This is a genomic window from Mesorhizobium sp. SEMIA396 (genome assembly GCF_024518615.1).
Classification (GTDB): Bacteria; Pseudomonadota; Alphaproteobacteria; order Rhizobiales; family Rhizobiaceae; genus Mesorhizobium.
On sequence record NZ_JANIFC010000010.1, the window covers coordinates 107,887 to 162,515 of the forward strand.

At 61.3% G+C, this 54,629-nt stretch carries 59 protein-coding genes and 1 tRNA gene (2 of these 60 only partly in view); 18 read left to right on the top strand and 42 right to left on the bottom strand.

The window, feature by feature from the left end:
• The 24 genes from NP503_RS23135 to NP503_RS23250 all read right to left on the bottom strand — a co-directional run.
• A protein-coding gene (locus NP503_RS23135) for a hypothetical protein (protein WP_127270717.1) crosses the window boundary here: on the bottom strand, nt 1-282 show its 5' portion. It extends 84 nt beyond the left edge of the window; only the first 282 of its 366 coding nucleotides appear in the window; it begins with the start codon at nt 280-282; its stop codon lies off the left edge, out of view.
• A 9-nt stretch (nt 283-291) separates the two neighbouring features.
• A complete protein-coding gene (locus NP503_RS23140) occupies nt 292-705 on the bottom strand; it encodes a hypothetical protein (RefSeq protein ID WP_236383071.1) in 414 nt (137 codons plus the stop codon).
• Nucleotides 705-2,150, bottom strand: coding sequence for a hypothetical protein (locus NP503_RS23145; RefSeq protein ID WP_127270719.1), 1,446 nt, complete (start codon nt 2,148-2,150; stop codon nt 705-707). Before NP503_RS23145 ends, NP503_RS23140 begins: the two co-directional genes overlap by 1 nt.
• The gene (locus tag NP503_RS23150) at nt 2,147-4,519 is read right to left on the bottom strand and encodes a hypothetical protein (RefSeq protein WP_127271044.1); all 2,373 of its coding nucleotides are present in this window, start codon (nt 4,517-4,519) and stop codon (nt 2,147-2,149) included. Before NP503_RS23150 ends, NP503_RS23145 begins: the two co-directional genes overlap by 4 nt.
• Before the next feature lie 116 nt (nt 4,520-4,635).
• Nucleotides 4,636-5,295, bottom strand: coding sequence for a hypothetical protein (locus tag NP503_RS23155; protein ID WP_127271046.1), 660 nt, complete (start codon nt 5,293-5,295; stop codon nt 4,636-4,638).
• A 475-nt stretch (nt 5,296-5,770) separates the two neighbouring features.
• Nucleotides 5,771-6,496: a hypothetical protein gene (locus NP503_RS23160; protein ID WP_127269583.1), complete on the bottom strand. Its 726-nt coding sequence runs from the start codon at nt 6,494-6,496 to the stop codon at nt 5,771-5,773.
• Between the two features lie 147 nt (nt 6,497-6,643).
• Nucleotides 6,644-6,967 (bottom strand): hypothetical protein, encoded by a 324-nt coding sequence (locus NP503_RS23165; RefSeq protein ID WP_127271068.1) that lies wholly within the window; start codon nt 6,965-6,967, stop codon nt 6,644-6,646.
• Nucleotides 6,967-7,176, bottom strand: coding sequence for a hypothetical protein (locus tag NP503_RS23170; RefSeq protein ID WP_127271047.1), 210 nt, complete (start codon nt 7,174-7,176; stop codon nt 6,967-6,969). Before NP503_RS23170 ends, NP503_RS23165 begins: the two co-directional genes overlap by 1 nt.
• On the bottom strand, nt 7,161-7,433 hold the full coding sequence (locus tag NP503_RS23175) for a hypothetical protein (RefSeq protein ID WP_127271048.1): 273 nt from the start codon (nt 7,431-7,433) through the stop codon (nt 7,161-7,163). Before NP503_RS23175 ends, NP503_RS23170 begins: the two co-directional genes overlap by 16 nt.
• Entirely contained in the window at nt 7,426-7,626 is a 201-nt protein-coding gene (locus NP503_RS23180) for a hypothetical protein (RefSeq protein ID WP_127271050.1), read from the bottom strand. The genes NP503_RS23175 and NP503_RS23180 overlap by 8 nt, the downstream gene beginning before the upstream one ends.
• A gap of 2 nt (nt 7,627-7,628) precedes the next feature.
• Nucleotides 7,629-8,324, bottom strand: a complete 696-nt coding sequence (locus tag NP503_RS23185; RefSeq protein WP_127271052.1) for a glycoside hydrolase family 108 protein — start codon at nt 8,322-8,324, stop codon at nt 7,629-7,631.
• Between the two features lie 2 nt (nt 8,325-8,326).
• The gene (locus tag NP503_RS23190; RefSeq protein ID WP_236383070.1) at nt 8,327-9,445 is read right to left on the bottom strand and encodes a hypothetical protein; all 1,119 of its coding nucleotides are present in this window, start codon (nt 9,443-9,445) and stop codon (nt 8,327-8,329) included.
• Between the two features lie 554 nt (nt 9,446-9,999).
• The gene (locus NP503_RS23195) at nt 10,000-11,424 is read right to left on the bottom strand and encodes a hypothetical protein (RefSeq protein ID WP_127270802.1); all 1,425 of its coding nucleotides are present in this window, start codon (nt 11,422-11,424) and stop codon (nt 10,000-10,002) included.
• Entirely contained in the window at nt 11,402-11,878 is a 477-nt protein-coding gene (locus NP503_RS23200; protein WP_027036518.1) for a hypothetical protein, read from the bottom strand. Before NP503_RS23200 ends, NP503_RS23195 begins: the two co-directional genes overlap by 23 nt.
• Complete coding sequence (locus NP503_RS23205; protein ID WP_127270804.1) at nt 11,862-12,260, bottom strand: HTH domain-containing protein; 399 nt, start codon at nt 12,258-12,260, stop codon at nt 11,862-11,864. Before NP503_RS23205 ends, NP503_RS23200 begins: the two co-directional genes overlap by 17 nt.
• Nucleotides 12,261-12,271: 11 nt before the next feature.
• Nucleotides 12,272-13,366, bottom strand: coding sequence for a hypothetical protein (locus tag NP503_RS23210; RefSeq protein ID WP_127271057.1), 1,095 nt, complete (start codon nt 13,364-13,366; stop codon nt 12,272-12,274).
• On the bottom strand, nt 13,363-13,836 hold the full coding sequence (locus tag NP503_RS23215; RefSeq protein ID WP_127268285.1) for a hypothetical protein: 474 nt from the start codon (nt 13,834-13,836) through the stop codon (nt 13,363-13,365). The genes NP503_RS23210 and NP503_RS23215 overlap by 4 nt, the downstream gene beginning before the upstream one ends.
• The gene (locus tag NP503_RS23220; RefSeq protein ID WP_127268284.1) at nt 13,833-14,087 is read right to left on the bottom strand and encodes a DUF6074 family protein; all 255 of its coding nucleotides are present in this window, start codon (nt 14,085-14,087) and stop codon (nt 13,833-13,835) included. Before NP503_RS23220 ends, NP503_RS23215 begins: the two co-directional genes overlap by 4 nt.
• Nucleotides 14,084-14,650, bottom strand: coding sequence for a hypothetical protein (locus tag NP503_RS23225; RefSeq protein ID WP_127268283.1), 567 nt, complete (start codon nt 14,648-14,650; stop codon nt 14,084-14,086). The genes NP503_RS23220 and NP503_RS23225 overlap by 4 nt, the downstream gene beginning before the upstream one ends.
• Nucleotides 14,650-14,832: a hypothetical protein gene (locus tag NP503_RS23230; protein ID WP_127268282.1), complete on the bottom strand. Its 183-nt coding sequence runs from the start codon at nt 14,830-14,832 to the stop codon at nt 14,650-14,652. Before NP503_RS23230 ends, NP503_RS23225 begins: the two co-directional genes overlap by 1 nt.
• Complete coding sequence (locus tag NP503_RS23235; protein WP_127268281.1) at nt 14,829-15,173, bottom strand: hypothetical protein; 345 nt, start codon at nt 15,171-15,173, stop codon at nt 14,829-14,831. The genes NP503_RS23230 and NP503_RS23235 overlap by 4 nt, the downstream gene beginning before the upstream one ends.
• Nucleotides 15,174-15,261: 88 nt before the next feature.
• Nucleotides 15,262-15,465: an excisionase family DNA-binding protein gene (locus tag NP503_RS23240; RefSeq protein ID WP_127268280.1), complete on the bottom strand. Its 204-nt coding sequence runs from the start codon at nt 15,463-15,465 to the stop codon at nt 15,262-15,264.
• Nucleotides 15,466-15,883: 418 nt separating this feature from the next.
• On the bottom strand, nt 15,884-17,083 hold the full coding sequence (locus NP503_RS23245; RefSeq protein ID WP_306255448.1) for a site-specific integrase: 1,200 nt from the start codon (nt 17,081-17,083) through the stop codon (nt 15,884-15,886).
• A gap of 605 nt (nt 17,084-17,688) precedes the next feature.
• Nucleotides 17,689-18,342: a hydrolase gene (locus NP503_RS23250; protein ID WP_127268278.1), complete on the bottom strand. Its 654-nt coding sequence runs from the start codon at nt 18,340-18,342 to the stop codon at nt 17,689-17,691.
• A gap of 151 nt (nt 18,343-18,493) precedes the next feature.
• Here NP503_RS23250 and NP503_RS23255 point away from each other — a divergent pair, with 151 nt between their 5' ends.
• From NP503_RS23255 to NP503_RS23285, 7 genes are all read left to right on the top strand, one after another.
• Complete coding sequence (locus tag NP503_RS23255) at nt 18,494-19,387, top strand: LysR family transcriptional regulator (protein WP_127268277.1); 894 nt, start codon at nt 18,494-18,496, stop codon at nt 19,385-19,387.
• A 181-nt stretch (nt 19,388-19,568) separates the two neighbouring features.
• Nucleotides 19,569-20,366: a sterol desaturase family protein gene (locus tag NP503_RS23260; RefSeq protein WP_127268287.1), complete on the top strand. Its 798-nt coding sequence runs from the start codon at nt 19,569-19,571 to the stop codon at nt 20,364-20,366.
• 102 nt (nt 20,367-20,468) lie between these two features.
• The gene (locus NP503_RS23265) at nt 20,469-21,167 is read left to right on the top strand and encodes a DUF2161 domain-containing phosphodiesterase (RefSeq protein WP_127271059.1); all 699 of its coding nucleotides are present in this window, start codon (nt 20,469-20,471) and stop codon (nt 21,165-21,167) included.
• 56 nt (nt 21,168-21,223) lie between these two features.
• Nucleotides 21,224-21,631, top strand: a complete 408-nt coding sequence (locus tag NP503_RS23270) for a DUF930 domain-containing protein (protein ID WP_164748941.1) — start codon at nt 21,224-21,226, stop codon at nt 21,629-21,631.
• Nucleotides 21,632-21,810: 179 nt separating this feature from the next.
• Complete coding sequence (locus NP503_RS23275; protein WP_127271063.1) at nt 21,811-22,473, top strand: TerC family protein; 663 nt, start codon at nt 21,811-21,813, stop codon at nt 22,471-22,473.
• A gap of 136 nt (nt 22,474-22,609) precedes the next feature.
• On the top strand, nt 22,610-23,923 hold the full coding sequence (rimO, locus tag NP503_RS23280) for a 30S ribosomal protein S12 methylthiotransferase RimO (RefSeq protein ID WP_127271065.1): 1,314 nt from the start codon (nt 22,610-22,612) through the stop codon (nt 23,921-23,923).
• A gap of 98 nt (nt 23,924-24,021) precedes the next feature.
• The gene (locus tag NP503_RS23285) at nt 24,022-25,128 is read left to right on the top strand and encodes an acyltransferase (RefSeq protein ID WP_127268997.1); all 1,107 of its coding nucleotides are present in this window, start codon (nt 24,022-24,024) and stop codon (nt 25,126-25,128) included.
• 45 nt (nt 25,129-25,173) lie between these two features.
• On the opposite strand, the gene NP503_RS23290 is transcribed toward NP503_RS23285, so the two are convergent.
• The 8 genes from NP503_RS23290 to NP503_RS23325 all read right to left on the bottom strand — a co-directional run bounded on the left by NP503_RS23290 (nt 25,174) and on the right by NP503_RS23325 (nt 33,454).
• On the bottom strand, nt 25,174-26,241 hold the full coding sequence (locus tag NP503_RS23290; protein WP_127268998.1) for a BMP family ABC transporter substrate-binding protein: 1,068 nt from the start codon (nt 26,239-26,241) through the stop codon (nt 25,174-25,176).
• Between the two features lie 50 nt (nt 26,242-26,291).
• The gene (locus NP503_RS23295; protein ID WP_127268999.1) at nt 26,292-27,212 is read right to left on the bottom strand and encodes an ABC transporter permease; all 921 of its coding nucleotides are present in this window, start codon (nt 27,210-27,212) and stop codon (nt 26,292-26,294) included.
• On the bottom strand, nt 27,212-28,342 hold the full coding sequence (locus NP503_RS23300; protein ID WP_127269000.1) for an ABC transporter permease: 1,131 nt from the start codon (nt 28,340-28,342) through the stop codon (nt 27,212-27,214). The genes NP503_RS23295 and NP503_RS23300 overlap by 1 nt, the downstream gene beginning before the upstream one ends.
• Nucleotides 28,339-29,916, bottom strand: coding sequence for an ABC transporter ATP-binding protein (locus NP503_RS23305; protein WP_164749014.1), 1,578 nt, complete (start codon nt 29,914-29,916; stop codon nt 28,339-28,341). Before NP503_RS23305 ends, NP503_RS23300 begins: the two co-directional genes overlap by 4 nt.
• A 133-nt stretch (nt 29,917-30,049) precedes the next feature.
• On the bottom strand, nt 30,050-31,027 hold the full coding sequence (locus tag NP503_RS23310) for a quinone oxidoreductase (RefSeq protein ID WP_127272649.1): 978 nt from the start codon (nt 31,025-31,027) through the stop codon (nt 30,050-30,052).
• Between the two features lie 44 nt (nt 31,028-31,071).
• Nucleotides 31,072-31,890, bottom strand: coding sequence for a phosphatidylcholine synthase (gene pcsA, locus NP503_RS23315; protein ID WP_023811884.1), 819 nt, complete (start codon nt 31,888-31,890; stop codon nt 31,072-31,074).
• Entirely contained in the window at nt 31,887-32,501 is a 615-nt protein-coding gene (locus tag NP503_RS23320; protein ID WP_127271928.1) for a DUF1326 domain-containing protein, read from the bottom strand. The genes pcsA and NP503_RS23320 overlap by 4 nt, the downstream gene beginning before the upstream one ends.
• A gap of 14 nt (nt 32,502-32,515) precedes the next feature.
• The gene (locus tag NP503_RS23325; protein WP_127272650.1) at nt 32,516-33,454 is read right to left on the bottom strand and encodes a DUF2182 domain-containing protein; all 939 of its coding nucleotides are present in this window, start codon (nt 33,452-33,454) and stop codon (nt 32,516-32,518) included.
• A 71-nt stretch (nt 33,455-33,525) separates the two neighbouring features.
• Here NP503_RS23325 and NP503_RS23330 point away from each other — a divergent pair, with 71 nt between their 5' ends.
• Entirely contained in the window at nt 33,526-34,737 is a 1,212-nt protein-coding gene (locus tag NP503_RS23330; RefSeq protein ID WP_127272651.1) for a UbiH/UbiF family hydroxylase, read from the top strand.
• Here the strand turns inward: NP503_RS23330 and NP503_RS23335 are convergent.
• Complete coding sequence (locus NP503_RS23335) at nt 34,714-35,676, bottom strand: AEC family transporter (protein ID WP_127272652.1); 963 nt, start codon at nt 35,674-35,676, stop codon at nt 34,714-34,716. The two genes, NP503_RS23330 and NP503_RS23335, sit on opposite strands and share 24 nt — an antisense overlap.
• Before the next feature lie 125 nt (nt 35,677-35,801).
• Here NP503_RS23335 and hspQ point away from each other — a divergent pair, with 125 nt between their 5' ends.
• Nucleotides 35,802-36,125 (top strand): heat shock protein HspQ, encoded by a 324-nt coding sequence (hspQ, locus tag NP503_RS23340; protein WP_164749013.1) that lies wholly within the window; start codon nt 35,802-35,804, stop codon nt 36,123-36,125.
• Nucleotides 36,126-36,196: 71 nt separating this feature from the next.
• Here hspQ and NP503_RS23345 read toward each other — a convergent pair whose 3' ends face one another.
• Nucleotides 36,197-36,826 carry an invasion associated locus B family protein gene (locus tag NP503_RS23345; RefSeq protein WP_127270670.1) on the bottom strand — a complete coding sequence of 210 codons (630 nt, stop codon included), beginning with the start codon at nt 36,824-36,826 and terminating at the stop codon, nt 36,197-36,199.
• A 232-nt stretch (nt 36,827-37,058) separates the two neighbouring features.
• Here NP503_RS23345 and NP503_RS23350 point away from each other — a divergent pair, with 232 nt between their 5' ends.
• Both NP503_RS23350 and NP503_RS23355 read left to right on the top strand, forming a co-directional pair.
• A complete protein-coding gene (locus NP503_RS23350; RefSeq protein WP_127273478.1) occupies nt 37,059-38,879 on the top strand; it encodes an extracellular solute-binding protein in 1,821 nt (606 codons plus the stop codon).
• Between the two features lie 17 nt (nt 38,880-38,896).
• Nucleotides 38,897-39,577 carry a DsbA family oxidoreductase gene (locus tag NP503_RS23355; RefSeq protein ID WP_127272639.1) on the top strand — a complete coding sequence of 227 codons (681 nt, stop codon included), beginning with the start codon at nt 38,897-38,899 and terminating at the stop codon, nt 39,575-39,577.
• Between the two features lie 37 nt (nt 39,578-39,614).
• Here the strand turns inward: NP503_RS23355 and NP503_RS23360 are convergent, their stop codons facing one another.
• The gene (locus NP503_RS23360; protein ID WP_127272122.1) at nt 39,615-40,052 is read right to left on the bottom strand and encodes a hypothetical protein; all 438 of its coding nucleotides are present in this window, start codon (nt 40,050-40,052) and stop codon (nt 39,615-39,617) included.
• A 602-nt stretch (nt 40,053-40,654) separates the two neighbouring features.
• Here NP503_RS23360 and NP503_RS23365 point away from each other — a divergent pair.
• Both NP503_RS23365 and mgtE read left to right on the top strand, forming a co-directional pair.
• Nucleotides 40,655-42,559, top strand: coding sequence for an ABC transporter ATP-binding protein/permease (locus tag NP503_RS23365; RefSeq protein ID WP_164749012.1), 1,905 nt, complete (start codon nt 40,655-40,657; stop codon nt 42,557-42,559).
• A 273-nt stretch (nt 42,560-42,832) separates the two neighbouring features.
• Nucleotides 42,833-44,197 (top strand): magnesium transporter, encoded by a 1,365-nt coding sequence (mgtE, locus tag NP503_RS23370; protein ID WP_127272641.1) that lies wholly within the window; start codon nt 42,833-42,835, stop codon nt 44,195-44,197.
• Between the two features lie 60 nt (nt 44,198-44,257).
• Here mgtE and gor read toward each other — a convergent pair whose 3' ends face one another.
• From gor to rpiA, 3 genes are all read right to left on the bottom strand, one after another.
• Nucleotides 44,258-45,649 (bottom strand): glutathione-disulfide reductase, encoded by a 1,392-nt coding sequence (gor, locus tag NP503_RS23375; RefSeq protein ID WP_127271266.1) that lies wholly within the window; start codon nt 45,647-45,649, stop codon nt 44,258-44,260.
• A gap of 116 nt (nt 45,650-45,765) precedes the next feature.
• Nucleotides 45,766-46,368: a DUF2059 domain-containing protein gene (locus tag NP503_RS23380; RefSeq protein WP_127318742.1), complete on the bottom strand. Its 603-nt coding sequence runs from the start codon at nt 46,366-46,368 to the stop codon at nt 45,766-45,768.
• Nucleotides 46,355-47,086 carry a ribose-5-phosphate isomerase RpiA gene (gene rpiA / locus NP503_RS23385; protein ID WP_127271162.1) on the bottom strand — a complete coding sequence of 244 codons (732 nt, stop codon included), beginning with the start codon at nt 47,084-47,086 and terminating at the stop codon, nt 46,355-46,357. Before rpiA ends, NP503_RS23380 begins: the two co-directional genes overlap by 14 nt.
• Nucleotides 47,087-47,711: 625 nt before the next feature.
• On the opposite strand from rpiA, the gene NP503_RS23390 reads away from it, so the two are divergent.
• Nucleotides 47,712-48,395: a phosphoglycolate phosphatase gene (locus NP503_RS23390; RefSeq protein ID WP_127271163.1), complete on the top strand. Its 684-nt coding sequence runs from the start codon at nt 47,712-47,714 to the stop codon at nt 48,393-48,395.
• Between the two features lie 138 nt (nt 48,396-48,533).
• A tRNA-Val gene (locus tag NP503_RS23395) sits at nt 48,534-48,608 on the top strand.
• A gap of 52 nt (nt 48,609-48,660) precedes the next feature.
• Here NP503_RS23395 and NP503_RS23400 read toward each other — a convergent pair.
• Nucleotides 48,661-49,014, bottom strand: coding sequence for a hypothetical protein (locus tag NP503_RS23400; RefSeq protein ID WP_127269439.1), 354 nt, complete (start codon nt 49,012-49,014; stop codon nt 48,661-48,663).
• Nucleotides 49,015-49,326: 312 nt separating this feature from the next.
• Here NP503_RS23400 and NP503_RS33420 point away from each other — a divergent pair, with 312 nt between their 5' ends.
• From NP503_RS33420 to NP503_RS23410, 3 genes are all read left to right on the top strand, one after another.
• Nucleotides 49,327-49,560 (top strand): GcrA family cell cycle regulator, encoded by a 234-nt coding sequence (locus NP503_RS33420; RefSeq protein ID WP_127259316.1) that lies wholly within the window; start codon nt 49,327-49,329, stop codon nt 49,558-49,560.
• Nucleotides 49,561-49,686: 126 nt separating this feature from the next.
• Nucleotides 49,687-49,944 (top strand): PepSY domain-containing protein, encoded by a 258-nt coding sequence (locus NP503_RS23405; protein ID WP_127269438.1) that lies wholly within the window; start codon nt 49,687-49,689, stop codon nt 49,942-49,944.
• Nucleotides 49,945-50,478: 534 nt separating this feature from the next.
• Nucleotides 50,479-50,964, top strand: coding sequence for a hypothetical protein (locus NP503_RS23410; RefSeq protein ID WP_164749075.1), 486 nt, complete (start codon nt 50,479-50,481; stop codon nt 50,962-50,964).
• Between the two features lie 144 nt (nt 50,965-51,108).
• On the opposite strand, the gene NP503_RS23415 is transcribed toward NP503_RS23410, so the two are convergent.
• The 3 genes from NP503_RS23415 to NP503_RS23425 form a co-directional block, all read right to left on the bottom strand.
• The gene (locus NP503_RS23415) at nt 51,109-51,999 is read right to left on the bottom strand and encodes an arginase family protein (protein WP_127269436.1); all 891 of its coding nucleotides are present in this window, start codon (nt 51,997-51,999) and stop codon (nt 51,109-51,111) included.
• A gap of 172 nt (nt 52,000-52,171) precedes the next feature.
• Entirely contained in the window at nt 52,172-54,064 is a 1,893-nt protein-coding gene (locus NP503_RS23420; protein ID WP_127270863.1) for a murein L,D-transpeptidase, read from the bottom strand.
• A gap of 209 nt (nt 54,065-54,273) precedes the next feature.
• Nucleotides 54,274-54,629: the 3' portion of a 3-oxoacyl-ACP reductase family protein gene (locus NP503_RS23425; RefSeq protein WP_127270861.1), read on the bottom strand. The gene runs 391 nt beyond the window's last position; only the last 356 of its 747 coding nucleotides appear in the window; the start codon falls outside the window, past its right edge; it ends in the stop codon at nt 54,274-54,276.

Sequence of the window (54,629 nt, forward strand, 5' to 3'; positions counted from 1 at the left end):
CATGATAGAGGCCATGGGGTCGGCTTGGGGCAGTTGAGGGACATGCATCTTTGCCATAAGCGCTTCAACCATGGCCGGCGTCAGCTCCGGCAGGATTTCCGATTCAAGGGGTTCAACTTTGCGGGCGTGAATGTCGACGGGCTTGCCGTGCCGGTCCAGATAGATCGTTGGGCGCCGCCTGTAGTGACCGGCGCCAGGTTGGCGAGTGTCAGTTTCAGGGGGCACAATCTGAAACGCATTTGCCTGGAACGCATTCCCCTGGAAGGCTGTGGCGAAGGCCATATCCCGATCCTATAGGCCGGACGCTGCCACAAAAAACGCGTCGATCTGCCCGTCGTCGAAACCGAGCGCGGCGAAGCCGGCCAGCATCATAGGTTCCGTCCGGACGAACGAGCCGCTATTCTCGTATGCGATCTGAACTGCCCTGCTCTGTGCTGAGACGAACGATTCTACCGCATCGAGCAGACCTGATGCCAGAAGCTGTAGTTTGAACTGCCTGGCCGAGACACTGGCAGGGATCTCCGGTTTGCTCACAGTCGGCACATAGGGCGCAACAACCCCAGCGATGGCAACCGCAAAAATTTCTGGCCCATAAACCGTGTCGTCGTCGGGAGAGGCAGAAAACGGGATCCAGCCGAATTGCGGATGGTTGATCTCAACATCGATCGTGCCGGCCGCATTGTATTTCGGGTTGCGGAACTCCATCAGGAAATCCTCATCGCCAAGAACGTTCTGCGTCGGATTGCGCCGCCGCCCGTGGAGACACGACCCATAGCGCGCCAAGTTCCCGACAGAGCCGTGCCGCCTTTGATAAAAGGTGCGCCACCCGAGCCATACGTGGTGTCATCGCCGGGGTCTGTCGTGACGGCTTCTGAGAAACCAGCCGGTTGCAGCGTAGACCCGGCCATCGTTAGACCTTCCGTGATCAACGTGGCAGTTAGGCTGAACACTTGGGCGTAAGTACCGACCGCGCCGAAAGCGAGGGCAGCGTTGCCGGCACCAAAATCAACGGCGGCAACGGCGGCAGTCACAAAAGCGGTGCTTGCAATTTGGGTATTGTTGGTGCCGGGAGCCGCTGTTGCGGTGGTCATGTTGCTGGCAACACCCGACGCGGGCGTTCCCAACGCGCCGCCAACAAAATATGCTGCACCGGTTCCTACTTCGTCGGTGAGAGCAGCCCGCAAATTAGCCGATGATGGGGTCGCAAGAAACGCGGCGATGCCCGCAGCCAACCCCGAAACACCCGTGGCGATGGGGAGGCCGGTCAAGTTAGTTGCGACACCCGATGCAGGTGTGCCCAACGCGCCGCCGACGAAATAAGCCGAGCCAGTTCCTACCTCATCGGTAAGCAAGGTCCGGAGGTTTGCCGACGATGGTGCGGCGACGAATGCGTCAAAATTGGCCGCGCGAGCGATGGCTCCCCAAGAAGTGAGGTTGGCGGTGAGGGGTTGGTAAGCGGCGGCGGCATCCGATACCGATAGAGCGGTCTGGGTGACACCGTTGATCCGGTAAAACAGGCCCGTGGTTGCGGTCCACATGTCGCCGTTCGCCGGAGCGTTCGGTGCAACACCGTGCGGAAGTCTAATCGATGCCGCCGTGGTGGAACTGGTCTTGAATGTCTGGATAATGGTCCACTGCGAGGCGTTGTCGAGGGACGCCATCGCCTTGGTGACGCCGTTTACCCGAACGTACAAGCCAAAGGCAGCAGTGGTCCAGAAATCGCCATCCGCAGGCGCATTTGGCACAATGCCGTGGGGAACATTAAAACCCGCGCCAAGCACCGCTTCCGACGCGTCCGTTACCAGCTTGCCGGTCATCGTCCCGCCAGCAAGAGGCAGGCAGACCAGGGATGCCGCCGTCGCGAAATCCGATATCGTGGCGGCAAGCTGTGTGCCGGTGTGGTTCGCTCTGGCGAGCAGGAAGGCGTCCGAGCTATTGGCCGTGGCGCCATCGGCCACGTTGAGCAGCGCGCGAACCTGTGCGGGCGTCAATTCCTCGGTGTCGCCCGTCAACGCGCTTACCCGGCCAAGGATGGTCTCTGTGGCCTGGGTCAGGGCGTGTTCGTCGTTCCAGTTCGATGGCTGGACAATCGTCGGGTCGCCCGCGTCGGGAATGAGCGACGTGAACTTATGCTTCAGCGATACAGTCATTGCATCGGCACCGTTTCAACACCGATCGGGCGGCCCTGCGGGTCTTTGATGACCTTCTTCGGCGCGGTGAGTGCCTTGGTGACCATGATCATGAACTGGCCGAACTGCTCACGTTGGGCGGCCATCTCTTTCAAAACCGCCTCGCCGCCGATCGGGTCAATCTGAATTGGCGGAGGAACAATGCCGTTCGCGGCCAAGACCTGGTTCTGATCGGTTGCAGCCGCAATCTGCTTGGAGCGCAGATCGAACTGCTTTTCCTTCATCGTCATGTCGTGCTGCTCGCGGGCGAACTGCATACCCTGTTCGACCTGGGCGCCCTTGAGCTTCGCTTCAGCAGCTTTTGCTGCCGCGTCCGCCTCTCGCGTCTTCGCTTCCGCTTCAGCCTTTTGTTGTTCGGGGCTAGGCTTTGGTGTCTCAGGCTGTGCGGCTTTCGCCTTGGCATCGGTGACCATCTTTTCCAGAACGTCTTCGACAGACTTGCCGAGGTTGAACAGCCGGGAGTTGGCCGCGAAGATTTCGACGGCAACCTCTTTCGGAAGCTCCCCGGACTGGACCATTGGACCGACAGCAGCCCAGTAGGCGCCGGCACCTTGCAGGAATTCCGCAGCTTCGGCCTTTTGCCGAGACAGGTCCGCCTTCACCGTGGAATCGCTTTCGACATCGATGCGGTACATGGTCGATAGCTTCTGGGTGAGAAGCTGCTGAACAGCCTGCATCTGTGCCAGCTTGGCCTGCCGGGCTTTCTCAGCCATCTGGGCGGCCTGGGCGGCCTGCTGATACTGCTGCATCTGGTCGGGCGGCAGTTGCGCACCCTGCGGCGGCGGTGGCGGCGGCTGGATAGGCGTGAGATCCTGTTGCGTCGGGATGATCTGGACGCCCGTCATCTGCTGAAGCGTCTCGTGTGAAAACTTCGCAGGGATGATTTCCGACATCATCACGAACAGGTCGCGCGCGCCGCGCTCCATCATTCGCTGCATCTTCTGGATGCGCAGCGAGCCCCATTGCGTCTTGATCTGCTGGGCGCCTAGCGTCTCGTTGGATTTCGAAGCACCGCGAACGATGTCCGATATCCCGGTGATTTCGTAAATCGCCTGCTTGGTCTGCTCACGGGCGTTGTACAGCTCGCGAAGGACGAGGATGAACTTTTCCACCGGCCAGAACGCGACCGCTCCAGCGAGCCCACCATTGGCCGCCCAGATGTCAGCATTGCCGATCGGGACAAATTCCGTGTCGTCGGCCGCCAGCATATTGCCGATGTCGCCGGCATCGCCCGAATACCAGCCTTTCACCTTCATGTGGTTGGTGATGATGTTGATGCGCTTTGTGGTCAGGTCCAGCTCGTCGGCGAGCTTCGAATAGATCGAGAAAGGGTTGACCGGCATCAGGCGGCCGGTGAGTTCGATCGGCTGCACTGGCGTGGCGATCGGGAAGAAATTCGTGAGGCCAAGCGGGTCATCGACTGTCTTCAGGATCACGCCCGTATCGTCGACGAAGTAGACCTTGCGGCTGGTTTTGCACCAGATTTCCCAACCTGTCAGGTCGTTGTCGGATTCGCCGCGCGCCTTCTTTTCCTGGTCGCTCGTCTGCATCCCAATCATGGCGGAATCGAACGCCGTATCTTCGTTTTCGCGCGAGACGACGAACCGGAACGACAGCCATGGGCACTCGCTCCAGCGCTTGGCCGGACCATGGCGGAAATCGCGCCAGCTTACGGCTTCGAATTCGATGCGCTCGTTTGCGAGCCGTTCAGAAGGCTGAGAAGCCCCCGTGGGTGCTTGGGCGGCGTCGACCTGTACAGAGGCGTCAGGCTCCCCGCCATCTGCGACACCGCTGCCGGGGCCATACCCGTCAGTTTCTGCCTTAGCAGCTTCTCCACCGTCTTCGGCCGCAAGCTCATCAGTCACATCCTCTACGATGTCGCTCTTGAACCGGAGCCGCACCACGCCGCGACCAGCCAGGAAGGCGTCTTGAGCCTCGCCCTCCAGTTCGACCTGGAGCTTGGAATCGTCAACCTGCACCTTTATCGATCGCTCGATGATTTCCGCCACGTCTTTGCCGGCTGGATCTTCATCCGCGAAACGACGCCGCACGTCTGGCGCGGGCGGGCTGTTGATGACCGCCGGCACGATGGTTTCGACGTTGGCGTATAGGATGTTGAAATCGTAGGTCGAGCCGAGCGTTGTCGACGTGGTGTAGTCGCGGCTCGATGTCTCGCCAGTGAAGGCTTTGACGGCCTTTTCGGCATCATCCAGCCACTGCTTTTCAAGCTTACCGGCAGCTTCGACACGGTTCAGCCATTTGGCGCCCTCGTCGCGAAGGGCCTTTCCCTGCTTCTGCTGGTCGGGTGTGCGCTTGTCAGCCTTGGCCATGGCGGCAAGATGCCGGGCCAGCCAGCGAAAACATAAGCCGCTTGAAACGCTAGGGGATCAGCCCCGCGCGGACCAACGAACGGCGAAGGGATTGGTTGGCGGTTGTGGCAGGCCCGTTAGTTGAACGACCACTCGTTCCAATTTTTCACGCCGCTACCCTCGAACAATTTAAGCAAGTTCCCGCGTGCTGCGAGGCGCTCATTTGCCATCTTTACGGGATCGTAACCCTCTGGCGCTGGTGAGTACCCTAACACCGCATGAGCCTTGAAATTTTTCAGCCCATCATCGATGACACAAAATGCCCCTGCGTTGACATCTGTAAGCCTTATTTTGCGGATTTCTCCAGCCGATGCCCAAATGTAGCCGGCATCTTTTCTCTGGTGATTTTTCGCAAGTTGGCCCTGCATAATGTTTTCCCAGGCTTCAACAGCCGTGGCTTCCCAAGCTCTGCAGACGCTCAATTCCGCTTTCTTCAGTCGCTCCTTCGGGATTGCTTTGATGCTGCCGCTTTCGATCTGGTCCGGGTCAATCAATGCGTAGACAATCGGCTCGCGGTTCTTAACCACGCCTGAAGAAAACGGACTCTGCTTGGTGAGTTCTTTCGGACACTCTTTGCGGCTTACGTCTCTCGCAAATAATCGAGCAAATCGGCAGGCAAGACTTCCAGATTCGCTCTCTCCCGCCCGGGCGAGAATTGACCGCCACGATAAATTGCGTAGCCAACGGTCCCATCTTCCTCGATGCTTAGGATCGCGTGGCGCTCCCCCCATTTCCATTCGAAAGCGATCTCCCCATCATCCGCCCATACCGAAGGTAATCTGACACCAGCGGGTATTGCCTCCCAAAGCCTCGAAGCAAAACCAGCCATCCCGCCCGGAGCAGAAATCTTCGGGAACGCGGGAATCTCATAAGTGTTTGCAGGATTCGAGTGCCCTATCACCAAATTGGGCAGAGATAGGTCCGCGAACCAAGGCAAATGGTCCGTTACCGAAACCGTATTCGGATAGAGAGTTCTCTCCCACACAGACAACTCGGGCCATACCGTACTGACGTTTGGTGGCAGTGCACTGCCTGTGAGGGGTCCCCAGCCAATGAGGGGCAACTCTTCCAAAAAACAAACCCTCCCTGCCATCGTTTCTAGGACAGCAGGAGTAGTTCTAGCGGATGGCGGGATAGCTGAGCCCGGGCGCTGCTTGGGAACATAGGAAGGTCGCGTTCCACTATCTTCCCCGATTAAGGCTAGCGCACTCATCACAGTTCACCCGATTCAACATTCTGGCGACCGAGGCCAACCAGTTCATCCCATATAGGCACCAAAAGCGATCGATCCAATGGCGACGCATTGGCTGCGTCGGTACTATGATCGAGTTCAAGGCGCGCAGCAAAAACCTGCCCACCCATGACAATTCCAGCCTCATTCCCGCCAACTCTAATTGAGCCCCTCTGTATCTTCACAGACCCCAAGCTCAAAATACGGTTCAATTTTAGCGGCAGTATGTTGCTCCTCGTCGGGGAATTTATGCGATATAAAAAATCTTCAGTGTCCGGCTGAATTTTAGCACTCTTCAAGTATCCGCTAAGGATCGAATTCACACTCTTCTCGTCGGGCGCTTGTTGCAACATTACGGATCCAAGTGCCAGACGTGCCACCGGATGGGTAAAATTGGCAAGGAATTTCGACGCTACCGATTGGAATTCATCAATTCCTGCGTCCCATTCCGCGAATGCCGGGACGGCGGCGTCTTCGGCGAAATCGGCCTTGATGCCCATAATCACGTCGACCCTGTTTGGACCAAATCCCAAGGTCAGCCGACCAAGTCCAAAATCGCCAACATAGACCTTGCCGCCTGGCACGTTTTGCCGAACTTCAGCTTCGTCTTGGCCAGTGAGGAAGGTCCAATCTGCCTCGGTGCCCTTTGGCTGATCGGCAGTGAAGATAGATAGGCGCAATGATTCCAGTGACCAGTTGCTGCTCATAAGGCCTCCCCCACCACTTCCGCCATATCCCGAAACACACCAGAACGCAATTAAGCCACTCGAATAGTGCCGAAATGGTGAAAGCCATGTTTTATTGCCGTCGTCACCCCAGGCACACTCGCCAGATATCCGACCAGACCACCGCCGCTATTCCTCTGCCGCCGGCTTGAACTTTCGCACGATCATCTCGAACAGCATATCCGAAATCCACATAGCCGAAACGCCGATCAGGAAAGCAGCCGCAAGCGTCGTGGTGTCATCGGCCGGATCTGGAATCGGCAATCCCGTCGCTTTGAAATACGACACCACTGGCAGCGTGAGATAAGCCGCCGCCAGTGCGCCACAAACAGGCGAGGCTATCATTTCGCGCAGCTTGTACCGATGCCGCGACAGAGCCCGCAGGATGCCGCCAGAGAGGCCGGCAACAAGCACAGGGGCCTTGATGCCCAATAGGTCGAGCAAATCGTGCATCATGGCTTCCACCCGCACCAGTCAGCGCCCTTGGCATTGAACGAGTTCAAGTCGTCCAGTTCGGCGCGGGTCATGATCTGAACGACAGTCAGCGAGGGCCGGCGGGGCGTGTTGTGGTCGCACCAGACCTTGCGAGGGTCATCGATTGGGGCCGACGTGGCGCACGCTGACAGAAGCAGGAACACCGGGGCTATCAGTGCTTTGCCCATTTAGTCGCCTCCGCTCGGGCTTGGTCGTCTGTCATGCCGGCGGCCTGCCGTTCGGCCGCTGTTGCCTCCCGGTTCATCTCCAGACTGTCCTGGGCGGAGGCCAGGTCTCTGGCCGCCTGCTTGGCCTTGTCCTTGTTGGCGCGGTGAATCCCACCGGCAACGAACAGGCTGACGCCACCGACGACAGCCGCGAGAATGGCCATGATGACCTTGTTGTCGATCACGGCACTGAACAGCCACACCAGCAGCTCAGACATTGGGCTTGTCCTTGACGAAATAGCCGACGAGTCCGCCAACGACATACGGCAGCGGCTCCCAAATCGCCGGATCGGCGAAGTCGGGAAAGTTGTGCACGACAAGTGCCTTCACGATGCCGGCGGCCGACGCCGACACCATGGCCGCTGTCAGCTTGTTCGTTGGCAACGCGCTTGGCTGGCGAACCGTTCGCATGGTCACTTCCTCTTGAAAACGGCACCGACAACCGCGAACAGCAGCCGCCACAGCCAGTTGCGTTCGACGGTCTTCGTTTCGGCAGTCTGGGTTGGCTCGGGATAGACGATCTGCGGCGAAGCTGGCGGAACGGGAGCGGGTACAGGCGTCGACGGAGTGATGACAGGCTGAACCGCGGCTTCCCCCTGCCCTGCCAGAACGAGCGATTGCGAGCGGACGGACTTCACCCGATCGCTCCAGCCGCGCCCAAAAGTGGCCCAGGTCGGCAAACGCTTAAGGAAGGCCAGGCGGTCGTCACAGAGCGCGTCGATGACAACGCCCGCCGGCTTGCCGTTTGCGGCGGCGATGGTCGCTGGGCCTATGCGCCCGTCCTGCGTCACACCGACGACAGCCTGAAGGTACTTCGCAGCCCTGCCTGGCCCGGAATTTACCGCGAAGTCAAAGACGGCGTAATCCACGCCATCAGGGAGTTCAGCCCCAGCTACGGCGTCCCAATAGAACCTGCGATAGACCGTCGCCACCTGGGCATCGCTGATCTTGCGTAGATCCGCCTTTGTCGCATCGGCCTTCACGTAGCGGCGGAAATTGGTGAGCGTCACCCCTTTCATGGTGGCGCCGCCGGGATCGGCTGGATTGTCCGACCAGAGCCCTTCAGATTTCAGAACAAGCGCGAGCGCGTGGGCGAAATTGCGGTCCACGGCTATGCCCTCCAGAACTTGAGACGCGTGTAAATATCGAAGGCGGCAAACCCGGCCGTGAAACCAAAGCCGTCGTTGCTGCGGGTCGTACCGCATCGGTGTTCTATTCTGTATGTTTTCCCGGCAACGACCGGCGCACCGCCGATACTTCTGGTTTGCGTGAAGTCGTTGCCGTTGTCGGTCTGCTCACTGGTGCCTGCGGTGACTTCTACGCCATCAGTGACATTGAACAGCCGGGATTGATGAACGCCAATTTTACAAGCCGGCGCACTCCATTCTACCCAACCCGCGACGGTCGGCGTGAACTGGTTCGAGGCTAGGGAAATCAGCCCGTAGGGATCGCGGACTTCGGTGTTCAGGTCTCGGGTACGCCATGCGCCCGAAGTGAAGGTGCCGCCGTTGATGCCTGACGCCTTCTGGTCTTCCATGATGGCATCGGGTGCGCCGCCACCCCATTCGGGCGCCGTAGCGGCGGCGTTCATGCGCAAGGTCTGCCCTGCCGTGCCCTTTGCGAGCCTGGCTGGAGCCTTTGCCCCACTCAGATAAAGGATGTCGCCAGCGGCGGTCGATGCTGGCAGAGGCGCGAATATCTGCGTTGCCGCTCCATCGCCAACAGCAATCACATTGTCGTCGGTGTCCCACTGGATCCGCCCTTCGGTCGTCGGAGCCGGTGTTGTGCTCTGTTCAAGCACCAGAGCCGGCCCGGATATGGAGGTACCGGCGGGGATGGTCACCGGGCCGCCGTTCGCCCGCTGGTAGCCGACGCAAGCCCAGTTGCCGCTGCCGAGGGACCGGAGCGTCATGACATCGCCGGCCGCCGTGGTGATGTTCGCAGCGCCAGGCAGGATCAAGCTGGTTGCGTTGTGGGTCAGCGTGAGAATGCCCGCGAACGTCAGGACGCGCTCGGCGCCAGCGGCCACAGTGCCGAAGGCGGTAATCGCGACGGTTCCGGTGACCGTAACCGCGACACCCGTCGCATTGGCAAGATTGACGGTTGCCGCCGATGCCATGTTGGTGCCGGCGGCGTTGAAATTGTCGCTGCCGCCTACGGCCGTCGCGGCGCCCGAGCCGCCAGCCGTCAGTGGCCTTGCCGCGTTGGCATCGGCGACAAGATCGGCCACAAGCGCGTTGTATTTCGCGCTTTCGATCGTTGTGTTCGGTGTTCCAGCGGTCCCCGGAGGGGCCGAATATACTCCACCAGCGCGAGGCATGGCCGCTCCAATTCTATTGGTCGGCGCTAGGGTGCTGGTGCCTCTACGAAAAGATAAGCTACTTGGATTGCGTCATTCGCCAAAGAACGACGCCACCATTAGAAAAAGTTTATCCCCTTGTATTCGTTCGGTTATTCTGTCGGATTGCCGCCCAATAATTTGGGAAACATTGACGATGCGCCTATCTACACCTTTATGAGGTGGTTCGGGAGAGCAGCCTGGACCGCTGCTCTCCCGACAACCGAGAAAGGAGGTGAAATCTTAAATGGCTGTCTGGGCCTATCTCACGCTGAGTTTGCTGCATGTCGCAAACGGCGTGATCTACTTCGTCCTCGCCTTCTTCGGGTAATCCGAAGTTGGTGTTTCCAACCTTAGACGGCAACCCCCAGCGCCGCAACTTTAGCGGATTCTGTATCGGGAGTCCTCGATAGGTGCTGCCCGCCGCTACCCGGCGGCGGGCAGTCTTAGCGATTGCCTCGACGACGCCTGACCATGGCGTCAACGGCTTCCTTCACCGACTGGTTGCTGCGGATTGAGCCGTCCGGCATAGCCTGGTAGGCGCCCTTGTCACCTTCAGACTTCACCACCGCAACTATTGCCTCACGCCATGCGAGGCCCAGATACCGGAAGGCGGACGCGTAGTGTTCGGCCCAGTTCTTCACCGGCACGTCCCGGAAGCATTTCTTGTCATCGTCCCACTCGCGGCGGAAAGCCTTCAGGCCCTCGATGCCATCGGCCACGCGCTCATTGTTTGCGAACCGGGCAAGCTTGATAGTCTGCCGGCCGGCATTCACCCCATCAGCAAAGCTCGCAATGCCGACCATCTTCGGCTTGCGACCATGATCCTTCAGCGTTTGCAGCCGCGTGCGAGCCGTTCCCCATTGCGGGTGCAGGATATCGTGCGGAACGTAGTCGTTGCCCTTGTAGCCCTGGTCGTCGAGCCATTTGCACCAGTCTGAGAGGTCTTCGCTGTCGGGTAGATAGAAATCGACGATAATGGGCGTACCGTCGATGACCTGAAAACACCAAATCGGATTGTTGGCCGCCTTGCCCAGGTCCCATACTGTATGAACCGGATAGGCCGGGTTGACCGCAATCGGACGACCAATGCGCCCGTCCCGCTCTGCCTTGGCAACTTCGGCGCCCCAATATGATCCGACGAGCGCGCCCGCGAACGAGCAATAGAATTCCTGGTCTATCAGGAGATCCGCAATCTCCTTGCCGAACAGGCCGGTATAGATCACCCGCTGCTCTTCAATGTCCTCTTCCGAAATCGCCTGTGTCGCGTCAACGCCCAGGACTTCGGTGAACCAGCCGCGCGGGTTCGACAGCGGATCAAAGGCGTTGCCCTTTGTGGCGTCCAGCATGCCCTTGGCGTGATTGTTGCCACGTGGCGTGGTGATGAACGAAGCCCAGCCGCCATTTTCCGCCAGGATGGGCGACAGGTACGCCCACGCCGCCGGCTTCGCCAATGCCCATTCCGAAAAGGTGATTCCGACTGGTGGCGATCCAACCAGGCTGTTGAAGTTGTCGCTGCCAACGACCTGGAAAGTCGACCCGACCTTGAAGCGGACAAACATTTCATTGTCATTCATGTTCTCGATTAGAGGCTCTGGGAAGGCCTCGAACAGCCGGCGCTTGCCCGAATGCGGGTTGATCGCGTTCCATATCGCCTTGCGCGCCTGGGCGGCCTCGGGGAGCATGTGCCAATACGTGCCGGGACGCTCATGGGCGGACACGGCATGCATGTTCAGATTTATCTCGTCCTTGCCGGCGCGGCGGTGCCAGAATAGGAGCTGGCGCTTACACCCCTGCTCCCACGTGTCCCATGCCTTCTTCTGATACCAGCGAGGCCGCCAGCCGGCGTTAGGTAGCTGGATTGTCGGCATTCGCCTGTGCTTCCTGGTCCGCCAGCTTCAGCACTTGAACCACTAGCGGGCCGCCCTCGCCGTCAGTGAGCGCCACCTTGGCGCCGTACTTCTTCGGCCGCATGCGCTCAGCAATCCATTTGCGCGTGTCGATGCGAAGCCGCGAGCGCTGGATGTTCTCGCTGTTGAGCTGTTCGGTGGTCGTTCCGTCGCCGTTGACCTTGGTCATGTAGTCGTTGCTGCTGTCGTCGGCGATATCCGGCATTTCGTCGACGTGGGTGTCTGCCTGGAGTTCGCGCGCCCGCGCGTACTGGTCAAAAAACGCTGCGCGGGCCGGATTGAGCAGCCAATTGAACACAGTCGCTTTCGACGGCATGTCGTCGGCTTCACAGATCGACCGCAGGCTGTTCCCCTCTGCCAGGCTCTGGCAAATGGTATCGGCTATCTCCTGGGTGAACTCACTTGGCCGTGCCATTGCCCGACTCCTTCAGCCTGATCTGCACAAGCCGCACATTGATGCCGAGCTGCTTCGAAATCTGTCGGGCTGACATGCCTAGCGCCTTCATGTCGTTGATCGCTTTCCGCCTTTGGAGGGCGAGGAGCCGGCCCCGGTGTTTGAAGGGCCGCTTTGCCCTGACATCACCCTTGTCTCGGGCTCGCTTCACGTATTGGACGACTGTGGTAGGCGAAATGTCTAGAGACTCTGCAATGGTCTCGTAGGTGCTCATCTCCTGGTACATGTCGAGCGCCTTGTTGCGGCGCCTGGTCACGATGTCGACCGCCTTCCCGCCCCTCTTGTTGAAGGACGAGTAGGCGTGGAACGGCAGCGGCGCGCGGTGAGGCTTTCGATGCTCCATCAGTTCTCCATTCATCGCGGCAACTGCCCGGATCGATTGTTCGCCTGCGGTCGGCGCAATGTCAGGATTTCGCTAGGCGTCAAAGGCGAGCGATTAACCGCGGCAAAGGGGATGACAGGATTGACGCGGTGGTAGCCGGCGAATGTGTTGGAGGCGATGACCAGACGGTCATTTTCAACGCGGCAAATCAGAGACGTGAAGGGTGATCCGGTATTTTTCCCCCACCGCTCCAGAAGAGCCAGGTTGTCGGCGGCGAAGAAGTTTTGCGACCGAATGAGCAGAAAGGCGAGGTCATCCAGCCGCTCAGGTAGCATGTCGGCTGAAGTCCCGCGACGGACTATCTCCTCTTCGTGGGCGCTGTCCAACTCCTCGCTTCGCCACACCGGCAGCGGTGTTTTTAAATCGTCCGCATCGCGCTGGAGGCTCAACAACTGCTGGTAAGGCACATAAGGCCGGCCCCAGAATTCCGAACCAGAAGCGAGGCCGAGAACATCGTTGACGATGACAGCGTTGCCGCTGGTATCCTTCACCCCGCTATCCACTTGGATTTCAATTCGGCCGCTATTGCGCGACAGTTCGCGCGAGAGCAACTTGGAGAGCCCCGACTCCTTCTTGTCGATTTCGGCTCGCAAGTCCTCGAGCGCCTTTGCCGGTTCGGCCAATGATCTGGCAAACTTCGCGATCCTGTCCACATTTTCAGCAAGAGCCGTCCATCGGCGCTGAAGGTGACGAATTCGGGCCTCTTTCCGATACCGCTCGTCGGCGATATCGAACTCGCCCTTGTAGTGCCGCTTGGCGCAGTCATGGCCGATAAATCTCACGACACGCTCATCGGGGAAGAAGGCCATCCGGCCGATCTTGAACCAAGGGCCTGTAGGATGACAAATAGGACATGGCACCATGTCCTGGTTTTCGCGCTTAAAGATTGGAACCTCGATCTCGCCTGATAGGAAGCGAAGTGTGCCAATGATTTCAGGCTTGGTGGTCGTCACATTCTCGAAGCGCTCCGGATGCCCAGTCGCGTTCGTAAACTCTAGCCACCGGTCAACATAGTCGTCGGATGGCTTCTCATCGAATACCGGGAAGGAAACGAGTGCGTTCGTCATTGAGGCACACCTTTCGAGGCGAGATAGTCGTTAATATTCACATGCCGCACTGGGGATGCGGCGCCGAACGTGCCGAGTTGAGAGGTGCTGAAGGCCCGCTTGGCTTGGGGATCGAACTTCGCCGAGGCGCCCTTCCGCAACCAGCCCGGAGCCTTGGCCGCATTGATCTTCAGGCGGTTCTCAGCCTTGCGCTGCTTTTTCGCCTCCCGCTTTTCCTTTCGGCTGAGGTTCCTTGAAATTCCACCGGAATCCGCAGATTTCCGGATGGCTTTCGCCGACCGTCTAGGCGCCGGTCCCGCAGAAAGGATCTTGGTGGATATCCAGTCAGCCCGCTTTTCAGCCGGCGATATAGGCGAGCCATCAAGCCGATCGGCCGCGCGCCACGCTTCCGCATTGGTCGGGAACGGTCCGGCCAATGTTGCCGTGCCGTCGACCACGACGAAGCCGTCTGCTGTCTCGATTACCGTCATGCTGCGTCGCCCTCATTGCGACGCGCGGCGCGCCGTAGCTCTTCCTGCACGGCGTCCGAAAATGTCTGCACCTCTTTCCTTATCGCGGCTTCGGTCATTCCGGCCCTGGTCAGTTGCCCGACGACGCCCGCGACAGTCTGGCGCCAATAGTGGTCAGCCGAACGACCGCGACGAGCCGATAGCAGTTCAGCCGTCCGTTTGATTTTTCCGAGACGACGAGCCATTGGAAAGCAGATCACGAGGCCCATCATGCAGCCCTCTCGCGCGTGTAAGCACTAAGGTTTGAACCTTCGGAGCCCCTTTTATCTTCTAAGGTGTGATCTAAGGTTTGATCATAAGGTATAAGGGTAACCACACCGTCACCCGCGCAGGTGACTGTCTGATTATCCAATGGGGTATTTGGACGATTACGTAAAGACGGCAGAGGTGACTGGATAATCACCTTGTTCTGGCGGTCGCAGACATACTCGTCCAGATCGGACAAAACGTCCATCGCCCAGCCAAAGTTCAGGACGTAGACTTGGGAGCGTTTCGCCGATCGACCGATGATTTGCTGCTTTTCGAGGGGAAGGCTTCGAACAGGGACGCGCGTAATCGCGCCCGCGTTCTGTAGAATTCGAAGCCACTTGGAAATCTGCTCAGGAGCATCGGCGCCGAGCATCTGGGAAATTGTTTCGCGCGTCGGCCAAGCGCAGCCGACAGCCTCGTTGTATTTATCCTGCAACTCGCCCGCCACTCGCACGGCTCCCGGCGAATCCCGGAAACCTTTGAAATAGCGGACCGCCCGGCCCCAAGCGTGTTTGTCCATCATCATCAGTGGGCCCTCGCCCGGATCAGCGCCGCTTGCCGGCAGGCCTCCACCGCGTCTTTGAGTGGCAATTTGAACCGCTCTTGGATCTGCGGGATTATCGCCTTCGTGCGATCCGCCGAGCCGGTAGCCAGCCAAGTGGCGGCGAGGTCGACCGGGCCTTGAGTATTGCCGATGCCGGTGCTCATGCGGCGTTAGCCACGTCTTCAAGGATCACGACCGGCGAGCTTAAGCGGTAGATTCCGTGCGAACCGGCGAACGGGCCGCCGTGGCTCTCGTACTCGGTTTCAATGGCGAACCCGAGCTTGCGCAGCTTGTGCGTGTAGTCTGACCATCGAGGCCCGGGATGCGTGATTGGTGTACAGCCACTTTGACCGGCTTTGACCAACTCGCGCATTGCCCAAGCTACGCGCCCGTCCAGTCGGATCGGATTTCCATCCGGCTCGACCTTGACGATGATGCTGAATTTGTTCGCGCTCTTAACAGAGTTTGCATTAACGCGACTCGCGTCGACTGCTATGAGGGGCATGTCATTCTTCCTTTTCCGATTTAGGTCCGCGATTGGAGGAGTGATTTTGAGGTAGGAAAGTAGGCGGCTGCTTTGGCGAGGAGACCGCTTACTTTCCGGCTTCATTGGCCGTCGCTCCTTTCGGAAGAGCATCGAGCCAGGCTTGCGCATCATCTTTGCGGATCAGGGTCTTCCGTCCTGCCTTGCGGTAAGGCAAGCGACCGGATTTCAGCTCTTCATAGAGCAACGAGCGACCGACGCCGAAAGCAGCGCAAAATCCCGAAACAGTAAATGCGTTTGGGCTTACTTCCATTTCAGTTCCTTCCTTTGGTTCGCGCCAAACAGACGCGGGTGATTTGTTACGGATTCTAGCGGATTTCGAGTCCCTCTGCACACCCTGGAGAGTGTTATCCCGAGGGATTTTGTACCCCTTTCATTCCAATGACTTAGCTGGTGTTTATCCACAGGTTGCCCACAGAGATGTTCAGCGTTCGTTCCCGTTCGACAGTAAAGCGAACGACATCCGGTAAAACGAGCCGCTGGTTTCTCTGGGGGTAAGGGACAGGAAAAACAGCAGGGCGCAGGCCTCTCTAGGAGAGGCTCTGCAAGCGTGGCACGGCAGAAAGCCGGGCCGGTCCCTCAAAACTGATTTTTTCCGAGTTCAACAGAACGATGTGAATCTCGGCGATTTGCCGCGTTTAGTCAATGGCATGCACGAGCGGATACCAACGTTATCTTACGACACGTAGATTACCCCGAGCCGCAGGCGCATTCAGATAGTTCGCCCAAGCAGACATCAGTTTGCGGCGCTTCTCCAATGCGTCCGACCGACGATAGGCATTCTCGACAGCATCGCCGACCTTGTGGGCAAGAGCAGCTTCCGCGACCTCGCGCGGGAAACTGGTCTCATCCCCGGCCCAATCTCGGAAGGCTGACCGGAAACCATGCGGCGTGTATTGCCCGACTTCCATGCGCCGCATCTGCATCGTCATCGCCATCACCGACAGCGGCATATCAACCGGCCGCTTGCTCTCCCCTGGGAAGACATAGTCCGACACGCGCGCATCGTAGAGCGGCGTCAGGATAGCCAGGGCGGCATCAGTCAGCGGCACCCTATGAAGGACGCCGGCCTTCATGCGATCAGCCGGCACAGTCCAGACCTTCTCGTCCAGATCGAGTTCGGGCCACTTGGCGCCTAACACTTCGCCAGAGCGCGCAGCCGTCAGGATGAGAAAGTCCATCGCCTTCGCCGACATAGCCTCAGACGCCCGCAGGCGCTTCACAAACGCCGGCACGTCCGCGTATGGCATAGCGGCATGGTGGCCGCGTGAAAGCTTCTTGCCCTTAGCCAGGAGGTGTTGCAGGTGACCGCGCCACAAGGCCGGGTTTTCTCCCGATCGATGACCTGCAGCTTTCGCCGCATCCAAGACCCGCTCAATCCGACCGCGCAGCCGTTGCGCCGTTTCCGGCTTCTCGAACCAGATCGGCTTCAGGATCTCCAGAATGTCGGCCGTGTCCACCTCGTCCACAGGCTTCTTGCGGATCGATTTGCAGTAGGCATCGCCGAGGGTCATTTCCCACTGTGCCTTGTGCTTGGCATTGCGCCAGCCCTTGCCGACAGCAGCGATCAGGTCTTCGGCGCATTTCGCGAATGTCGGCTTTTCGGTCTTGGCTTCCGTGTCGATCGGGTCAAGGCCACGGCGCAGGCGGTCCCGGCAGTCGGTGGCGGCAATGCGCGCATCCTTCAAAGATACGGAAGGGTAAGAGCCGAGGCCAACTTCCTTCCACTGACGGCCCTTTCCAGAGCCCTTGAAGTGGACGAAGGTCCAGGACTTGGTGCCTTCCTTCTTCGCCAACAAATAGAGCCCGCCGCCGTCGCTATGCCGCCCTGCCTTCAGGCCTTTGGCGCGGATGGTCGTTTCGGCCAGCAAGTTGAGTGAGCGAACCATTCCCTGCAACTCCGTTCCTAACTTCGATGCACGATGTTAGCGGATTTGACCGGACTACTGCAAACGCAGAACGCCGAAAGGCCAAGGGAATCAACGGGTTTTTGGTATATTAGCGGACGATGGCGGACTTAGGTTTAGAAGACACTTCCTCCGCCAGACGTCGAAGGTCCGTTCCGGAGACATGGGTAGCAGTTTGTACCTAAGACATGATGACAACCGCGTGCTTGACGGGTTGTCGATTGGTTGCAAGGTCCTCTGTTCCAGTCGATATGTCCGAACTGCGAGTCATCGTCTCGATCAGAGCGCCCGGTTGCGTCAGGCTCACTTTGAAGTTCGGATGGATGACTGTTATTTCCTCTCGGGAGCGCTCCGCCGAACATCTCCATGGTCCTTTCAATGAGGCGATAGATAGTCAGGCTGCGCCGGCTGCAGTTGCGGTCAATGGCTGGAGGAAGTGATCGTTGATGACACCGGCCGCCCCTGCATTCAGGCATGGGCGGCCGTCTTGTGGAGCGGGATGACGCGGCTCGATAAGCAGCCAGCCTGTTGGCGCGGGATCGCTCCAGCTTTCGTCACCTCCGCCCAGATCAGCCCGCGGCGCTCGGCACCGGCGTGTTGAGCAGCTGCTGTTCCCAGAGGTACGCGATGCCGCTGCCGCCGAAGTGCTGAATGAGAATCTCGGTCAGCTCCTCGACATGCTCGGTGCGCGCCCAATCGCGTTGCCATTCGCCAGTGAGCGCCATCACGGTCATCACGTTCGCGCCGGCCGCGATCATTCGCTGGATGGCAACTTCGTGAGACTCCCTCGAAATCCCGCCCGACGCGTCGGTGATCACGGTCACGTCCCAGCCTTCGCCGGCGGCCTGGATCACAGGCATTGCGACGCAGACCTCGGTCCACAGGCCGGCGATGATCAGCTGCTTGCGGCCGGTCGCCTTGACGACGTTCACCACATTCTCGTCCTGCCAGGTGTTCACCCAGGTGCGATCGATGACTTCCTGGTCCGGAAATACGTCGGTGATCTGCTTGAAGAGAAGTCCTCCGCGCGCCGCAATCACGCTGGTGAGAATGGTCGGAACACCGAAGGCTTTTGCTAGCTTCGCCAGCGCGGTCGTGTTGTTGACCACCATGTGTGGGTCGTGGCTGTTCAGATTGGCCAGCTGATAGGGCTGGTGGTCGATCAGGACGAGGACCGAATCTGCGGGACGAAGAAGCGAAGCAAGGCCGTTACGAGGGGTCATCAAGACTTCCTTTCTCTGCCGTCTGGACGGCATGGGTTTTCGGGAGACATGCGCCAGCGGGCGACGTTGCCGAAACGCAATTTGCTGTTCCTTTTGGTGATGCGATAGTGCCATATTCAGGCAAGCTGTGTCGCGAAACGAGGAACGCCGATTGGACATCGAAGATCTGCAGACATTCGTCGTAGTGGCCGATGCCGGGGGCGTATCGGCCGCCGCCCGCCGACTCGGCGTCTCCAAGTCGATCGTCAGTCGGCGGCTCTTTCGGGTTGAGGCGGAGCTTGGCGTCCAGCTTCTTGCACGAACGACCCGCGGCGCCGCGCTCACGGAGGCGGGAATTACTTTCAGAGATCATGCGGCCCGAGCCAGCGCCGAGATTGATACGGCCAGGGAAGCGATCTTCCCCACCGGTGAGCTACGCGGCCGCCTGAGGGTTGCCATGCCGCTTACTTTCGGCGCGACCCATTTTGCTCCCGTGCTCGCGGAAATGGCGCGTCTGCACCCGAAGCTTCACATCCATACTTCTTATAGCGATCGCTTCGTCGATCTCATCGCAGAGGGTTTCGATTGCGCGATCCGGGGCGCCTACCTTCAGGATTCCAACCTGATCGCGAAGCGCGTCGGGCCTATCCATGGAAAGCTTGTCGCGAGCCCGGATTACATCAAAGCGCACGCGTCACCCGAGACTCCGGACGAACTCGTCACCCATCAGGCCCTCATGCAGGGAACGGAAGCCTGGCAGTTCATGGATGGCGACAAGATTGTTACGGTCCAGCCGCAGGGCAGGTTCAAGGCCGACAGCGCCACGGCGCTTGCCGCGGCGGCGGCGGCGGGTCTCGGCATCGCCTGGCTCCCCGATTGCATTACACATGAACATGTGGCCTCCGGCGCGCTGGTCCCGATCATGACACGCTATCCGGTACCTCCGGGAGCTGCGTATGTCGTACGCCCGCCGGGGCAGCATCCTACGCGGAAAGTGCGCGTGCTCACCGACATGCTGATTGAGTATTTCAAACGCAACCCGGATCTTTGGGGTCTTGACGGCTAGGACACGAACGGTTCGAAGCCGTGTCAAACAACCGCGTTCGACGGTCCCATTGCTCCGAGCCGTTGCGTTCGGCGACATTGCTTGCACGTTCCGTGCGTTAGCGCCCTTACAGAGCCTTTAGCCTTTGGAAAGGGAGATGTGGTTCCTCTCGGAGGCGCAGACGACGCGCAGAGGCGAATCGATGGATATCTTTGGCATCAAGGCACTGTTGATCTGCGCGCTGATCTTCATTCCGTTCGAACATCTGTTTGCCGAGCGGCCGCAGAAGATCTTCCGCAAGGGGTTTGCTGTCGATCTGATCTATCTGCTGTTCAACGGCTTCATCATAAAGCTGGCCATCGTCATGATGGCGGCAGGCGCGCTCGGTGCCGCTGCGCTCCTTGTCCCGCCGGCGATAACGCAGGCCGTCAGCGGCCAGCCCGTCTGGCTGCAGGTTGCCGAAATCATCGTGATTACCGATATCGGCGTCTACTGGACACATCGGGCCTTCCACAAAATCCCCGCGCTTTGGAAGTTCCATGCCGTTCACCACGGCATTGAGGAACTCGACTGGCTCGGGGCCTTCCACAATCACCCCGTCGACGCCATCGTCACAAAGGCAATATCGCTGACGCCGATCTTTTTCCTCGGCTTCTCGGAAGCCTCGATCGCTGTCTTTTCGACCATCTACCTTGGACACACGCTGCTTGTTCATTCAAACGTGCGGATTCCGTTCGGCCCTTTGAAGTGGCTGATCGCCAGCCCGCAGTTCCATCGCTGGCACCATGCCAACCAGCGCGAAGCCTATGACAAGAACTTCGCCGGGCAGTTGCCTTTCCTCGACATGCTGTTCGGCACCTACAATCCCACCGGCGACAAGGTGCCGGAAAAGTACGGCGTCGACGATCCGATCCCTTCCACCTATTTCGGTCAGATCGGCTATCCGCTCCTGCGCCGCAGGAAGCTGCCGAACCGGGCAGTGCCGAAGACCGAAGCCTGACAGCTGGCCCGACGGTGCGGTATCCACCCCGATCCGCTTTCGGGCCGTGGAACGCCGAACCCCGGGAAGGCTTTTCGCGTCGAATCGGCTAAACCTTGAGGCATGAACGAAACCTCACTCTATGCGCCGGTGAAGCGGTTCCTCGAAAGCCTCGACTTCGTCGTCAAAGGCGAGATCGGCGGCTGCGATGTCGTTGCGTTGCGCGAGGGGGAGCCGCCGGTTGTCGTCATCTGCGAGTTGAAGCTGCAGTTCAATCTCGAACTGGTGCTGCAAGGTGTCGATCGCGCGGCGGCCTGCGACGAGGTGTGGCTGGCCGCGCGCATGTCGGCCCGCGGCAAGGGCCGCGAAAGCGATGCCAGGTTCCGCAATCTCTGCCGCCGTCTTGGCTTCGGCCTGCTCGGTGTGACCGGGACGGACCGGGTCGAAGTGCTTCTCAGCCCGATCGCGCTGGCGCCGCGCAAGAATGCCCGCCGGCGCTCTCGTCTGGTCGACGAGCACCAGCGCCGTCGCGGCGATCCGGTTGCCGGAGGAGGATCGCGCAATCCGATCATGACGGCCTATCGTCAAAGCGCCCTCGCCTGCGCTGCCGCCATGGCGGACGGACCCAGGCGGCCGCGAGATCTGAAGGCGGTGACGCCGATCGCGCCGAAAATCCTGCAGCACAATGTCTATGGCTGGTTCGCGCGCGTCGACCGCGGCCTTTACGATCTCACCGATGCCGGCCGTGCGTCTTTGGTCCGTTGGCCGCAGGCATCGCACGACGAATCCCGACACGCAATTTTGAACGCACCGGCCATATGATTGAAGATTCCCGCGGCGTCCGAGGCGGTTCGCTCGGTTGATTTCTCCGACAAAATATGTTGGTTGTCCCGCCCATGAAGAAGCTCTGCATGACCGCCTTGGCGTCAGTGACACTGAGTTTTCCAGCCAGCGCAATGGACAATGCATTGCGCGCCGGTCTGATGAAACTCGATCCCCAAACCCGTCTTGAACAGCGTTGCGACGCCGAAGTGCTCGACCGCATCACCCATGACGATCGCAAGTTCGAAGCCGATCGCGTCGTCGCCTACGCCTTCGCCACGCCCGAGATGGGCGCCGATGCAATCAAGAGCTCGGGTGCTGCGTTTCGCAGCAAGGGGCAGTGGTACCGGCTGAAATTCAAGTGCCAGACCGCGCCGGACCATATGGAAGTTCTGCAGCTCCGTTACCGGATCGGGGACGAGATTCCAGAAGCCGACTGGGCAAAGTACAATCTCTACGATTGATTTGTGATCGGCCATGGTTTTGCCCGGCTGCCGGCGAGTGCCGCAAAGCCTGATCCGGCTTGACGCAACGCTGCTTCGGTGATGCAGCCACGCGTGATCCCTTGACGCCAGGGGACCACCAAGTTAGGGCCTCTGGATAATCGACGAACACTCGGCAAATCAGCAAGGGCTTCCTGTCGATGGACATTTTTTTCAGCGCTGCCAGTCTGACCGCCCTGCTCCAGGTCATCGCCATCGACCTCGTGCTGGCTGGCGACAATGCGATCGTCATCGGCCTCGCCGCGGCCGGCCTGCCTGCCGAACAACGCAAGAAGGCGATTCTTCTCGGCGTGGTGGCGGCAACGGTGCTGCGCATCGGGTTTGCCGCAATTACCGTCAAGCTGCTGGCGATCGTCGGCCTGCTGCTCGCCGGCGGCATCCTGCTGCTGTGGGTCTGCTGGAAGATGTATCGCGAGTTGCGTACGTCCCATGCCGATGAATTGGAAGCGACCGAGGCACTGTCGAATTCGGACCTCAACAACGACCAGGCGGTCGCCGGCAAGACGAAGCGCAAGACCCTTGGCCAGGCTGCCTTGCAGATTGTCGTCGCCGATGTGTCGATGTCGCTCGACAACGTGCTGGCGGTGGCTGGAGCGGCGCGTGACCATTTTCCGGTGCTGATCATCGGCCTGGTGCTGTCGATCGCCCTGATGGGGCTGGCCGCGACTTTCATTGCCAAGCTGCTGCATCGCCACCGCTGGATTGCCTATGTCGGCCTGCTGATCATTTTCTATGTGGCTGTGGACATGATCTATCGTGGCGCGGTGGAGGTTTGGCCGCATGTAAACGGTGCGGTCGGCTGAGGCTGGCAGACATCGGCATCTTCACGCCGTGGAAGCAAGACCGCCGTGCGTTTTGCCGCATCGCGGGCGTGCCCATACCAATGCCGCAATAAGTGTGGTACTGCGCCGGCAATCCTGAAAAGCCCGGAAACGCTCTATGTCCGCTCCACGCGTGAGTTTTGTCAGTCTTGGATGCCCGAAGGCCCTTGTGGATTCGGAGCGCATCATCACGCGCCTGCGCGCCGAAGGTTACGAAATCGCCCGCAAGCATGACGGCGCCGACCTTGTCGTCGTCAACACTTGCGGCTTTCTCGATTCCGCTCGCGACGAGTCGCTCAACGCCATCGGCTCCGCGCTTTCGGAAAACGGCCGGGTGATCGTCACCGGTTGCCTGGGCGCCGAGCCGGACGTCATTCGCGAAAAGCACCCCAATGTGCTGGCGATCACCGGGCCGCAGGCCTATGAGAGCGTGATGGCTGCCGTGCATGAGGCCGCGCCGCCTTCGCACGACCCTTATGTCGATCTTTTGCCGCCGCAGGGTGTCAAGCTGACGCCGCGCCACTACGCCTATCTGAAAATTTCCGAAGGCTGCAACAACCGCTGTACCTTTTGCATCATTCCGGCACTGCGTGGCGACCTCGTCTCGCGGCCGGCGGCCGATGTGCTGCGCGAGGCCGAGAAACTGGCCAAGGCTGGGGTCAAGGAACTTCTGGTGATCTCACAGGACACCAGCGCCTACGGCATCGACATCAAGTATCAGACGTCGATGTTCGGCGACCGTGAGGTGCGCGCAAAATTCCTCGATCTGTCCGAGGAACTGGGCAAGCTCGGCATCTGGGTGCGCATGCACTATGTCTACCCCTACCCGCATGTCGCCGACGTCGTCCCGCTGATGGCAGAGGGCAAGATCCTCCCTTACCTGGATATCCCCTTCCAGCACGCTTCGCCGCAGGTGTTGAAGAACATGCGCCGGCCGGCACACGGCGAAAAGACGCTCGAGCGCATTCGCGGCTGGCGTGAGGTCTGCCCGGATCTGGCCATCCGCTCGACCTTCATCGTCGGCTTTCCCGGCGAGACGGACGACGATTTCGAGATGCTGCTCGACTGGCTCGACGAGGCCAAGATCGATCGCGCCGGCTGCTTCAAATACGAGTCGGTCCGCGGCGCCCGCTCCAACGATCTCGGTCTCGAACAGGTTCCCCAGGAGATCAAGGAGGCGCGCTGGCACCGTTTCATGCAGCGCCAGCAGAAGATTTCGGCAACGCAGCTGGCCAAGAAGGTCGGCAAGCGCCTGCCGGTGCTGATCGACGAGGCGCATGGCACGTCGGCAAAGGGCCGCACCAAATACGACGCGCCCGAGATCGATGGCTCGGTGCATATCCAATCGCGCCGCCCTTTGCGCCAGGGCGATATCGTCACCGTCAAGATCGACCGCGCCGACGCCTATGACCTTTATGGTTCGGCGGTCTGAGGGCCGTATTTACTACATCTGGCGATAGTTCAGCCTTTTAACCCGCTCAGCCGCGATCCGCTCTATGGTTTGCGGACCGGAGATGCGGGGAAATGCGGATGAACACCAGATCTGCGGAACAAAATTACATCGCGACGCTGGACCTGCTCAGGCTGGCGGCAGCACTTGCCGTCGTGTTCTTTCACTATTTCTTTCGCGGCGCGGCCGCCGAAGGCTACCTCGCGCAGGGCTATCCGCTTGCCGCACCGTTCGCCCTCTACGGCTATCTCGGCGTCAATCTGTTCTTCCTGATCAGCGGTTTCGTCATTGCCTGGTCGGCGGAAAACCGGAGCTGGGATCAGTTTGCGATCGCGCGGTTCGTTCGCCTCTATCCGGGTTTTCTGTTCTGCATGACGATCACCTTCGCAGTTCTCACCCTTGCCGGCACGCCGTTGCTTCCAGCCTCTTTCAGCCAGTACGTCGCCAACCTGTCGATGTTCGCGCCGGCCTTCGGCCAACCCTTCATGGACGGCGTCTACTGGTCGATCGTGCTTGAACTGGTGTTCTACGGATGGATCACGCTGGCCCTGTTCACCGGGCTCTTCCAGAAACGCAAGCTGGAGCTGATCTTCATCTGGCTGGCGATCTCGGCCTTGAACGAGTTCTTCATCGGCAGCGGCGGAGCCAGGCTGCTGTTCCTCACCGAGTTCGGCCCGTTCTTCGCCGCCGGCGTGCTGGTCCACCACATCCATTCGCATGACCGTTCTGTGCCGGCCCTGCTGCTGCTCGCCGCCGCGTTCCTGATCTCCTGCGGAACGCTGTCGGTGACGCAGCGCTGGATGCTCGGCCACTACGGCATTGCCGTCTCCTCGGCCAATCTTGTCTTCGCCAACGCCGTCATGCACGCGGCCCTGATCGGCGCGGTGCTGTTGCGCCACCGTGTGAGGGCATCGGCGCTCACCCTGGCGCTGGGCGGGCTGACCTATCCGCTCTATCTGCTGCATCAGGAGATCGGCTATCTCGCCATCAATGCGGCAACGCCCATTGTCGGCAAATGGATTGCCGCCCTTGGTTGCGTCGTGCTCATGCTTTTCATTTCGTGGGCGATCTGGCGCACCTGCGAACGACCGGTACAGCGGTTGCTCAGGTTCTGGCTCGGCCGTGTGGTCGATGCCGGACGAACGCGGTTTCATCGCCCCTCTGCCGGCGCACAGCCCGCCGAATGAAGAAGGGCGCCTCGCGGCGCCCCTCCGTCTCATGTCTCGCGCTGGTTATTTCGGCAGCTTGTCGTCGACGCCCTTCACATAAAAATTCATGCCGAGCAGCGTGCCGTCGTCGGCGACTTCGCCGTCCTTCAGCCACGGCGTGCCGTCCTGCTTGGCGATCGGTCCCGTGAAGGGGTTCCAGCCGTCGACGATCTTCTTTTCGGTGGCCTGCGCCATCGCTTTCACGTCGTCGGGCATGTTGGTGTAAGCGGACATCTTGACGGCACCGTCCTTGATGCCGAGCCAGACATTGCCAGGCTTCCACGTGCCGTCGAGGGCTGCCTGGACCCGGCTGATGTAATAGGGACCCCAATCATCGGTGATCGAAGTCAGCTGCGCCTTGGGCGCGAACTTGATCATGTCCGAAGACTGGCCAAAGCCCTTCAGGCCCCGCTCTTCGGCCACTTGCAGGGCAGCAGTCGAATCGGTGTGCTGGACGATGATGTCGGCCCCCTGGTCGAACAGCGCCTTGGCGGCGTCGGCTTCTTTGCCCGGATCGAACCATGTATTCACCCAGACGATCTTTGCCTTGAAGTTCGGGTTGATCGACTGGGCGCCGAGCATGAAGGAGTTGATGCCCATCACCACTTCCGGGATCGGGAAGGAAACGATGTAGCCGGCCACGCCGGCCTTCGATTCCTTGGCGGCGATCTGGCCGAGAATGTAGCGGCCTTCATAGAAGCGGGCATTGTAGATGCCAAGATTGTCCGATGTCTTGTAGCCGGTGGCGTGCTCGAACATCACCTTGGGAAATTTCTTGGCGACCTTCACTTCCGGGTCCATGAAGCCGAAGGAGGTGCCGAAGATGAGCTTGCAGCCTTCGCGCGCCAGGCGCTCGAAAGCGCGGTCGGCGTCGGGACCTTCCGAGACGTTTTCGAGATAGGCTGTTTCGACCTTGTCACCGAGCGCCTTCTCCACATCGAGACGGCCCTGGTCGTGCTGGTAGGAGTAGCCGAAGTCGCCGATCGGGCCGGTGTAGACCCAGCATGCCTTCAGCTTGTCCGCAGCTTCCGCCGTCACTGCCAGCGACATGGCGGCGGTCGTGGTCATCAGGGCAATAAGCAGTTTTTTCATTGTGTTACCTCTCTGAGTTAAGCCTTGGAGCTTCCCGTTTGTTTTTATTGTCAACGATCCGGAACGAATGGCTGCCCCAAGGAAGCCGGCGTGTTCATCATCGTCAGACGCTTGTTGCGCGAGATTAGAACGAGAACCACGATGGTTGCCAGATAGGGCAGCGAAGAAAGGAACTGTGAAGGCACTGGAATGCCAAAAGCCTGTGCATGAAGCTGGCCGATCCACACCGCGCCGAAGATGTAGGCGCCGGCCAGCACCCGCCATGGCCGCCAGGAGGCGAACACCACCAGCGCCAGCGCGATCCAGCCGCGGCCGGCGCTCATGTTCTCGACCCATTGCGGCGTGTAGACCAGCGACAGATGGCCGCCGGCAAGCCCGGCACAGGCGCCGCCGAAGATCACCGCGAGATAGCGATAGCGGATGACCTGGATGCCAAGCGCATGGGCCGAGGTGTGGCTGTCGCCGATCGAGCGCAGCGTCAGTCCGGTCCTTGTCTTGAACAGGAACCACATGACGGCCGCGGTGAGCGCGATCGAAATGTAGAAGATCGGGTCCTGACCGAACAGCAGCCTGCCGACGACAGGCATTTCCGTCAGACCGGGAATGTAGAGGTTGGGCAGCCTTTCGCCGGGTTGGCCGACAAAGCTGGTGCCCATCATGCCGGACAGGCCAAGGCCGAGCAGCGTCAGCGACAGGCCGGTCGCCACCTGGTTGGTGGCCAGCGACAGCGTCATGACGGCAAACAGCAGCGAGAACACCGCGCCCATGGCGATTGCCGCCAAAAGGCCGATCCAGGGCGAGCCGGTGAGATAGGTCGCGCCGAATCCGCCGACAGCGCCCATGATCATCATGCCCTCGACGCCGAGATTGAGCACGCCGGAGCGCTCGACCACCAGTTCGCCGATTGCCGCGATCAACAGGGGCGTTGCCGCCGTGGCGATGGTCAGAAGGATGTTTACGGTGATGTCCATCAACGGGCTTCCTTCAACTTTGGCGCGGCTTCGAGTTTCGCGGCACCTTCCGGCTTGGTCAGCGCCAGGCCGACCAGGCGAATGCGGTAGTGGATGAGCGTGTCGCAGCCGAGCACGAAGAACAGCAGCATGCCCTGGAACACCCGCGCCACCTTGTCGGAGATGCCGAGCGCGCTCTGCACCGCTTCGCCGCCGAGATAGGTCAGCGCCAGCACCAGACCGGCGGCAACGATGCCGAGCGGGTTGAGGCGGCCAAGGAAAGCCACGATGATGGCGGTGAAGCCATAGCCGGGCGAAATGACAGGCTGCAGTTGCCCGATAGCGCCCGAGACCTCGGAGATGCCGGCGAGACCCGCCAGAGCGCCTGACAGCAGGAAAGCAAAAAAGACCATGCGGTTGAGGCCGAAGCCGGCGAAGCGCCCTGCCCGCGGGCTTGAGCCCAGCACGCGCACCTCAAAACCTTTCAGCATGCGGCTCATCAGGATCCAGACCAGCACCGCGGCGACCAATGCGAAGACAAAACCCCAGTTTGCCCGTCCGGCATCCGGCATCAGCTCCGGCAACACGGCCGAATCGTTGAACTGGATGGTCTGCGGGAAACCATGGCCCTGCGGATCGCGCCAGGGTCCGCGCACCAGCCAATCAAGGAAGAGCTGCGCGACGTAGACCAGCATCAGGCTGGTCAGGATTTCGTTGGTGCCGAAGCGAGTCTTGAGCAGAGCCGGGATCGCGGCATAGGCCGCGCCGCCGACCATGCCGAGCAACAGCATCAGCGGCAGCACCAGCGGACCTTCGAACTGCGGAAACAGCACGGGAATCATCGAACCGGCAATGCCGCCGAGGATGAACTGGCCTTCGGCGCCGATGTTCCAGATGTTGGCCTTGTAGCAGACCGACAGGCCGACGGCGATCAGGATGAGCGGCGCTGCCTTGATCGCCAGCTCATGTAGCTGCCAGACCTGGCTGATCGGCTCGATAAAATAGATATTGAACGCGGTCAGCGGATTGACGCCGAGCAGCGCGAACATGACGGCGCCGGCAATGATGGTCAGCGCGAAGGCGATGAACGGCGACAGGGCCGAAAACAGCATGGAACGCTGCGGGCGTTTGACGAGTTCGAGGCGCATCATGCCGTCTCCAGCGAGTGTTCGGCGTGGCCTGGTTCGGCGCCGCCCATCAGCAAACCTACCTTTTCGAAGGTTGCCTCGGCGATCGGCATAGGTTTCGACAGCTCGCCATTGTGCATGACCGCGATCGCATCCGATATCTCGAACAGCTCGTCGAGATCCTGGCTGATCACCAGCACCGCCGATCCGCTGCGCGACAACTCGATCAAGGCCTGGCGGATATGAGCGGCAGCGCCCGCATCCACGCCCCAGGTCGGCTGGTTCACCACCATGACGCTTGGCCGGCGGTCGAGTTCACGGCCGACGATGAATTTCTGCAGATTGCCGCCCGAAAGGGCCGCGGCCTCCGGATCCGGCGCACTCTTGCGTACATCCATCGCCTCGATGATGCGTTGGGACGCGGCTTGGATGGCACCGCTCTTCACCATCCCGCCGGAACCGACGAACGCCTTGCCGTCGGTGGCATGGCGCGACAGCAGCAGGTTTTCGGAAAGCTTCATGCGCGGTGCCGCACCGTGGCCGAGGCGCTCCTCCGGCACGAAGGCAGCGCCCAGCAGTCGGCGCCCGGTGATGGTGAGGCCGCCTGCGTCCTTACCGCGAATGCGCACCGAGGATGCATCCTGCTGCGGCACTTCGCCTGAGACGGATTCGAAGAACTCGCCCTGGCCGTTGCCGGCGACGCCAGCGATGCCGATCACCTCGCCCGCCCGGACGTTCAGGTTGATGCCCTTGAGCGGGATCGAGAACGGTGTTGCCGGCTTGCGGCTGAGGTTGCGAATCTCGAGCAGCGGCTGCGCCGTGGCGATCCCCTCGACCGGCGCGCGCACCACGGCCTGCACCTCGTTGCCGACCATCATGCGGGCCAGCGAAGAGGCGGTTTCCTCGCGCGGGTTGCAATGGCCGACGACCTTGCCGTGACGCAGCACGGTGGCGCGGTCGCAGATGCGTTTGACCTCTTCGAGCCGGTGCGAAATGTAGAGGATGGATTTGCCTTCCGAACGCAGGCGCTCCAGCGTCTCGAACAGCTTGTCGGCTTCCTGCGGCGTCAGCACCGAGGTCGGCTCGTCCAGGATGATGAGCTGAGGCGTTTGCAACAGGCAACGGATGATTTCGATGCGTTGGCGTTCGCCTACCGACAGGTCGCCGACCAGCGATTCAGGATCGAGCGGCAGGCCGTAGCTGAAGGAAAGCGCCCTCGCCTTCGCAGCGATGCTGTTGATCGGCGAGCCGTCGTCCAGCGACAGGGCAATGTTTTCGGCCGCGGTCAGCGCCTCGAACAGCGAGAAGTGCTGGAACACCATACCGATACCGAGTTTTTTCGCGACGCCGGGGCTGGAAATCCTGACGGCCTGCCCGTTCCAGAAGATCTCGCCGGCATTGGGCTCCAGCGAACCGAACAGCATCTTCACCAGCGTCGACTTGCCGGCGCCGTTTTCGCCAAGCAGGGCGTGGATCTCACCCCTGGCGATGTCGAGATCGATATGATCGCACGCCGTCAGCGTGCCGAATATCTTGGTGAGGCCACGAACCTCAAGCAGGTTCGTGCCGTCGTGATTTGCACTCACAGTGCCTCCCATCTGGTTAGCCAGACATGTTCTGTGTTCCCGCAGGCATGGTAGGCGCGGCCGGCTCTCATCGGAAAGCGGCACACGTCTTGAAAGAGCTTCAAGAATTTCAGCGGAAATTCAAGGGATAGCAAGGCAGAACGAACTAAGGGATGAGAATGGTCGTCCCTGTGGTCCTGCGGCCCTCGAGGTCGGAATGCGCCTTGCCGGCGTCCTTCAGCGCGTAGCGCTGGTTGATCTTGATTTCGACCGCGCCGCTGAGCACGACCTCGAACAGGGCGGCGGCAGAAGCGTCGAGGTCCTCGCGTTTTGCGTTGTAGACGAACAGTGTCGGCCTTGTTGCGAACAGCGACCCCTTCTGTGCCAGCAATGACATGCTGAACGGCGGTATGGGTCCCGATGACTGGCCAAAGCTGACGAACATGCCAAGCGACCGCAGGCAGTCCAGCGAAGCCGGAAATGTGTCGTTGCCGACCGAATCGTAGACAACGTCGCATTTTTTGCCGCCGGTGATGGCGGCGACGCCGGCAACGAAATCCTGTTCCTTGTAGTTGATGACATGGTCGAAACCATGCGCCCTGGCGAGCTCGATCTTGTCGGACGAGCTGGCGGTGCCGATGACGGTGGCGCCGAGATGTTTTGCCCATTGGCCGAGGATCAGCCCGACGCCGCCTGCCGCGGCGTGGAACAGGATCGTGTCGCCGGCCTTCACCTTGAACGTCCGGCGCAGCAGATATTCCGCGGTCATGCCCTTCAGCATCATCGCCGCGGCCTGTTCGTCGCTGATGCCATCCGGAACCTTGACGACGCGGCTGGCATCGATGACGCGCTGTTGCGCGTAAGCGCCCGTCGTCACGGCATAGGCGATGCGATCGCCAGGCTTCAGCCAGTCGACGCCCTGGCCGACCTCCAGCACCACGCCGGCGGCTTCGCTGCCTGGCACGAGCGGGAAGCCGCCAGGCGGCGGGTAGAGGCCAGAGCGATGGTAGACATCGATGAAATTGAGGCCGATCGCGGTGTGCCGGACCAGGATCTGCCCGGATCCCGGCTGGCCGGGGTCAGCGTCCTCATAGGTCAGAACTTCCGGGCCGCCATTGGCGTGAATGCGGATCGCTTTCGACATTGCTAGGCTTCCTGTGGGGCTAGGCTTCCTGTGGGAGCGGCTGATCAAGCCTTTTTGGCACCGAGATTGGGAAAGAACTGCATGATGCCACCGATGCAGGCAAGGTAAAGCCCGGTGATGGTAATGCCGATCTTGGTGAAGGTGCTGACCTGTTCGCCCAGCACGCCGATCTGATCATAGAAGGCAGCGAGTGCCGCCTGGGCCAGGGCAAGCGCGCCGAAAGCGCACCACAAGAGAGTCATCCCAAGGTTGATGCGCCGCAGCCGCACCACCCGCACCGGGTGGATGAAGTTGATCGGCACGAAAGTCAGGACGCCGGCCACCACCACAACCGCGAACGAAACCCATTGTCCGGGCTCGATGACGAACAGGGTGAACACCACCATGTTCCAGACCACGGGGAATCCCTTGAAGAAATTCTCCTTCGTCTTCATGCCGGTGTCGGCATAGTAGATGGCGCTGGACACGACGATGATCGCCGCCGACAGGAAAGACAGGCCCTCGCCCATGAAGCCGCGCTGATAGAGCGCGAAGGCCGGGATCAGCACGTAGGTCACGTAGTCGATGATGTTGTCGAGCAGTTCGCCTGACCATGTCGGCAGGATCTCCTTGACCTCGAGCTTGCGCGCGATCGGTCCATCGATGCCGTCGACGAACAATGCCAGCCCGAGCCACCAGAACATTGCGGTCCAGCGCTCTTCGCTCGCCGCTACCAGCGACAGGAAGGCCAGGAATGACCCCGAGGCGGTCAAGAGGTGGACGGAGAACGCCCGCGCCTGTGGCCAGGTGACCTTCTTCTTCGGCCTGGGAATCCGGTCCGTGATCTTTTTGGCGGCTTTTCGGGCCGTTGTGTTCTTGCTCACGGGCCCCGCCAATCCAGCTTGCAGATTTCGGCCGAACGGCCGGCGAAATTCCAGTTGCGGCCGAAAGCCCGCATCTTGCTCTTGTCAGACCTTGCCACGACAATCTCGGGCGCGATCCAGTATTCCGAATTGCTGATCACCGTATCCTTGTCGCGATCCTTGCCGGGGATGGGTGTCACCGCCCCGTCGATAATCTTCGGTATCTGGAAGATACGCGTCTTGTCACGCGTCTCATAGGTGATCGGCACTTGTTCGACGCCGAGGAATTTGCCGACCAGGATGGAGAGCAGCGATGTGGTTCCGCCTGCCTTGCCCGTGAAGATCTTGGTCAGCGCCTTGACCGCGTAGACCGAGGCTCGGCTGTCGATGAACAGGCCGGCGGTCCAGTTGCCGCGGCTCATGTAGCCGGGGATTTCTATGATCAGCCCGAGATTGAGGCCGGACAGATCGACCTCACCGAAATGGCCTGCATCGATACGAAACCCCGCCCAGGTCTGGCAATAGCCTTCGGTCGGCGGATGATTGCCAAGCGATAGCACGCAGGGGCAAAAAACCGTGCAATTGCAGGAGAGTACGAGCTCTCCCTTCATCGCCCAGCTCTGGTCTGCCATCGATTTTCCCCCACTCATAGCGAGACTACTAGCAGCGCGGCTGCCCAGACAAGCAGTATCGCACCGGCCAGCCGGGTTGGAACCCTGCTGGCTGTTTGTTTTTCGATCAGGGTGAACAGCCCGATCAACGCCATCCAGAAAATGTTCATGACGCCAACGGCGAACATCACCAGCATCAAGGCCCAGCAGCAGCCGAGACACCACAGACCTTGCGCGACACCGAGCCGAAAGATGTTAAGGGGCCTTGCGCTCCAGTTCGAAAACAGGACCGAGAACGGGTTCTTGCATTTCTTCAGGCAAGCTTCCTTGAGGCCGCTGAACTGGTAGAGGCCGGCAATCACGAGAGCGAGCGCACCGGCAAGGCCGACGACCGGATCGAGCATCCCGGCTGACGAGGCGAATGCATGGACGGCCAAGGTCAGCGCCGCGAACATCATTGAAGCGGCGAGCCAGACGCTTAGGTAACCGGCGACCAGCACCAGCGGGTGAACGACCGGTTCGCCCTTGATGCGAGCCGTGTCAGTGATTTCGCAATAGGTGCGGATCATCGGCGCCGCCGAAGGCAGCATCATCGCGACCGCCATCAGGAGCCACATGAAAACGAGCGCGCCGGCCTGCAAGCCGAGATCTGCGTCCAAGGGCACCGGTGAGAGGCACAGCACAAAGAACCGTTCCAGGAAATCGGGCAGCGGCAGTGGCGGCAGGCTGCGCAGGATCCTGTCGCCAGGGGCGCCGACGCCCGCAATCCCTGTTTCAGCCCCGCGGATTGCCATCGCCGCAAGAGACAGCCAGGCAAGCAGGATGCAAGCGCCGACAACGACGTTTACCGTGACGCGAGGATTGCGCGCGATGCCGGCCATGGCGCGGCCGGCGCGGTCGAGATGCCTGAAGTCGTCCTGCTGGCCGGTCATGACATCCGAATGGGCCGAATCGCCGCGTTGATCAAGCGGCATGATCTGACCTATATGCTCATCGAACGGCAGGTCGGGTGGACCCGCCTCGCATTGCAAGCCGGAAGCCGATCTTGGAGCATCAGCAAACTGCGCGGATACTGGTTGCCGGCACGGGGCCGGCAGGGCTGATCGCGGCGCTCGGTTTTGCCGCCGAAGGTTTCCCGGTGACACTGGTCGGGCCGGAGGCCACCGCTCCCGATGGCCGCACGACAGCCCTGATGAACCCTGCCTTGAAAGTGCTCGACCGGCTTGGCGTGCTCGAAGCCGTCAAATCCAAGGCGGCGCCCCTGAAAGTGATGCGCATCGTCGACGCCACCAGCCGGCTGATCCGCAGCCCGGTCGTCACCTTCCGCGCCAGCGAGATCGACGAGGACCAGTTCGGGCTGAACCTTCCCAACAGCGTCCTCAACCCGGCACTCGCCAGCGCCGTTGCCGCGCATGCCGGCATCGACCGGCTGATGTCGATAGTGGCGAACTGGCATCTCGATGCCGAGCACGCCCGTGCCGTCCTGGCCGACGGCAGCACGGTCGACGCATCGCTTGCGGTCGCCGCCGATGGGCGGTTGTCACCGGCGCGCCAGGCGGCCGGCATCTCGACCTCGGCCCGGTCCTACCCGCAGGCAGCTCTCGTCCTCAATTTCGGCCATAGCGGCGACCACGCTTTCACCTCGACGGAATTCCACACCGAGACCGGTCCGTTCACGCAGGTCCCGTTGCCCGGCAATCGCTCCAGCCTGGTCTGGGTGGTCAAGCCCGAGACCGCGACCGACCTCGCCGCACTGGACGATACGACGCTTTCTCAGCGGGTTGAACAGCAGATGCAGTCGATGCTGGGCCGGGTGACGGTCGAGCCGGGCCGGCAGATCTATCCGCTTTCGGCGGTGACGCCACTGCGTTTCGCCCGAGATCGGGTGGCGCTGGTCGGCGAAGCCGCCCATGTGTTTCCGCCGATTGGTGCGCAAGGCCTCAATCTCGGCATCAGGGACGTCGACGATCTGGTTGGAATCGCTTGTGAAAATCGAGCGGACCCGGGTGCAGCCAAGGCGCTTGCGGCTTACGATTTCAAGCGCCGCCCCGATATTCTGGCGCGTAGCGGTGCGGTCAACCTGCTCAACATGTCGCTGCTTTCCGACATGCTGCCGGCCCAGATGGCCCGCGTGGCCGGGCTCGGCGTGCTCGGTGGCTTCGCGCCGCTTCGGGCTTTTTTCATGCGCGAGGGGCTTCGTCCAGGCAGCGGTTTTGCCGCGCTTGCCGGCGGGTTAGGGAAACAGGTCCGGCGCTAGGATATCGTGCCGGATCAGGTAGAGCAGCCCGGTGACAGTCACGACCGACAGGCAGGTTGTGATCAGCACACTGGCCGACACGCGCTGTACCCAGACGCCATACTGCTGGGCGATGACGAAGACGTTGGTGGCGGTCGGCAACGCCGCCAGAAGCACCGCCGAGAAGACCCATGTCTCAGAGAAATTGCCGATCCAGCTCAACACGACATAGCAGAGCAAAGGGTGCAGGATCAGTTTCAGTGCCGCAATCGGAACCATCTCGTGCGGGACGCGATTGAGCGGCCTGAGCGCCAGCGTGACGCCCATGGCAAACAGCGCGCAAGGTGCGGCCGCCCGGGAAAGATATTCCAGAAATCGCTCCACCGGCACGGGCGGTCGAAAGCCGATATAGGCGGCGCCGACGCCCAGGGCGGTTGCGATGATGAACGGGTGCAGCACGCTCTTGCGCACGACACCGAGCGCAAGCCGGAGAGGCGTGGTCTTGTCGTCGCCCGACAGCGCCATCATCATGGGTGCGATGGCGAAATGCATGATGTTCTCGAAACAGAAGATCAAGGCGACCGGCACAGCCGCCTCCTCGCCGAAGGCCAGCAATGCCAGCCCCGGTCCCATATAGCCGATATTGCCATAGGCGGCCGCGAGCGCCTTGATGGTCGATTGCGCTATCTCGCCGCGCGAGGTCAGGACCGACCCCATGAACATCAAGGAAAATATCATGAAGGTCGAGACGACCGAACCGAAGATGAAGCGCCATTCCGTCAGGTCTTCGAACGGCGTCTTGGCAAGCAGTTGGAAGAAAAGTGCCGGCAGCGCGACATAGACGATGAACGTGTTCATCCAGCCGAGCGCCTCCAGCGGCTGCCTGGTGATGCGCGCCACCAGGAACCCGACAAAAATCAAGCCGAAGAACGGAAGAACAAGACCGATGACGTCAGACATTTTTATGCTGGTCCGAAACCCTGGCGCCGGGCTAGCCCGTTGCTTAATAGGGCGTCAAGCGCCTCGGGATTGAATTGATGCGCGGTCTGCGCCAAATAAGCCCAAGGAATTCAGTGGTGAGTACGATGAAAACAGCCAAATTCGCGATCGGACAGGTGGTTCGCCACCGGCTGTTTCCATTCAGGGGCATTATTTTCGATGTCGATCCGCAATTCGCCAACACCGACGAATGGTACGAAGCCATCCCCGCCGACGTGCGGCCGCACAAGGATCAGCCTTTCTATCATCTGCTCGCCGAAAATTCGGAGACCGAGTACATCGCCTATGTCTCCGAGCAGAATCTGCTCGAGGATCAGTCGGGTGAGCCGGTCCGGCATCCGCAGATCAAGGAGATGTTCGACAAGAGGCCGGACGGCGGCTACCAGCCGAAACGGCAGTCAAGGCACTGACCCGCGGAGAGATGGGCGCAAAAAAAGCGGGGCATGACCCCGCTTTTTTGTGGCTCGGCGATATCGGCCGATCAGTTGGCGGTCTTCGCCTTGTCCTGCTCTTCCTTGAGCTTCTTGGCGAAATCCTGGTTGTTCTTGGCGACGAAGTCCTGAAGCTTCTTTTGCCGGTCCTCGATGTCCGACTGCTGCAGCGCCGGTCCGTCATAGGCGCCGCTGAAGCCCTGCAGGGCGACCTTGATCGGATTGGGCTGGTTCTGGAAATTGACGGAGGTCAGGGTAATCGCCTGGCCCTTCTTGAAGGCGGCGACGAGCTGATCGGTCAGCGGCACTTCCGCCACGCAACGATCCGGGAAGCAGATCACATAGTCGAGCTTCTGCGCCTTGCCGGTGTCGATCTGCAGGCCGATGCCGGGAGGCACCAGACGGCCGGTCGGGACCGTCACCTGGAACACCTTGCGGTTCACCTTGCCCTTCAGCTCGATCAGGCTGACGCCAGTGACCAGCTGGCCGTTGCCGGCGGTGGTGATGTTCTGGACATTGCAGATGTCGACGTCTTCCTGCTTGGTGCAGGCCTTGAACCAGCCTTGCGGAATCTGCTGTTGCTGCTGTGCGGAAGCAGCGGGAAGTCCTGCGCCGAGAAAGCCGACCACGCCAGCGGCCATGACCGACAGGCGGTACGCGTTGCTGTTCAGGCTCGTCATGTCGTGCACTTCCTCTCAAATGATCCCGGGACCGGCTTCTTCGTGCCGTGTGGTCCAGCTACCTGTTGCCGAAATGAGGCAACAGAATGACTTCGGAGGGCGTGTTACACTGCAAGCGATGCCGAATCCAGCCCGGCGTCAGCAATTGTTGAACGCGCGGTTGGCCGGCGCGCAGCCGCCTCATGCTAGGGTGCACACCGAATCATCAAGCCGACCCAGTAAGGAGACGTTCATGGGCCGCGTTGTTGTTTGGCTGATCACCGGGATATCGTTTCTCGCCCTTTCGCATCAGCCGGCCGCATCGGAGCCGAAGCACGCTATCGCCATGCAGGGCGTGCCGGCGCTACCGCCCGACTACAGGCATTTCGACTACGTCAATCCCGACGCGCCGAAGGGTGGCTCGATTACCTATTGCGTCGTCGGCAGCTTCGACAATCTGAACCCTTTCATCCTCAAGAGCCTGCGCACGACGGCGCGCGGCATGATGGATACGATCTTCGGCAATCTGGTCTTCGAGCCGTTGATGCAGCGCAATGCCGACGAGGCTTTCACGCTCTACGGTTTGTTGGCCGACAGCGCCGACATGGACCCGGAGCGCAAGAGCATCGAATTCCATCTCAATCCGAAGGCCAAATGGTCGGACGGTCAGCCGGTGACGCCGGAGGACGTGCTGTTCAGCTATGACGTCTACACCGAGAAAGGCCGCCCGCCTTACAGCGATCGCATGGCCAGGGTCGCCAAGCTCGAAAAGACCGGCGATCACAGCGTGCGCTTCACCTTCAACGACAAGGCCGATCGCGAATTCCCGCTGATCATCGCGCTGACCCCGATCATCCCGAAGCACGCCTTCGACAAGGAGACTTTCGACAGGACGACGCTCAAGCCGGTGATCGGCAGCGGCCCTTATAGGATCGCGCAGGTGCAGCCCGGCCAGCGCATCGTGTTCAAGCGCAACCCGGACTACTGGGGCAAGGACGTCCCGGCCAAGCGCGGTTTCGACAATTACGACCAGATCACCATCGAGTATTTCCTCAACGCCAACGCCAAGCTCGAAGCGTTCAAGAAAGGCCTTTGCGCCATCGACGACGACAGTGATCCGGTGAAGCGCGAGCGCGATCTCGATTTTCCGGCCTTCCACAAGGGCGACGTCGTCGCCGAAACCTTCGACACCGGCATTCCGCCCGTGGTGACCGGTTTCCTGTTCAACACGCGGTTGCCGAAATTCGCCAACCCTGTCGTGCGGCGCGCGCTCGGCATGCTCTACGACTTTGAATGGGCCAACAAGAACCTGTTCGGCGGCAAATACACGCGCACGATGAGTTACTGGCAGAATTCCGAGCTTTCCGCGATCGGCCATCCGGCCGACGACAGGGAGAAAGCGCTTCTGGCGCCCTACCCCGGCCGCGTCCCGGCCGATGTCATGGACGGTACATGGCGGCCGCCGGTGACCGACGGATCGGGCCAGGACCGCCGCGTGCTGAAGGCAGCCTTCGATCTTTTGAAAAGTGTCGGCTACCACGTGCAGAATGGAACGATGCTCGATCCCGAAGGCAAACCCTTCAGCTTCGAAATCCTGACCGCATCGCAGGACGAGGAGCGCCTTGCCGGCATCTACCAGCGCACGCTGGAGAAGATCGGCATCGATCTCACCATTCGCAGCCTCGACGGCGACCAGATCCAGTCGCGCAAGCAGCGCTTCGACTTTGAGGTCCTGATCGGATCGAGCGGCTTCAACAATTCGTTGTCGCCCGGCATCGAGCAGAGCGGGCGCTGGAGTTCCGCCGCGGCCAGGACGGAAGGCTCGTTCAATCTCGCAGGCGTCGCCGATCCGGCTGTGGACGCGGCGATCGAGGCGATGCTGCGCGCCCGCTCCAAGGAGGATTATGTTGCCGCCGTTCGCGTTCTCGACCGGCTGCTGATCTCCGGCAACTACATGGTGCCGATGCAGCACAACACGCAGCAATGGATTGCCTACTGGAACTACCTGGAACATCCGCAAAAGACGCCCATATTCGGGTATCAGCTGCCAACATGGTGGCGCAAACCCAACTGAGGGATCAGGAGATCGAGATGAGCGAATTGAACGCCATCACCGTCGATGTGGTGTCCGATGTCGTCTGCCCCTGGTGCTTCATCGGCCAGAAGCGGCTCGACAGGGCGATTGCCGCCGTCGGCGATGTCGACGTGCATGTCCGCTGGCGGCCGTTCCAGCTCGATCCGACCATTCCGCCTGAAGGCAAGGACCGCCGCGAATACATGCTGGCAAAATTCGGCAGTGATCAGCGCATCCGCGAGATTCACGCCCGCATCGAGCCGCTGGGCGAAATCGAAGGCATCTCGTTCGCCTTTGACGCCATCAAGGTGGCGCCGAACACGCTGGATGCGCATCGGCTGATCCGCTGGGCAGGTGCCGCCGGCGAAGCCATTCAGAACAGGCTTGTGCGCCGGCTGTTCCAGCTGAATTTCGAGGAAGGCGCAAACATTGGCGATCATGCCGTGCTGGTCGAGGCGGCGCGCGAGGCCGGCATGGATGCGTCCGTGGTCGCCACGCTTTTGCCGACCGAGGCCGATGTCGAGGCGGTGCGCACCGAGATCGCCACCGCGTCGCGCATGGGCATTTCTGGCGTGCCGTGCTTCCTGCTCGAGGACAAATACGCGGTCATGGGCGCACAGGATGCCGACACGCTGGCCGATGCCATTCGCCAGGTGGCGGCCGCCAAGGCGCGCGGCGAACTGGACAAGGCCGGCTGAGCCGACCGCCCTCTCCTCTCCGCGACAGCAGCAAACGTTACTTCACCGTCGCTTTGGCCTTGCTGATGAAAAATCCATGGCCGTTCGTGGCGGTGCAGGTCAGTCCCTTGGTTGACGACTGGCACGAGAACGGCCCGGCGCTCCAGCTGTTGCCGTAGCCAAGCTTGTCGACATCGCTGCAGCAGCCCTGCTCGCCCGGGTTTTTGATCAGAGTGGCTGGCCCCTTCGGACCCAGGATAATCGTGACGTAGCTCGGCTCGACGCGCGAGCAACTCAGCTCCGGGCCGCCATCCTTTGGCTCATAGGTGCCGGTGCCGCCTTTGGCCGTGTAGATGCAGCCGATGTTGCCGGACGGCGTGTTGAACTCGATCTGGCCTTCGGCGCTGGCCGGGATGCTCTGCGCGCCGGCATGCGCCAACGGTACGAGGGGCAGCCAGGCGAAGAGGGACAGGATTGCGGCCGCGCGTGCAAGCATTGGGAGCTTCCTTGTTGGAGAACCGGACATGCATGAGTGTCGACGATGGCGGGCAAGGTTCAATCCCAGGTGGATGAATTGTCAAACGCAGTCCCTCAGCTGACCGGACAAGACGGAACGCGCCGCTCGATCGATTCTCCCGTCACTTCCTGCCCCTGGCAAGGACGACCACGGCATTCCTGGCGAGTCACGAACCGCAAATTTTCGAGCTCTCTGGGCCGTCCGCAGTGAGAAAACCGATCGCTCGACACGATTTCGAGTTCACGAAACCGTGTGAAAGCCTTCCCCAGGGGAAGCTCCATCGACGGCATTTTATTGAAGATCAAGTATCTGAAATCAATATCGATATTTTGATTATTGCCGACCGTTGTCGCTATATTTCAGCGTGTAATCTGTTGCCTCACGGCAACGGCTGCCGGGGCAATCCGGTCGGGCCGGTTTTAAATTAATGGAAAATGATCAATTGGTGTTACCATCCGTAACAAAAGAAAAAAGGTTTGGGCGGGATCGTGATTCGGGTCGGTAGACCATCGCAAGAGTCAGTACCGGAAAAAACACCTCGCGATGCCGCAGGGCGATCGCTTCTGACGCCGGTGTCGTCGATGCGCAGCTTCTGGGGCTTGATGCGGGCCTACTGGGTTTCCGACCGCTGGAAGGAAGCCTGGACGCTGACGCTGGTGATCGCGGTGCTCACCGCGCTGTCTAGCAAGGCCGGTGTCTGGTTCGCCGAAGCCTCCGGCGAACTGGTCAATTCGATCGCCTTCTTCCATGACGCCGCCAACACCACGCCGCTTCGCTCGCTGCTGGTCAATGCCGGCGTCCTCGTGCTGCTGGTCGTACTCAAGGACGCTGGCTTCACCGGCATCCGCAATCTTGTCTCGGCGACATTGCACCGCAAATGGCGCGGTTGGCTGGACAGCCGCTTCAATGAAGCGCTGCTGGATGGCAACCATACGCATTTCCATGCCCAGCATGCATCGACCGGCAGCGGCGCACCGGCCCCCGACAACATCGACCAGCGTGTCCAGGAATCCATCAAGGACATGACCGGGGGCGCCATCGGGCTCGCCATGGGCGTACTGGCCGTCGCCACCTCGCTCTTTTTCGTCGGCCAGAAGCTGCTCGAAAACTCCGTCGAGGTGAAGGGGCTGGAGTTCCTCGGCAGCTATGGCAGCGCCATCCTCGCCTTCCTGGCCGTCGCCACCTATGTGCCGCTGAACACATGGATCGCCGTCAAGCTCGGCGGCCTGCTCGAGCGCCTCAACGTCAGGATGCAGAAGGCCGAAGGCAGCTATCGCGGCGAGCTGACGACGTTCCTGCGCCGCTCCTTCCATGTCGCGGCGTCTCAGGGCGAAGGCGTGCAAAGGACCATGCATGGCCGGCTCTATGTCGATATCGACGGCACCTGGACGCGGCTGAACATCGTCAACACCGTCTATATGTCGTTCGAGCTGATCTATAATTTCATCGGCGCGCGCATTGTCGCCTATGGACCGGGCCTCGTGCCGTTCATCCACAACCGCCTCGATCTGAAGGGCTATATAACCGGCTCCGAGCTGGTCAATTCTCTGATCGGCCAGTGTTCGTGGTTCATCCACGTCATGCCCGCCATCGCCACGTTGCGCGCCAACAGCCAGCGTGTCACCGAACTGGCCAACGCGATCGAGAATGTCCAGCATCCGCAGGAATTCTACAGCCAGACCGGCCGCTCCGATTTCCACTACACCAGCCAGAACCCGGTTTTCGGCTTGACCATCCAGAAGCTCGAACTGGCGCATCAAGGCGAGGATGCGACGCCCTTCCTCAGCGCCGCCAATCTGCGCTTCCGGCGCGGCGAATGGACTTTCCTGAAGGGCGAGTCCGGCTGCGGCAAGACCTCGCTGATCAAGGCGATCAACGGCCTGTGGCCCTATGGCCGCGGCACCATCGTCTTCCCCGAAGGCGTGAAGAGTTTCTATGCCGCCCAGGAGGTCAAGCTGCAGCCCGTGTCGCTGAAGCAACTGGTCTGCCTGCCGGGCTCCGAGCACGACCATGGCGACGCGCAGGTGGCGTCGGCGCTGCACAAGGCCGGGCTCGGCGACTTCATCGAGCACATGGCCGACGAAAGCCGCGAAGGCAAAAGCTGGGACCAGGTGCTGTCGGGCGGCCAGAAGCAGAAGCTGGTGGTGGCTCGCATCGTGCTGCAGCAGCCGGGGCTGCTGTTCCTCGACGAGGCGACCGGCGCGCTCGACCCCGATGGCAAGGTCGCCTTCCACCAGGCCATCAAGGACAATTGCCCCGATGTCACCGTGATCAGCGTCATGCACGAGGCGGTTGCGCCGAGATCGATGACCGGCAGCGAATTCTATCACAGCATCGTCGCGATCGCCGACGGCGTCGCCACCAAGAAGCCGCTGGTTCCGACCCTGCCCGCCGAGCTCACCACCATTCTCGTGCAGCCAAGGCCGGTCCCAAGGCCGGTCGAAGACAAGTGGCTGCGCTTCTCGCGCCGGCTGAAGCAGAAATAACGGCTATTCCACCCCGGTCTGCCGAGGCGAACGGGGGTCGGCGATCACAGTCTCGCGATCTTGGCCGCTCGTCGGCATTTTCCCTCCTCACCGCGATTGACACGGCAAGGCGCGCTCCTATGTTGCGCCCGCTTGCAGATAGTAAAAACGCGAACCCGCAAGCGGAAAGGTCACCGCGCCATGCCTGGCGACAGTCACAGTCGAACGCAACAGCCGTCCGCCCTGACGTGACCTCACATGGTTCATGTCCTGCCGGACGGCAAGGAGTGAGCCATGAACGAAATTACCACAGTGGCAAGCGACGAAGCCGTCGCGATTGCCCGTATCCTAGCCAACGATCACGTCGCCGACATTGTCGAGGCCCTCAACAGGGAGCCTCGAGAGACCGCGACGGAACTGCTCTGTGAAGTGACGTTCGAACGTCTGGTCGAGATATTCGACCAGCCGGAACTCGACGGCGCGTCCGAACTCATGGAAGCGCTGCCGCGCGCCAAGGCGGGCAAGCTGCTCACTGCCATGTCGGTCGACCGGGCCGCCGACATCCTGCGCGAGCTGGAGGAGCCGGCCCGTTCCGAGCTGCTTGGCGGGCTTGCGCCGCCGCTGCGCGCAACCCTGCTCTCCATCCTCGGCTATCCCGAAGGCAGCGCCGCATCGATCATGACGACGGAGTTCGTCAGCGTGCCCTCGGACTGGACCGTCGGGCAGACGCTCGACTACATCCGCAAGGTCGAGCGGACACGCGAAACCGTCTACGCGATCTATATCGTCGATCCGCAGACGCACCTGCTCGTGCGCTCGACGGGCCTGCGCCGGCTGATCACCGGTGAGCCTGACGATCCGATCATGACGGTGGCGCCGGATCACCTTCCGGTGACGGTCGGCCCGCTGACCGATCGCGAAACCCTGGCGCAGACGATCTCCAAATACGATCTGCTCGCCCTTCCGGTCGTCGACCATGGCAAGATCCTCGGCATCGTCACCATCGACGACATCATCGACACGATGGTCGCGGAGACGACCGAGGACGCGCACCGTTTCGGCGGCATGGAGGCGCTGGACGAGCCGTACATGAAGATGAGCTTCCTCGCCATGATCAAGAAACGCGGCGGCTGGCTGTGCGCGCTGTTCATCTCGGAGATGCTGACGGCCAACGCAATGCAGAGCTATGAGGGCGAGTTGGAGAAGGCGATCGTGCTGACGCTGTTCATCCCGCTGATCATGAGCTCCGGCGGCAATTCCGGCTCGCAGGCGACCTCGCTGGTCATCCGCGCGCTGGCGTTGCGCGAGATCGGTCTTGGCGACTGGTGGCGGGTGGCGCTGCGCGAGCTGCCCACCGGCTTGGTGCTGGGCGCCATGCTCGGCGTGGTCGGCGTCTGCCGCATCGCGCTGTGGCAGTATATGGGCTTCTACGATTATGGCCCGCACTGGCCGCTGATCGCTACCACGGTGGGGGCTGCACTGGTCGGCATCGTCACCTTCGGTTCGCTGTCGGGGTCGATGCTGCCGTTCGCCTTGAAACGTATCGGCTTCGACCCGGCCAGCGCATCGGCGCCGTTCGTCGCCACGCTGGTCGATGTCACCGGGCTGGTGATCTACTTTTCGGTGGCGCTGGTGATCCTGCGCGGCACGCTTCTGTAGCGACTATCTCCGCCGTGGCATGACCTTGCCGCGGCGGAGTTCCTCAACCCGGATTTGCCGTCAATCGACGCGCTCGCCGTCCTTCACGCGATAGGTCGGCTTGTACATGGTGACCAGTTCTTCCGCCGCTGTCGGATGCACGGCCATCGTACGGTCGAAATCGTCCTTGGTCAGGCCGGCCTTCAGCGGGATGCCGAGCAGCTGCGCCATCTCGCCGGCATCCGGCCCCAATATGTGGGCGCCAAGCACTTTTTTCGACGCGCCATCGACCACCAGCTTTATCAGCATCTTCTCGTCGCGCCCGGACAGGGTGTGCCGCATCGGCCGGAATGTCGCGCGGTAGATCTCGATGTCGGGGAAGCGCTTGACGGCGTCGTCCTCCGACAATCCGACAGTGCCGATCTCCGGCTGTGAAAAGACAGCGGTCGCGATCGTCTCGTGATCGGGCGCGGTCGGATTTCCCTTGAAGGCGGTTTCGATGAAGCACATCGCCTCATGGATCGCCACCGGCGTCAGCTGCACGCGGTTGGTGACGTCGCCGATCGCCCAGACGTTGTCGATGTTGGTGCGGGAATATTGGTCGACGGCGATGGCGCCAGTCTTGGTCATCTCCAGTCCGATGCCTTCCAGGCCCATATTCTCGGTGTTGGGAATGCGGCCGATGGCCAGCATCACCTGGTCAACGGTCAGCACCTCGCCGCCGCTGACGAGCGCGTCGAGCCGGCCGTCCGGCCGCTTGCGGATCCATTCGGACACGGAATGGCAGAGGATCCTTATCCCCTTCTTTTCCATCGTCTCGTGCAGCATGCGCCGTAGGTCCATGTCGAACCGGCTCAGGATCTCCTTGCCGCGATAGACCAGCGTGGTGTCGACGCCGAGACCGTGAAAAATGTTGGCGAACTCGACGGCGATGTAGCCGCCGCCCTCGATCATGATCGCCTTGGGCAGTTTCTTGAGGTCGAAAGCCTCGTTGGAAAAGATACAATGTTCATGGCCGGGCAGCGCCGGATGCGCCGCCGGGCGGCCGCCGGTAGCAATCAGGATCTGGTCTGCTGTGACGGTGCGATCCTCGCCCAGAAGATGCACGACATGCGGATCGACGATCATGGCGCGCGAATGGAAGGTCTCGCCGCCGGCGCCCTCGACGTTCCTGACGTAGATGGCCTCCAGCCGGCTGATCTCGCGATCCTTGTTGGCGACCAGCGTCTGCCAGTCGAAGCTGGCTTCCGGCACCGTCCAGCCATAGCCGGCGGCGTCGGCAAAATGCTCGGGAAATTGCGAGGCATAGACATAGAGCTTTTTCGGCACGCAGCCGCGGATGACGCAGGTGCCGCCATAGCGGTATTCCTCGGCGATGCCGACACGCTTGCCGAGTGCCGCGGCGACACGCGCCGCCCTCACCCCGCCCGAACCGCCGCCGATGACGAAAAGATCGTAGTCGTAACCAGCCATGACGCGGCTCCCAGGCTTCAGAAATGTGTCAGACAGGTAGGCCGCAAACCGTCAAAAGAAAAGCCCGGACAGGCCGGGCTTTCGCGGGAGGCCGCAAGGCCATTGAAAATGCGGGGTCAGTTGTTGTCCGCAGGGGCCGCGCCATCGGCGGGCGCTGCGCCATCGGCCGGAGCGGCGGCTCCGGCGGCGGGCGCGGCAGGTGCAGCCTGCGCCTTTGCCTTGGCGGCTGCGGCCAGCGTTTCGCCGACCTGCTGGGCGAGATCGCGGCCGAGGCCGTTCTGCCAGATGTCGGCTGCCTTGACCAGTTCGCGGGTCACCGTCGGGCCGCTATCGAGCAGCTTCTTGCCCGAATCGGAATTGTAGAAGGCGGCGATGTCGGTCAGTTCCTTTTCGGAGAACACTTTTGCGTAGGCGAGTGCGGCTTCCTTCTCGAGATCGGCGCGGCGCGAGGCCAGCGCCAGCGCCTTCTCGCTGATCGTCTTGCCGATCAGTTCCTGCATGTCCGGGTTCTTCTGGATCAGCTGCGATTCGAGCGCTGCGGCTGCCTGCGGCAGGATGTTGTCGAACGGGTCGGTCGCGTGGATCGCAGCGACCGCCGCGCGGGCGGCCTTCAGGTGCGATTCCGTGACATCCTGCGAAAACGCCGGCGAAGAAAAGGCGAAAACGGCCGAGGCCGCCAGAAGGACGGAAAGGCTGCGAACCCGGTTATGCAACGTCATGATCGGTAGAACTCCCTGGTTTTCGGGCGGCATGGACGGTTTGGATGCCGTCGCCGCCGGCGATGATGGCCGCTGAAGCCAGCCCGATGAAAAGACCATGCTCGACAACGCCCGGAATGGCGTGGAGAGCATTCGAAAGCGCTCTTGTATCCGGAATGCGGCCAAAAGATGCATCGAGGATAAAATGGCCGCCGTCTGTAACAAAAGCCTGGCCGCCCGTCATCCTCAATGTGACCGGCCCGGAAAGACCGAGCTTTTCAGCCGCCGCGGCAACCGCGATTTCAGTGGCGCGCAGGCCGAATGGATTGACCTCGATCGGCAGCGGAAAACGGCCGAGCGTCTCGACCATCTTGGAGCGGTCGGCGATGACGATCATGCGCTGGGACGCCGCGGCGACGATCTTCTCGCGCAGCAGCGCGCCGCCGCCGCCCTTGACCAGGGTCAGTTCCGGGTCGACTTCGTCGGCGCCGTCGACGGTGAGGTCGAGCTCTGGCGTTTCCTCCAGCGTCGACAGCGGTACGCCAAGTTCGCGGCACAGCAACGCGGTGCGCTCCGAAGTCGGCACGCCGATGACGGTCATGCCGGTGGCGACCTTTTCGGCAAGCAGCCGCACGAACTCTTCGGCCGTGGTGCCGGTGCCGATGCCGAGCCGCATGCCTTCGCTCACATGGGCGAGTGCTGCCCGCGCGGCTTCGACCTTCAACTGCCTTGCATCCATGTCGGTTATTGCCCCGGAAATTCGCTGCCGGGCTCGTAGCATTTTTGCCGGTCCGGTCAAAGCCCCAGGCGGCGGGTCCCCAGGTGATCCTGCGTAGGAATTATTTCCTTGACCGGTGAGGGCAGCTATGCTACATTTTTGGTTATGGTGCTGATTTGCGCCAACGACCCGCCGCTGTGGCGGGTTTTTCATTTCTGGAAGCTCGCCGCGAAATGTCCGGTCCGATGGGGCCTGCTTGCCCGGCGCGCTCGCCCAGGACAATCGCTTCAGGTTTTGGAATTCGCCCCGTCACCCTTTTCCTGACGCTGGCGCCGCCCCTCACCTGCCTGCCGGCATCCTCTCCCCGTATAGTGAGGGGCGCTCTCATCGGTGGTTTCGCCAATCACCAGCGTTGCAAGAAGGGCGCCGTCATTGCGGCCAGCCACTTCTCCCCGTCACTATACGGGGAGAAGTGCCCGGCAGGGCGATGAGGGGCAGCGCCGGCTTCCACAATTGGTGGTCCCGCCACACGTTGAAACTGTCACCGGTCTGAAGCGATTGCCAAGCCGGCTTGCCCCCAGTCAGCTTGCCTTGACGCGCCGCAGCCGCTATCGCCTGCCCATTGCACACCTGCCCAGGACAGACCATGACCCGACCAATCATCGTGTTCGACCTCGACGGTACGCTGATCGACACAGCGCCGGACCTGCTCGACAGCCTGAACCACAGCCTTGCCGCCAGCGAGATCGCCGCGGTCGACGAAGCCGGCTTCAGGCGTTTTGTCGGTCACGGCGGCCGGGTGATGATCGAGCGGGCGCACGCCGCCCATCAGCGATCGCTTGCCGTCGAGGAGCACGACCGGCTGCTGAAACTTTTCCTCGACCACTACACGCTCAACATCCCCGGCAAGTCGCGCCCCTACCCCGGTGTCGTCGAGGCGATCGCGCGCTTCGAGGAGGCCGGCTATGTCCTCGCCATCTGCACCAACAAATACGAAGCCAACTCGCTGGCGCTGATCGAGGCACTCGGCCTGACCAAACATTTCGCGGCCATCGCCGGCCAGGACACGTTCGCCTTCCGCAAGCCCGACCCGCGCCATCTGATCGAGACCATCAAGCTGGCCGGCGGCGACCCGCACCGCGCGCTGATGGTCGGCGATTCGCAAACCGACATCGACACGGCAAAAGCCGCCGGCATTCCCGTGGTGGCGGTCGATTTCGGCTACACCGACCGCCATGTCCGCGAATTCGAACCCTCGGCTGTCATTTCGCATTTCGACGCGCTGACGCTCGATCTGGCGCAGAAGCTGATTGCCGCTGCGGGAAACTGACGGAATGTAGCCGGCGTTGGTCGGAGACAGGGCGCAAAGCACAGCAAAACCGATCCCTGTCAGAACGCCGGACAGCGCCTTGACTTACCGCACCCGCCTCCCTTATATCGCGGCTCGCTTGGCCTTTGGGCAACGAGCGGGCGATTAGCTCAGCGGGAGAGCACACCCTTCACACGGGTGGGGTCGCAGGTTCAATCCCTGCATCGCCCACCAAAATCCTTACGGCAGCCGGCGATGTCTGGTTGTGGAGATGCACCAGCCGCGATCAGCGCTTCATCGAGTGCAGGATGGCCTGCATGTGCTCTTCCAGGTCGAGTTCACCCCGAGCCTCGGCGGTCAACAGGTAATCGGCCTTGGCCCGGCGGTCGCCTCGGCTGATCGCCGGATAGGAGCAGATGGCCAGCAAGGCTTCCTGTTCAATCCGGTCTGCCGTCCTGCGTTCGTGGCTGCTGCTGCCCGCTCGATGAACAACCCTGTGAAGCCCGGCATAGCTGGCTTCATGGGCTCCGATCAGCGACCGCAATTCGGGTGAGGCCCCTTCCGCTTCGGCAAATTTCGGTTCAATGGCCGAGGCCACGGCGGTGAACGCAAGAAGTGTACGGCGGGTGACTTCGGGCATGCCTCGTATCCCTGCTCTCTGATCATGCAGGCACACCATAGCACCGGCGCAACGGTTCGAAGAGATGCTCCGGGACGCGACCGCACTGTCTGCTGACAAAATGTATTCGCTTCATAGCCCGCCCTCCCAGCGGCAAGTGTGGCCTTAAGTCGCAATGATTGGCTTGCTAAAGCAGGGTTTCGGGCTTCATTGACACCGCGACCAACACCATATGGTGATCCACAGCCCTCCAAAACGAGAGAAGCTCGCTTTGACACGGTCGCATTGCGGTCGTCAGCCGGCAATGGCTATGAACCAGGAACCTGAAAAACCATGCCAGAAAATATCAGACCGATTTCGAAAGACGTCCCCCTCATTCAGCTAGGCGTCTATCAGTGCCGCTTCCCGGTGAGCGAAGACCGGTCAGTGCCCGGCGGTTATCGTTTCTGTGCTGGGCCAACTTCGGCGGATCGCGTCTATTGCGATCACCACCACAGCATCGTGACTGCCGTCGACCCTCGCCGAACCCGTTCAGGTCTCCACCCCGCTCAACGACGCGCCGCGTAAGTCAAGCGGGCGGCGGCCCCTCATTCGGGCAGCTGCAAACCGGTGGACTGAATCGGCACGCATTCCGGCTGCGGAACAAACCGGCACGCCAGCGAGTTTCTGTCCGACGAAACTTGAGGGAAAGCCATGTCCAGATTGCTTCTGGCGACCAGCGTCGCCGTTCTTCTCGCCGGCGGGGCAGCCTTGGCCGCGGACGACAAGCCGCTGCCGCCGCCCAATGCCAAGAAGCTGTCGGAGATCATCGCCAAGGTCGAGCAGCGCGACGGCTTTCGCTATGTGGACGAGGTCGACTGGGACAGCGGCGCCTACACCGTCACCTATTACACGGCGGACAAGGCGAAGGTTGAAATCACCTACGATCCTGTGACGGCGGAGCCGAAATAGGGGAACGTTCCGACGCGAATCCACTGGCCTTTCTTGGCTGTGTCATCGGCCTTTCCGCTAGCGCCGCCCCTCACCTGCCTGCCGGCATCCTCTCCCCGTATAGTGACGGGGAGAGGGACGCTGGCATCGATGGTTTCGCCAATCACCATCCTTTGCAAGGCAAGGATGGCGCCGGCGTTGCGGCCAGCCCCCTTCTCCCCGTCACTATACGGGGAGTCGAGGCGTGGTCCGCGCAGCGGACGAAAAGCCAACTGCTTGGCTTTTCGAACAACGAACGCCCGGCAGGGCGATGAGGGGCGGCGCCGATCTCGGTGATTGATGGTTTCCGCCACAAGTCGGACTTGGCCGAAGCGATTGCCCTTGCCAACCGTCGCCTCCCCTTGCGTCTGTCCCGCTTTGATGGCTGACTGTCGCGCCAGAGCAGTTCACCGTTTCATGGAACGGTGAACTACTCTAACTCTTTGTTTTGACGCAATTCCGGACGGAAAACCGTTCACACTTTTCCTGGAATTGCTCCAGGCGCCGCATTGGGGGATGGGGATGGCGACGGCGAAGCACGTAATGAAGCGCATATTGATGATGTTGGCCGGCTACTTCGTATCGGTGCTGGTCGGCCTGATCGCCATCGCGGTGATCTATGGCGTGCTCAGTTCCTTGCCCAACGCGCCCAGCTATTTCGACGTCATGGGCGTTTCGCCGATCGCGGTGCTGCTGGTGCCGCCGCTCGGCATGTTCGTCTATTTCCTGACCATCGTGGTGACCGCGCTGCAGACGCTGATCTTCGCGCTGATCGCCGAGTTCTTCTCGCTGCGCAATGTCCTGCTGCATATGGTTTTCGGCGCCGGCGCCGCGGTCGGCGGCTTCGCCTTGATCTGGCCGAGCGCGCCGGAGGATATGGACCCGGAGCGTTGGGTCGACATCGGCATCATCGCCGCTGCCGGCCTTGTCGCCGGGTTGCTCTATTGGCTGATCGCCGGGCGCGACGCCGGCTTCCGGCGGCCACTGTTCGAGCGCTACTAGCTTGCAGACTCACAATCGCGGAGCCACGCCGATCGGCTCATGCGGAGCCTTGAAACAGATTCCGCCGCAATATGAAGGCAGTAGAAACGACCTCAAAATCGGTCGCTTCTTGCTGCGCCCGAGAGCAGGCATGGCTCGTCATCGTCATGGCGCTGCTGTTCCGAGCGCAGCGGCCAGTACGTCGGCGAGGCCGCGTCCGGCGCTGCCGTCCTCATCAAGGCGCGGATTGTAGATGGTGATCTCGAGGCCGACTGCCTTGCCGCTCGCCAAGGCAAGCCGGAGCGCGGCCGTTAACTCGTCCCACGACAACCCGCCTGGCACGCGAAAATCGACAGCCGGCATGATGACATCGTCGAGACAGTCGGCGTCGAGATGGATGAAGAAGCCGTCCAATTCCGCTCTCGTCAGGTGATCGACCGCTTCGCGTGCGGCGGCCTCGATGCCCGTCGCGCGCACAGCGGGAAGGTCAAGCACCTTGAGCTCCTCGGGGAGCGGCTGGCTTCCGTACTCCTCCTGATCCTTGTGATCGCGATACGCGAAGGCGACAGCGTCTTCAGGGCGGACCAGAGGACCGCGACCTTCGATGTCGGTCAGAAGCGAGGGACCGTAGCCGGTGACGAAGGCGAGGTCCATCGAGGCACCCTCACCATTGGGTTCCGCCTCTGGCTGGAAGAAATCGGCGTTGCCGTCAATGAAGAGCAAGCCGTAGCGGCCGCGCCGTCGAAACGCGAGCGCCGAGCCCAGCACGATCGTGCAATCGCCGCCCAGCACCACTGGAAACCCGCCTGCGTCAAGCACCGCTTCCACGGCGTCGGCGAGCTTGGGCGACCACTGCGCAATTGCCCTGGCGTTCAGGGTGCCTGTCTCGGAATCGGGCGTCGGGTCCTTCGCAGGCACAGCCAGCCGCCCGGCGCGGCGCGCCTGGATGCGCTCCGCAAGGCCAAGGTCCAGGAGCCGGCCAGGCAAGCGCTCCACACCGTCGGTCGCCAGGCCCAGCGTGGAGGGGGCTTCGAGAATCGCATAATGGCTCGACATAGGCGCCTCCGCTTCGAGCGCTCAACATCGTTCGTCCCTACCGAAACAGGATCACAGTTGCGTTTTGAGCTTGTTCGATAACGGTAGCCGCCGCTCCTCGTTCCCTCTCAGCCGCCTTTCCGCTTTCGGTCATGCCGTATTTATGAGTTAACGGCCTAGCGAAAGCCCTGGATCAACTCGAAGGCGAGCGAACCGCCTCCGTGGCGTCCAGAGCCTGCTTCAGGCGCGAGTCGCGGTCGTAGACGTCGCCGAAATATTCGACCTTGCCGGACAGATCAGGCCAGGCGGTGAAATAGGCGACATAGACCGGGATGGTGCGTGTCACATTCTCGGTCGAGTGGCCGTGCTTCAGCTTCTCGGCGATATAGTCCACGGAGGTGCCAAGCACCGCCGCCGCCATGCCGCGCGGGTCCTGCAGCCGCACGCAGCCATGGCTGAGCGCGCGCATATCACGCTGGAAGAATGATTTCTGCGGCGTGTCGTGCATGTAGATCGCGTGCTTGTTGGGGAACAGGATCTTCAACTCGCCCAGCGCGTTGGCCTCGCTCGGCTGCTGGCGCACGCTGTAGGGGATGTTCGCGCCATAGGCGCCCCAGTTGACCGCCGACGAAGGAATGCGCTTGCCGCGCGAATCCGTCACCTCATAGCCGGACCGGTCGAGATAGCCCGGATCGTTGCGCAATCTCGGCAGCATCTCGTTGACGATGATCGATTGCGGCACGCCCCAATAGGGATGGAAATCGACCTGCTTGATCTGGTCGTAGAAGAAGGAGGTCTGGTTGGTGGTCCGGCCAACGACGACACGCGTCTTGAGCTTTTCCTCGCCATTGTCGATGTAGCTCGCGGTGAAGGCCGGCTGGTTGATGAAGACGCGCGGGCTGCCGAGATCGGAGGGCAGCCAGCGCAGTTCCTCGAGCGCCACTTCCACCTTCAGCAGCTTGTCGGCCTTGGATGTTCCGGCCAGCGTCGCGACGGTGCGCGGGCCGATGACGCCGTCGCCCTTCATGCCTGCCTTTTGCTGCACGGCCTTGATGACCGGGACCAGTTCCGGATCATAGACTTCGCTGGTGGCCAGCCTGGACAGGATCTCGCCATAGGCGCCGCCCATCTCGTCATCGAGATTGCGCGCGATCAAGGTCAGGAGCTTCGGCAGTTCGGGGCTGGTTCCGCCCGGCTTCAGCAACAGTTTGGGGTCGACGACGATTTCGTTTTCCGCACTGGCCTGCAGAGATTCGAGTTCGACGCGCAGCGCCTGGTATTCCGCATTCTGCGGATGCCGCGATTCGAGATAGGTGCGCACTTGCTGGGTATGCGCCAGCGTCCTCAGCACGCCTTGCAAGTCGAGCGGCTTGGCCGGGAAATCATAGTAGCCGGTCATGCGGTTGGGATCGACGCGGCCGTTCTGGGCGTCGTGGGCATAGCGCAGCACACGCGCGGAAAGCGCCATCTCGAAACGGACGAGCTCTTTCAGTTGCGCATTGGCGTCAGTCGTCGATGCGCCGGCAGCGGGCACTTCGACCGTATAGTCGGCGGGCGTGAGGCCATAGCTTGAAGCCTCGCCAAGCACCCGAACCGCATCCTGCGCGCGGCTGTTGAGGCTGGTTCCGCTTATCCAGATGAAATCCGGATTGGCCGAGTAATACGCGATCAGCGCCTTGGCGATGTCGGGCTCGGCTAAGAGTTCGTAGTCAGCCAAGCTGGCAACCGCTTCACGAAACGCAGCGCCCGTTGCCGACGGCACGAAAGCCGCATCCTGTGGCGCCGCCGGCTCTGGCGTCGGGGCCAGCGCCGAGAAGTCGACGCGAACCAGCCGGTCCGCCTTGTAGGTGTAATAGGATGGGCTGCTGATTCTCGCGCCGCCACCGCCACCGCTGGCCGGAGCCTTCGGCTTTGGCTTGTGCTTCGGTGGCGGGGGCGGAAACTCGCCTTTCGGCGCGTGCTTTACGCCGCCGCCGAAAAGCATGTCGAACAGCCCCTGCGCGCCTGCCTGGGGTACACCGAAAGCCAGCGTTGCCGCGATCGCCACCAGCGGCATCACGGTTGCTTTGTTTCCGAGGAATTTCATGAATCACCCGCTCCGGCCGCAACCGGTTCCCGTTCCGCACGCTAGATCGTCCCGCTCACCGCATGGCGGATGTAAGGCGCGACTATACTGATTCATACCGATTTCGTTAAGCTTTCATAAATTTTGGAAAGCCTGTTGCAGAACGGTTTCACAAGATCGTGACGGCTGGAGCGGAGGGTTGTTCCGCCCCAGCCGGAAATCTCTCGGGATCAGGCGTTGGCGCCGCCATCGATGGTCAGGGCAGCGCCGGTGACGAAGCGGCCTTCAGGGCCTGCAAGCCAGGCGACCATGCCGGCAATGTCATCGGCCTTGCCGAAACGCGGTGTTGCCATTTTCCGGCGCTGATGCTCGGCATGCGGGCCGTCGGCCGGGTTCATGTCGGTGTCGGTCGAACCGGGATGGACGACGTTGGCGGTGATGCCGCGCGGGCCGAGGTCGCGCGCCAGCGCCCTGGTCAGGCCGACCAGCGCCGCCTTGCTGGCCGAATAGGCCGTGAGGCTGCCGTCGGTCGCCCTCTCGGCAAGGTTGCTGCCGATCGAGATGATGCTGCCGCCCTCACCCATAT

What these genes read in the sequence shown, in the direction of transcription:
- NP503_RS23140 (WP_236383071.1), bottom strand. Translation starts at nt 705, where the DNA reads ATGGAGTTCCGCAACCCGAAATACAATGCGGCCGGCACGATCGATGTT.
- NP503_RS23145 (WP_127270719.1), bottom strand. Translation starts at nt 2,150, where the DNA reads ATGACTGTATCGCTGAAGCATAAGTTCACGTCGCTCATTCCCGACGCG.
- NP503_RS23150 (WP_127271044.1), bottom strand. Translation starts at nt 4,519, where the DNA reads ATGGCCAAGGCTGACAAGCGCACACCCGACCAGCAGAAGCAGGGAAAG.
- NP503_RS23155 (WP_127271046.1), bottom strand. Translation starts at nt 5,295, where the DNA reads ATGGAAATGGGGGGAGCGCCACGCGATCCTAAGCATCGAGGAAGATGG.
- NP503_RS23160 (WP_127269583.1), bottom strand. Translation starts at nt 6,496, where the DNA reads ATGAGCAGCAACTGGTCACTGGAATCATTGCGCCTATCTATCTTCACT.
- NP503_RS23165 (WP_127271068.1), bottom strand. Translation starts at nt 6,967, where the DNA reads ATGCACGATTTGCTCGACCTATTGGGCATCAAGGCCCCTGTGCTTGTT.
- NP503_RS23170 (WP_127271047.1), bottom strand. Translation starts at nt 7,176, where the DNA reads ATGGGCAAAGCACTGATAGCCCCGGTGTTCCTGCTTCTGTCAGCGTGC.
- NP503_RS23175 (WP_127271048.1), bottom strand. Translation starts at nt 7,433, where the DNA reads ATGTCTGAGCTGCTGGTGTGGCTGTTCAGTGCCGTGATCGACAACAAG.
- NP503_RS23180 (WP_127271050.1), bottom strand. Translation starts at nt 7,626, where the DNA reads ATGCGAACGGTTCGCCAGCCAAGCGCGTTGCCAACGAACAAGCTGACA.
- NP503_RS23195 (WP_127270802.1), bottom strand. Translation starts at nt 11,424, where the DNA reads ATGCCGACAATCCAGCTACCTAACGCCGGCTGGCGGCCTCGCTGGTAT.
- NP503_RS23200 (WP_027036518.1), bottom strand. Translation starts at nt 11,878, where the DNA reads ATGGCACGGCCAAGTGAGTTCACCCAGGAGATAGCCGATACCATTTGC.
- NP503_RS23205 (WP_127270804.1), bottom strand. Translation starts at nt 12,260, where the DNA reads ATGGAGCATCGAAAGCCTCACCGCGCGCCGCTGCCGTTCCACGCCTAC.
- NP503_RS23210 (WP_127271057.1), bottom strand. Translation starts at nt 13,366, where the DNA reads ATGACGAACGCACTCGTTTCCTTCCCGGTATTCGATGAGAAGCCATCC.
- NP503_RS23215 (WP_127268285.1), bottom strand. Translation starts at nt 13,836, where the DNA reads ATGACGGTAATCGAGACAGCAGACGGCTTCGTCGTGGTCGACGGCACG.
- NP503_RS23220 (WP_127268284.1), bottom strand. Translation starts at nt 14,087, where the DNA reads ATGATGGGCCTCGTGATCTGCTTTCCAATGGCTCGTCGTCTCGGAAAA.
- NP503_RS23225 (WP_127268283.1), bottom strand. Translation starts at nt 14,650, where the DNA reads ATGATGATGGACAAACACGCTTGGGGCCGGGCGGTCCGCTATTTCAAA.
- NP503_RS23230 (WP_127268282.1), bottom strand. Translation starts at nt 14,832, where the DNA reads ATGAGCACCGGCATCGGCAATACTCAAGGCCCGGTCGACCTCGCCGCC.
- NP503_RS23235 (WP_127268281.1), bottom strand. Translation starts at nt 15,173, where the DNA reads ATGCCCCTCATAGCAGTCGACGCGAGTCGCGTTAATGCAAACTCTGTT.
- NP503_RS23240 (WP_127268280.1), bottom strand. Translation starts at nt 15,465, where the DNA reads ATGGAAGTAAGCCCAAACGCATTTACTGTTTCGGGATTTTGCGCTGCT.
- NP503_RS23250 (WP_127268278.1), bottom strand. Translation starts at nt 18,342, where the DNA reads ATGACCCCTCGTAACGGCCTTGCTTCGCTTCTTCGTCCCGCAGATTCG.
- NP503_RS23260 (WP_127268287.1), top strand. Translation starts at nt 19,569, where the DNA reads ATGGATATCTTTGGCATCAAGGCACTGTTGATCTGCGCGCTGATCTTC.
- NP503_RS23265 (WP_127271059.1), top strand. Translation starts at nt 20,469, where the DNA reads ATGAACGAAACCTCACTCTATGCGCCGGTGAAGCGGTTCCTCGAAAGC.
- NP503_RS23270 (WP_164748941.1), top strand. Translation starts at nt 21,224, where the DNA reads ATGTTGGTTGTCCCGCCCATGAAGAAGCTCTGCATGACCGCCTTGGCG.
- NP503_RS23275 (WP_127271063.1), top strand. Translation starts at nt 21,811, where the DNA reads ATGGACATTTTTTTCAGCGCTGCCAGTCTGACCGCCCTGCTCCAGGTC.
- rimO (WP_127271065.1), top strand. Translation starts at nt 22,610, where the DNA reads ATGTCCGCTCCACGCGTGAGTTTTGTCAGTCTTGGATGCCCGAAGGCC.
- NP503_RS23285 (WP_127268997.1), top strand. Translation starts at nt 24,022, where the DNA reads ATGAACACCAGATCTGCGGAACAAAATTACATCGCGACGCTGGACCTG.
- NP503_RS23290 (WP_127268998.1), bottom strand. Translation starts at nt 26,241, where the DNA reads ATGAAAAAACTGCTTATTGCCCTGATGACCACGACCGCCGCCATGTCG.
- NP503_RS23295 (WP_127268999.1), bottom strand. Translation starts at nt 27,212, where the DNA reads ATGGACATCACCGTAAACATCCTTCTGACCATCGCCACGGCGGCAACG.
- NP503_RS23300 (WP_127269000.1), bottom strand. Translation starts at nt 28,342, where the DNA reads ATGATGCGCCTCGAACTCGTCAAACGCCCGCAGCGTTCCATGCTGTTT.
- NP503_RS23305 (WP_164749014.1), bottom strand. Translation starts at nt 29,916, where the DNA reads ATGGGAGGCACTGTGAGTGCAAATCACGACGGCACGAACCTGCTTGAG.
- NP503_RS23310 (WP_127272649.1), bottom strand. Translation starts at nt 31,027, where the DNA reads ATGTCGAAAGCGATCCGCATTCACGCCAATGGCGGCCCGGAAGTTCTG.
- NP503_RS23320 (WP_127271928.1), bottom strand. Translation starts at nt 32,501, where the DNA reads ATGGCAGACCAGAGCTGGGCGATGAAGGGAGAGCTCGTACTCTCCTGC.
- NP503_RS23325 (WP_127272650.1), bottom strand. Translation starts at nt 33,454, where the DNA reads ATGCCGCTTGATCAACGCGGCGATTCGGCCCATTCGGATGTCATGACC.
- NP503_RS23335 (WP_127272652.1), bottom strand. Translation starts at nt 35,676, where the DNA reads ATGTCTGACGTCATCGGTCTTGTTCTTCCGTTCTTCGGCTTGATTTTT.
- hspQ (WP_164749013.1), top strand. Translation starts at nt 35,802, where the DNA reads ATGAAAACAGCCAAATTCGCGATCGGACAGGTGGTTCGCCACCGGCTG.
- NP503_RS23345 (WP_127270670.1), bottom strand. Translation starts at nt 36,826, where the DNA reads ATGACGAGCCTGAACAGCAACGCGTACCGCCTGTCGGTCATGGCCGCT.
- NP503_RS23350 (WP_127273478.1), top strand. Translation starts at nt 37,059, where the DNA reads ATGGGCCGCGTTGTTGTTTGGCTGATCACCGGGATATCGTTTCTCGCC.
- NP503_RS23355 (WP_127272639.1), top strand. Translation starts at nt 38,897, where the DNA reads ATGAGCGAATTGAACGCCATCACCGTCGATGTGGTGTCCGATGTCGTC.
- NP503_RS23360 (WP_127272122.1), bottom strand. Translation starts at nt 40,052, where the DNA reads ATGCTTGCACGCGCGGCCGCAATCCTGTCCCTCTTCGCCTGGCTGCCC.
- NP503_RS23365 (WP_164749012.1), top strand. Translation starts at nt 40,655, where the DNA reads ATGCGCAGCTTCTGGGGCTTGATGCGGGCCTACTGGGTTTCCGACCGC.
- mgtE (WP_127272641.1), top strand. Translation starts at nt 42,833, where the DNA reads ATGAACGAAATTACCACAGTGGCAAGCGACGAAGCCGTCGCGATTGCC.
- gor (WP_127271266.1), bottom strand. Translation starts at nt 45,649, where the DNA reads ATGGCTGGTTACGACTACGATCTTTTCGTCATCGGCGGCGGTTCGGGC.
- NP503_RS23380 (WP_127318742.1), bottom strand. Translation starts at nt 46,368, where the DNA reads ATGACGTTGCATAACCGGGTTCGCAGCCTTTCCGTCCTTCTGGCGGCC.
- rpiA (WP_127271162.1), bottom strand. Translation starts at nt 47,086, where the DNA reads ATGGATGCAAGGCAGTTGAAGGTCGAAGCCGCGCGGGCAGCACTCGCC.
- NP503_RS23390 (WP_127271163.1), top strand. Translation starts at nt 47,712, where the DNA reads ATGACCCGACCAATCATCGTGTTCGACCTCGACGGTACGCTGATCGAC.
- NP503_RS23400 (WP_127269439.1), bottom strand. Translation starts at nt 49,014, where the DNA reads ATGCCCGAAGTCACCCGCCGTACACTTCTTGCGTTCACCGCCGTGGCC.
- NP503_RS33420 (WP_127259316.1), top strand. Translation starts at nt 49,327, where the DNA reads ATGCCAGAAAATATCAGACCGATTTCGAAAGACGTCCCCCTCATTCAG.
- NP503_RS23405 (WP_127269438.1), top strand. Translation starts at nt 49,687, where the DNA reads ATGTCCAGATTGCTTCTGGCGACCAGCGTCGCCGTTCTTCTCGCCGGC.
- NP503_RS23410 (WP_164749075.1), top strand. Translation starts at nt 50,479, where the DNA reads ATGGGGATGGCGACGGCGAAGCACGTAATGAAGCGCATATTGATGATG.
- NP503_RS23415 (WP_127269436.1), bottom strand. Translation starts at nt 51,999, where the DNA reads ATGTCGAGCCATTATGCGATTCTCGAAGCCCCCTCCACGCTGGGCCTG.
- NP503_RS23420 (WP_127270863.1), bottom strand. Translation starts at nt 54,064, where the DNA reads ATGAAATTCCTCGGAAACAAAGCAACCGTGATGCCGCTGGTGGCGATC.